Annotated in this window: 65 protein-coding genes, 2 pseudogenes and 2 other annotated features (1 of these 69 only partly in view); of the genes and pseudogenes, 36 read left to right on the top strand and 31 right to left on the bottom strand. The window is 35.9% G+C overall.

From position 1 onward, the window contains the following. A protein-coding gene (pepT, locus tag GMD78_RS15890; RefSeq protein WP_155670028.1) for a peptidase T crosses the window boundary here: on the bottom strand, positions 1-769 show its 5' portion. Its footprint begins 461 nt before the window's first position; 769 of the gene's 1,230 nt are visible here — the first part of the coding sequence; it begins with the start codon at positions 767-769; its stop codon lies beyond the left edge, outside the window. Positions 770-888: 119 nt separating this feature from the next. Here pepT and GMD78_RS15885 point away from each other — a divergent pair, with 119 nt between their 5' ends. The 3 genes from GMD78_RS15885 to GMD78_RS15875 are packed head-to-tail and all read left to right on the top strand — an operon-like array spanning position 889 to position 2,801. Further along, positions 889-1,398: a GNAT family N-acetyltransferase gene (locus GMD78_RS15885; protein WP_155670026.1), complete on the top strand. Its 510-nt coding sequence runs from the start codon at positions 889-891 to the stop codon at positions 1,396-1,398. Positions 1,399-1,402: 4 nt separating this feature from the next. Then, positions 1,403-2,239 carry a sulfurtransferase gene (locus tag GMD78_RS15880; protein ID WP_155670024.1) on the top strand — a complete coding sequence of 279 codons (837 nt, stop codon included), beginning with the start codon at positions 1,403-1,405 and terminating at the stop codon, positions 2,237-2,239. After that, positions 2,232-2,801 (top strand): DNA-3-methyladenine glycosylase I, encoded by a 570-nt coding sequence (locus GMD78_RS15875; RefSeq protein WP_155670022.1) that lies wholly within the window; start codon positions 2,232-2,234, stop codon positions 2,799-2,801. The genes GMD78_RS15880 and GMD78_RS15875 overlap by 8 nt, the downstream gene beginning before the upstream one ends. Before the next feature lie 48 nt (positions 2,802-2,849). Here GMD78_RS15875 and GMD78_RS15870 read toward each other — a convergent pair whose 3' ends face one another. Beyond that, entirely contained in the window at positions 2,850-3,164 is a 315-nt protein-coding gene (locus GMD78_RS15870) for a YbjQ family protein (RefSeq protein ID WP_155670020.1), read from the bottom strand. A gap of 131 nt (positions 3,165-3,295) precedes the next feature. Continuing rightward, positions 3,296-5,083 carry a methyl-accepting chemotaxis protein gene (locus GMD78_RS15865; RefSeq protein WP_155670018.1) on the bottom strand — a complete coding sequence of 596 codons (1,788 nt, stop codon included), beginning with the start codon at positions 5,081-5,083 and terminating at the stop codon, positions 3,296-3,298. A gap of 180 nt (positions 5,084-5,263) precedes the next feature. Here GMD78_RS15865 and GMD78_RS15860 point away from each other — a divergent pair, with 180 nt between their 5' ends. The 3 genes from GMD78_RS15860 to GMD78_RS15850 all read left to right on the top strand — a co-directional run bounded on the left by GMD78_RS15860 (position 5,264) and on the right by GMD78_RS15850 (position 7,450). Beyond that, the gene (locus GMD78_RS15860) at positions 5,264-5,773 is read left to right on the top strand and encodes a hypothetical protein (RefSeq protein ID WP_155670016.1); all 510 of its coding nucleotides are present in this window, start codon (positions 5,264-5,266) and stop codon (positions 5,771-5,773) included. A gap of 114 nt (positions 5,774-5,887) precedes the next feature. After that, positions 5,888-6,460, top strand: a complete 573-nt coding sequence (locus tag GMD78_RS15855) for a TetR/AcrR family transcriptional regulator (protein WP_155670014.1) — start codon at positions 5,888-5,890, stop codon at positions 6,458-6,460. 60 nt (positions 6,461-6,520) lie between these two features. Next, positions 6,521-7,450 (top strand): NAD-dependent epimerase/dehydratase family protein, encoded by a 930-nt coding sequence (locus tag GMD78_RS15850; RefSeq protein WP_155670012.1) that lies wholly within the window; start codon positions 6,521-6,523, stop codon positions 7,448-7,450. Positions 7,451-7,551: 101 nt separating this feature from the next. Here GMD78_RS15850 and GMD78_RS15845 read toward each other — a convergent pair whose 3' ends face one another. From GMD78_RS15845 to GMD78_RS15820, 6 genes are all read right to left on the bottom strand, one after another. Then, on the bottom strand, positions 7,552-8,997 hold the full coding sequence (locus GMD78_RS15845) for an amidase family protein (protein WP_155670010.1): 1,446 nt from the start codon (positions 8,995-8,997) through the stop codon (positions 7,552-7,554). Between the two features lie 74 nt (positions 8,998-9,071). Beyond that, a complete protein-coding gene (locus GMD78_RS15840; protein WP_155670008.1) occupies positions 9,072-9,467 on the bottom strand; it encodes a VOC family protein in 396 nt (131 codons plus the stop codon). A 12-nt stretch (positions 9,468-9,479) separates the two neighbouring features. Beyond that, positions 9,480-10,007, bottom strand: a complete 528-nt coding sequence (locus tag GMD78_RS15835) for an SRPBCC family protein (RefSeq protein WP_155670006.1) — start codon at positions 10,005-10,007, stop codon at positions 9,480-9,482. Between the two features lie 34 nt (positions 10,008-10,041). After that, a complete protein-coding gene (locus GMD78_RS15830) occupies positions 10,042-10,941 on the bottom strand; it encodes a DUF899 family protein (RefSeq protein ID WP_155670004.1) in 900 nt (299 codons plus the stop codon). Between the two features lie 5 nt (positions 10,942-10,946). Beyond that, a complete protein-coding gene (locus GMD78_RS15825; protein WP_155670002.1) occupies positions 10,947-11,309 on the bottom strand; it encodes a VOC family protein in 363 nt (120 codons plus the stop codon). A gap of 56 nt (positions 11,310-11,365) precedes the next feature. Then, positions 11,366-12,148: a helix-turn-helix domain-containing protein gene (locus tag GMD78_RS15820; protein ID WP_155670000.1), complete on the bottom strand. Its 783-nt coding sequence runs from the start codon at positions 12,146-12,148 to the stop codon at positions 11,366-11,368. A gap of 235 nt (positions 12,149-12,383) precedes the next feature. On the opposite strand from GMD78_RS15820, the gene GMD78_RS15815 reads away from it, so the two are divergent. Beyond that, positions 12,384-13,208, top strand: coding sequence for an aldo/keto reductase (locus GMD78_RS15815; protein WP_155669998.1), 825 nt, complete (start codon positions 12,384-12,386; stop codon positions 13,206-13,208). Positions 13,209-13,392: 184 nt separating this feature from the next. Next, positions 13,393-13,568: a sequence feature (16S ribosomal RNA rRNA prediction is too short), on the top strand. Positions 13,569-13,651: 83 nt separating this feature from the next. Beyond that, on the top strand, positions 13,652-13,954 hold the full coding sequence (locus GMD78_RS15810) for an RNHCP domain-containing protein (RefSeq protein ID WP_155669996.1): 303 nt from the start codon (positions 13,652-13,654) through the stop codon (positions 13,952-13,954). A gap of 144 nt (positions 13,955-14,098) precedes the next feature. Here the strand turns inward: GMD78_RS15810 and GMD78_RS15805 are convergent, their stop codons facing one another. Both GMD78_RS15805 and GMD78_RS15800 read right to left on the bottom strand, forming a co-directional pair. After that, positions 14,099-14,584, bottom strand: a complete 486-nt coding sequence (locus GMD78_RS15805) for a nucleoside deaminase (protein ID WP_155669994.1) — start codon at positions 14,582-14,584, stop codon at positions 14,099-14,101. 74 nt (positions 14,585-14,658) lie between these two features. Continuing rightward, positions 14,659-15,270 (bottom strand): hypothetical protein, encoded by a 612-nt coding sequence (locus tag GMD78_RS15800; RefSeq protein ID WP_155669992.1) that lies wholly within the window; start codon positions 15,268-15,270, stop codon positions 14,659-14,661. Between the two features lie 310 nt (positions 15,271-15,580). Between GMD78_RS15800 and rsgA the strand changes: the two genes are divergently transcribed. Continuing rightward, a complete protein-coding gene (gene rsgA, locus GMD78_RS15795; protein WP_155669990.1) occupies positions 15,581-16,633 on the top strand; it encodes a ribosome small subunit-dependent GTPase A in 1,053 nt (350 codons plus the stop codon). Positions 16,634-16,918: 285 nt separating this feature from the next. Here rsgA and GMD78_RS15790 read toward each other — a convergent pair whose 3' ends face one another. After that, positions 16,919-17,458, bottom strand: a complete 540-nt coding sequence (locus GMD78_RS15790; protein WP_343042376.1) for an HD domain-containing protein — start codon at positions 17,456-17,458, stop codon at positions 16,919-16,921. A 25-nt stretch (positions 17,459-17,483) separates the two neighbouring features. Continuing rightward, entirely contained in the window at positions 17,484-18,074 is a 591-nt protein-coding gene (locus GMD78_RS15785) for a TetR/AcrR family transcriptional regulator (protein ID WP_155669988.1), read from the bottom strand. A gap of 80 nt (positions 18,075-18,154) precedes the next feature. On the opposite strand from GMD78_RS15785, the pseudogene GMD78_RS15780 reads away from it, so the two are divergent. The 9 genes and pseudogenes from GMD78_RS15780 (at position 18,155) to GMD78_RS15740 (ending at position 27,345) form a co-directional block, all read left to right on the top strand. Next, positions 18,155-18,690: pseudogene (locus GMD78_RS15780) on the top strand (2TM domain-containing protein). 587 nt (positions 18,691-19,277) lie between these two features. Next, complete coding sequence (fni, locus tag GMD78_RS15775) at positions 19,278-20,333, top strand: type 2 isopentenyl-diphosphate Delta-isomerase (RefSeq protein ID WP_155669986.1); 1,056 nt, start codon at positions 19,278-19,280, stop codon at positions 20,331-20,333. Positions 20,334-20,476: 143 nt separating this feature from the next. After that, on the top strand, positions 20,477-21,334 hold the full coding sequence (locus GMD78_RS15770) for an MBL fold metallo-hydrolase (RefSeq protein WP_155669984.1): 858 nt from the start codon (positions 20,477-20,479) through the stop codon (positions 21,332-21,334). A gap of 76 nt (positions 21,335-21,410) precedes the next feature. Further along, on the top strand, positions 21,411-22,130 hold the full coding sequence (locus GMD78_RS15765) for a DsbA family oxidoreductase (RefSeq protein WP_155669982.1): 720 nt from the start codon (positions 21,411-21,413) through the stop codon (positions 22,128-22,130). A gap of 255 nt (positions 22,131-22,385) precedes the next feature. Next, entirely contained in the window at positions 22,386-23,339 is a 954-nt protein-coding gene (locus GMD78_RS15760; protein WP_155669979.1) for an ABC transporter permease, read from the top strand. After that, positions 23,329-24,279, top strand: coding sequence for an iron chelate uptake ABC transporter family permease subunit (locus GMD78_RS15755; protein WP_155669977.1), 951 nt, complete (start codon positions 23,329-23,331; stop codon positions 24,277-24,279). Before GMD78_RS15760 ends, GMD78_RS15755 begins: the two co-directional genes overlap by 11 nt. Next, positions 24,273-25,028, top strand: a complete 756-nt coding sequence (locus tag GMD78_RS15750; protein WP_155669975.1) for an iron ABC transporter ATP-binding protein — start codon at positions 24,273-24,275, stop codon at positions 25,026-25,028. Before GMD78_RS15755 ends, GMD78_RS15750 begins: the two co-directional genes overlap by 7 nt. A gap of 440 nt (positions 25,029-25,468) precedes the next feature. After that, a complete protein-coding gene (locus tag GMD78_RS15745) occupies positions 25,469-26,416 on the top strand; it encodes a siderophore ABC transporter substrate-binding protein (RefSeq protein ID WP_155669973.1) in 948 nt (315 codons plus the stop codon). Between the two features lie 212 nt (positions 26,417-26,628). Beyond that, the gene (locus GMD78_RS15740) at positions 26,629-27,345 is read left to right on the top strand and encodes a SurA N-terminal domain-containing protein (protein ID WP_196493844.1); all 717 of its coding nucleotides are present in this window, start codon (positions 26,629-26,631) and stop codon (positions 27,343-27,345) included. A 50-nt stretch (positions 27,346-27,395) separates the two neighbouring features. Here the strand turns inward: GMD78_RS15740 and hisC are convergent, their stop codons facing one another. The 9 genes from hisC to hisZ form a co-directional block, all read right to left on the bottom strand. Next, the gene (hisC, locus tag GMD78_RS15735) at positions 27,396-28,463 is read right to left on the bottom strand and encodes a histidinol-phosphate transaminase (protein WP_155669969.1); all 1,068 of its coding nucleotides are present in this window, start codon (positions 28,461-28,463) and stop codon (positions 27,396-27,398) included. Beyond that, on the bottom strand, positions 28,460-29,101 hold the full coding sequence (gene hisIE / locus GMD78_RS15730; protein WP_155669967.1) for a bifunctional phosphoribosyl-AMP cyclohydrolase/phosphoribosyl-ATP diphosphatase HisIE: 642 nt from the start codon (positions 29,099-29,101) through the stop codon (positions 28,460-28,462). The genes hisC and hisIE overlap by 4 nt, the downstream gene beginning before the upstream one ends. Beyond that, on the bottom strand, positions 29,098-29,862 hold the full coding sequence (gene hisF / locus GMD78_RS15725) for an imidazole glycerol phosphate synthase subunit HisF (protein ID WP_155670055.1): 765 nt from the start codon (positions 29,860-29,862) through the stop codon (positions 29,098-29,100). Before hisF ends, hisIE begins: the two co-directional genes overlap by 4 nt. Next, positions 29,852-30,574, bottom strand: a complete 723-nt coding sequence (gene hisA, locus GMD78_RS15720) for a 1-(5-phosphoribosyl)-5-[(5-phosphoribosylamino)methylideneamino]imidazole-4-carboxamide isomerase (protein ID WP_155669965.1) — start codon at positions 30,572-30,574, stop codon at positions 29,852-29,854. The genes hisF and hisA overlap by 11 nt, the downstream gene beginning before the upstream one ends. After that, on the bottom strand, positions 30,571-31,176 hold the full coding sequence (gene hisH / locus GMD78_RS15715; protein ID WP_155669963.1) for an imidazole glycerol phosphate synthase subunit HisH: 606 nt from the start codon (positions 31,174-31,176) through the stop codon (positions 30,571-30,573). The genes hisA and hisH overlap by 4 nt, the downstream gene beginning before the upstream one ends. A 24-nt stretch (positions 31,177-31,200) precedes the next feature. After that, positions 31,201-31,785, bottom strand: coding sequence for an imidazoleglycerol-phosphate dehydratase HisB (gene hisB / locus GMD78_RS15710; RefSeq protein ID WP_155669961.1), 585 nt, complete (start codon positions 31,783-31,785; stop codon positions 31,201-31,203). Next, positions 31,778-33,058 carry a histidinol dehydrogenase gene (gene hisD, locus GMD78_RS15705; protein ID WP_155669959.1) on the bottom strand — a complete coding sequence of 427 codons (1,281 nt, stop codon included), beginning with the start codon at positions 33,056-33,058 and terminating at the stop codon, positions 31,778-31,780. Before hisD ends, hisB begins: the two co-directional genes overlap by 8 nt. 5 nt (positions 33,059-33,063) lie before the next feature. Beyond that, positions 33,064-33,693, bottom strand: a complete 630-nt coding sequence (gene hisG / locus GMD78_RS15700) for an ATP phosphoribosyltransferase (RefSeq protein ID WP_343042375.1) — start codon at positions 33,691-33,693, stop codon at positions 33,064-33,066. Positions 33,694-33,831: 138 nt separating this feature from the next. Beyond that, positions 33,832-35,067: an ATP phosphoribosyltransferase regulatory subunit gene (hisZ, locus tag GMD78_RS15695; protein WP_155669955.1), complete on the bottom strand. Its 1,236-nt coding sequence runs from the start codon at positions 35,065-35,067 to the stop codon at positions 33,832-33,834. A 115-nt stretch (positions 35,068-35,182) separates the two neighbouring features. Here hisZ and GMD78_RS15690 point away from each other — a divergent pair, with 115 nt between their 5' ends. The 3 genes from GMD78_RS15690 (at position 35,183) to murB (ending at position 37,598) form a co-directional block, all read left to right on the top strand. After that, the gene (locus GMD78_RS15690) at positions 35,183-35,992 is read left to right on the top strand and encodes a histidinol-phosphatase HisJ family protein (RefSeq protein ID WP_155669953.1); all 810 of its coding nucleotides are present in this window, start codon (positions 35,183-35,185) and stop codon (positions 35,990-35,992) included. An 80-nt stretch (positions 35,993-36,072) separates the two neighbouring features. Continuing rightward, entirely contained in the window at positions 36,073-36,483 is a 411-nt protein-coding gene (locus tag GMD78_RS15685; protein WP_155670054.1) for a YbaN family protein, read from the top strand. A gap of 209 nt (positions 36,484-36,692) precedes the next feature. Beyond that, positions 36,693-37,598, top strand: coding sequence for a UDP-N-acetylmuramate dehydrogenase (gene murB, locus GMD78_RS15680; RefSeq protein ID WP_155670053.1), 906 nt, complete (start codon positions 36,693-36,695; stop codon positions 37,596-37,598). A 33-nt stretch (positions 37,599-37,631) separates the two neighbouring features. Here the strand turns inward: murB and GMD78_RS21490 are convergent, their stop codons facing one another. Further along, the gene (locus GMD78_RS21490) at positions 37,632-38,120 is read right to left on the bottom strand and encodes a hypothetical protein (protein WP_215907225.1); all 489 of its coding nucleotides are present in this window, start codon (positions 38,118-38,120) and stop codon (positions 37,632-37,634) included. 74 nt (positions 38,121-38,194) lie between these two features. Here GMD78_RS21490 and GMD78_RS21485 point away from each other — a divergent pair. Next, positions 38,195-38,782, top strand: a pseudogene (locus GMD78_RS21485) (hypothetical protein); the annotation flags it as partial. Between the two features lie 6 nt (positions 38,783-38,788). Here GMD78_RS21485 and ehuA read toward each other — a convergent pair. The 4 genes from ehuA to ehuB form a co-directional block, all read right to left on the bottom strand. After that, positions 38,789-39,610 (bottom strand): ectoine/hydroxyectoine ABC transporter ATP-binding protein EhuA, encoded by an 822-nt coding sequence (ehuA, locus tag GMD78_RS15670; RefSeq protein WP_155669951.1) that lies wholly within the window; start codon positions 39,608-39,610, stop codon positions 38,789-38,791. Further along, a complete protein-coding gene (gene ehuD / locus GMD78_RS15665; protein WP_155669949.1) occupies positions 39,610-40,326 on the bottom strand; it encodes an ectoine/hydroxyectoine ABC transporter permease subunit EhuD in 717 nt (238 codons plus the stop codon). Before ehuD ends, ehuA begins: the two co-directional genes overlap by 1 nt. Further along, on the bottom strand, positions 40,323-40,952 hold the full coding sequence (gene ehuC, locus GMD78_RS15660; RefSeq protein WP_155669947.1) for an ectoine/hydroxyectoine ABC transporter permease subunit EhuC: 630 nt from the start codon (positions 40,950-40,952) through the stop codon (positions 40,323-40,325). The genes ehuD and ehuC overlap by 4 nt, the downstream gene beginning before the upstream one ends. A 159-nt stretch (positions 40,953-41,111) precedes the next feature. Next, a complete protein-coding gene (ehuB, locus tag GMD78_RS15655) occupies positions 41,112-41,987 on the bottom strand; it encodes an ectoine/hydroxyectoine ABC transporter substrate-binding protein EhuB (RefSeq protein WP_155669945.1) in 876 nt (291 codons plus the stop codon). Between the two features lie 444 nt (positions 41,988-42,431). Between ehuB and GMD78_RS15650 the strand changes: the two genes are divergently transcribed. Genes GMD78_RS15650 through GMD78_RS15640 form a run of 3 tightly spaced genes read left to right on the top strand, consistent with a single transcriptional unit; the run spans position 42,432 to position 44,512 of the window. Next, on the top strand, positions 42,432-43,355 hold the full coding sequence (locus GMD78_RS15650) for a ketopantoate reductase family protein (protein WP_155669942.1): 924 nt from the start codon (positions 42,432-42,434) through the stop codon (positions 43,353-43,355). A 16-nt stretch (positions 43,356-43,371) separates the two neighbouring features. After that, positions 43,372-43,530 (top strand): YtzI protein, encoded by a 159-nt coding sequence (gene ytzI / locus GMD78_RS15645; RefSeq protein ID WP_155669940.1) that lies wholly within the window; start codon positions 43,372-43,374, stop codon positions 43,528-43,530. A gap of 4 nt (positions 43,531-43,534) precedes the next feature. Continuing rightward, positions 43,535-44,512, top strand: a complete 978-nt coding sequence (locus GMD78_RS15640; protein WP_196493843.1) for a Gfo/Idh/MocA family protein — start codon at positions 43,535-43,537, stop codon at positions 44,510-44,512. 378 nt (positions 44,513-44,890) lie between these two features. Here the strand turns inward: GMD78_RS15640 and GMD78_RS15635 are convergent, their stop codons facing one another. Further along, positions 44,891-45,868: a ring-cleaving dioxygenase gene (locus tag GMD78_RS15635; protein ID WP_155669936.1), complete on the bottom strand. Its 978-nt coding sequence runs from the start codon at positions 45,866-45,868 to the stop codon at positions 44,891-44,893. Between the two features lie 77 nt (positions 45,869-45,945). Beyond that, the gene (locus GMD78_RS15630; protein ID WP_155669934.1) at positions 45,946-46,518 is read right to left on the bottom strand and encodes a M15 family metallopeptidase; all 573 of its coding nucleotides are present in this window, start codon (positions 46,516-46,518) and stop codon (positions 45,946-45,948) included. A 101-nt stretch (positions 46,519-46,619) separates the two neighbouring features. Here GMD78_RS15630 and GMD78_RS15625 point away from each other — a divergent pair, with 101 nt between their 5' ends. The 6 genes from GMD78_RS15625 to proS all read left to right on the top strand — a co-directional run bounded on the left by GMD78_RS15625 (position 46,620) and on the right by proS (position 51,676). Then, positions 46,620-47,243: a glycerol-3-phosphate acyltransferase gene (locus tag GMD78_RS15625; protein WP_155669932.1), complete on the top strand. Its 624-nt coding sequence runs from the start codon at positions 46,620-46,622 to the stop codon at positions 47,241-47,243. Between the two features lie 21 nt (positions 47,244-47,264). Beyond that, positions 47,265-47,750 carry a DUF456 domain-containing protein gene (locus GMD78_RS15620; RefSeq protein WP_155669931.1) on the top strand — a complete coding sequence of 162 codons (486 nt, stop codon included), beginning with the start codon at positions 47,265-47,267 and terminating at the stop codon, positions 47,748-47,750. A 77-nt stretch (positions 47,751-47,827) separates the two neighbouring features. Further along, positions 47,828-48,676, top strand: a complete 849-nt coding sequence (thiD, locus tag GMD78_RS15615) for a bifunctional hydroxymethylpyrimidine kinase/phosphomethylpyrimidine kinase (protein WP_155669929.1) — start codon at positions 47,828-47,830, stop codon at positions 48,674-48,676. A 165-nt stretch (positions 48,677-48,841) separates the two neighbouring features. Further along, positions 48,842-49,393: a cysteine hydrolase family protein gene (locus GMD78_RS15610; RefSeq protein WP_343042374.1), complete on the top strand. Its 552-nt coding sequence runs from the start codon at positions 48,842-48,844 to the stop codon at positions 49,391-49,393. Positions 49,394-49,465: 72 nt separating this feature from the next. Beyond that, on the top strand, positions 49,466-49,900 hold the full coding sequence (locus GMD78_RS15605; protein ID WP_155669927.1) for a DUF2512 family protein: 435 nt from the start codon (positions 49,466-49,468) through the stop codon (positions 49,898-49,900). Between the two features lie 65 nt (positions 49,901-49,965). Then, positions 49,966-50,181: a binding site (T-box leader), on the top strand. Positions 50,182-50,236: 55 nt separating this feature from the next. Continuing rightward, complete coding sequence (gene proS / locus GMD78_RS15600) at positions 50,237-51,676, top strand: proline--tRNA ligase (RefSeq protein ID WP_155669925.1); 1,440 nt, start codon at positions 50,237-50,239, stop codon at positions 51,674-51,676. 121 nt (positions 51,677-51,797) lie between these two features. Here proS and GMD78_RS15595 read toward each other — a convergent pair whose 3' ends face one another. Then, complete coding sequence (locus GMD78_RS15595) at positions 51,798-52,262, bottom strand: hypothetical protein (RefSeq protein WP_155669923.1); 465 nt, start codon at positions 52,260-52,262, stop codon at positions 51,798-51,800. 92 nt (positions 52,263-52,354) lie between these two features. Here GMD78_RS15595 and GMD78_RS15590 point away from each other — a divergent pair, with 92 nt between their 5' ends. From GMD78_RS15590 to GMD78_RS15570, 5 genes are all read left to right on the top strand, one after another. Beyond that, the gene (locus GMD78_RS15590) at positions 52,355-52,804 is read left to right on the top strand and encodes a hypothetical protein (protein ID WP_155669921.1); all 450 of its coding nucleotides are present in this window, start codon (positions 52,355-52,357) and stop codon (positions 52,802-52,804) included. A gap of 234 nt (positions 52,805-53,038) precedes the next feature. After that, positions 53,039-54,199, top strand: a complete 1,161-nt coding sequence (locus tag GMD78_RS15585; protein ID WP_155669919.1) for a M20 family metallopeptidase — start codon at positions 53,039-53,041, stop codon at positions 54,197-54,199. 15 nt (positions 54,200-54,214) lie between these two features. Next, positions 54,215-54,997 carry a transporter substrate-binding domain-containing protein gene (locus GMD78_RS15580; protein WP_155669917.1) on the top strand — a complete coding sequence of 261 codons (783 nt, stop codon included), beginning with the start codon at positions 54,215-54,217 and terminating at the stop codon, positions 54,995-54,997. A 31-nt stretch (positions 54,998-55,028) separates the two neighbouring features. Next, the gene (locus GMD78_RS15575; protein WP_155669915.1) at positions 55,029-55,688 is read left to right on the top strand and encodes an amino acid ABC transporter permease; all 660 of its coding nucleotides are present in this window, start codon (positions 55,029-55,031) and stop codon (positions 55,686-55,688) included. After that, complete coding sequence (locus tag GMD78_RS15570; RefSeq protein ID WP_343042373.1) at positions 55,681-56,403, top strand: amino acid ABC transporter ATP-binding protein; 723 nt, start codon at positions 55,681-55,683, stop codon at positions 56,401-56,403. Before GMD78_RS15575 ends, GMD78_RS15570 begins: the two co-directional genes overlap by 8 nt. Positions 56,404-56,529: 126 nt before the next feature. On the opposite strand, the gene GMD78_RS15565 is transcribed toward GMD78_RS15570, so the two are convergent. Continuing rightward, positions 56,530-57,009, bottom strand: coding sequence for a glutathione peroxidase (locus GMD78_RS15565; protein ID WP_155669913.1), 480 nt, complete (start codon positions 57,007-57,009; stop codon positions 56,530-56,532). Positions 57,010-57,014 lie beyond the last annotated feature (5 nt).

The following is a 57,014-nucleotide window of genomic DNA, read 5'->3' as shown; positions in this document are numbered from 1 at the left end:
TATGCTCAGGAGATTCCTGTTCAGGGAATTTATTAATAAATTCTGCTGCCATTTTTCCGGAGTTTATCATTTTATTTTTAGCAGTTCCAGGATGCACACTATTTCCTTTAAACGTTACTTTAGCTGCAGCTGCATTGAAGCTTTCGTATTGTAATTCTCCTAATGGGCCACCATCAACGGTATATGCATATGTTGCATTAAACTGCTCCACATCAAATTTATGTGGCCCACGTCCGATTTCTTCATCTGGAGTGAACGCTACACGAATTTTTCCGTGTTCAATTTCTGGATGTTTTATCAGATAGTCCATTGCTGTCATAATTTCGGCAACTCCTGCCTTGTTGTCAGCACCTAGAAGGGTCGTGCCATCGGTTGTAATTAACGTATGCCCTTTATAACTTGGTAACTCAGGAAAATCATTGGCTGACAAAACAACGTTTAACTCTTCATTTAATGTCAGATCATTCCCATCGAAGTTCTCCACAATCTGCGGATTCACGTTTTTACCTGTAAAATCTGTAGCTGTATCTACATGAGCTAAAAAACCAATAGTAGGTACATCTTTTTTAGCATTTGCGGGTAATGTTGCCATTACATAACCGTTTTCATCAATTGTTACATCTTCCATCCCAATTTCTTTTAATTCGAGAACTAATTGTTTGGCTAGTTCAAGCTGTCCGGGAGTAGAAGGGGTGGTGTTGCTTTCTTCATTGGACTGCGTATCAACTTTTACATATGTAGTAAATCGCTTTATTATGTCTTCCTTCATGGTAAAGATCTCTCCTTCGATTCGTATTGTTTTAATTATACCGTAACTCGAAATATTTTCTAAGAGGAAAACACTAACTTTTAGCGAATATATTAAATATGAAGAATGGAGTGTTATGTATGATTAGACATGCAGTATTAGATGATGCAGAAAACTTGGCCAGGCTAATAAAACAGGTCGAAAAAAGTAGTGAGTATATGTTATTTGAACCTGGTGAGAGAAATCCTACAGCTGAAAAACAAGGCGCAATGATTAAAGCTTTAACAGAACAAGATAATTCGTGTATATTGCTTGCAGAAGGGAATCACGGGTTAGTAGGATATCTTTTCGCTATTGGTGGAACAACCAAAAGAACTATGCATCGTGCGTATATAGTTATAGGTATTCTTTCAACCTATAGGGGAAAAGGGATTGGGACAGCGTTGTTTAAGGAATTAAATCAATGGGCAACTCATCAAGGAATCCATCGATTAGAATTAACGGTTGTCACGGAAAATGAAGCGGGAGTTTCCCTGTATCAAAAGGCTGGATTCGAATTGGAAGGAGTTAAGAAAGATTCACTATTTATTAATAACAGATTTGTAGATGAGTATTACATGGGGAAAGTATTAAATAATGGAGGGGAGTAAGAAAATGTTAATGCGTGTTGAACAATTAGTGGATAGGTTAAATAACCATGAAGATGAGACGGTAGTAGTTGATGTACGCTTTCAGTTGAATGATACTGATGCTGGTAGAAAAGCATATGTGGAGGGACATATTCCTGGTGCTGTCTATTTAGATTTAAATAAAGACTTATCAGGAGAAGTTCAAAAGCATGGAGGAAATCACCCTTTACCAGATTCTAATGAATTTTCAAGTAAATTAGGTGAGATAGGAATCGATCATGGAACAACAGTTGTTGTTTATGATCAACAAAATGATATGTTCGCTTCGAGATTATGGTGGCTTTTACAGTATATGGGGCATGAGAAAGTGTACGTGTTGGATGGCGGATATCAGTGTTGGGTGAAGCAAGGAAATAAGGTTTCAGTTGAAATCCCTACATATGCAAAGAAAAATTTTATACCAAAAGTAAACGAAGATGAAGTGGTTGATATTCGTAAAATAAAGGAAAATATCATGTCTAGTAATGCTGTTTTAATAGACTCTCGTTCAAAAGAAAGGTATTTAGGCAAAGTAGAGCCTTTGTATGCAAAGGCTGGACATATTCCAGGAGCAAGGAACTTCTTTTGGAAGGAGGTTTTACATGAGGATGGTTCCTGGAAGGATGAAGACACATTAAAAGAACATTTTTCTTCTTTGGATAAGGGAGCCGAAATCATTGTTTCTTGTGGCTCAGGTGTGTCTGCTTGTCCAAATATATTGGCATTAAAACGAATTGGGTTTACTAACGTTAAATTATATCCTGGTAGCTATAGTGATTGGATATCCTATGAAGAAAATAGAGTAGAAACAAAGGATGAGTAGAATGGAAAAAGAAAGATGTAAATGGGTTCCGAAGGACGATCAGTTATATATTGAATATCATGATCATGAATGGGGAAGACCAACATATGATGATCGAGAACTGTTTGAAATGCTATCTCTTGAAGGAGCACAAGCGGGTTTAAGTTGGATTACAATTTTAAGACGTCGAGAAAACTATCGAAAGGCATTTGCGAACTTTGAAGCAGATCGATTAATACACTTTGATGATGAAAAAATAACTGAATTAATGCTAGATGAAGGGATTATCCGAAATAAATTAAAGATACGTTCTGTTATAAAGAATGCGAAGGCTTTTCTACGTGTGCAAGAAGAGTTTGGCAGCTTTAATCAATATATATGGAAATTTGTAGGTGGGGAGCCGATTAATAATCATTGGAAAACACATGATGAAGTACCTTCATCTACGAAAGAGTCGGAACAAATGAGCAAAGATTTGAAGAAACGTGGCTTTTCATTTGTTGGACCTACTATTTGTTATGCTTTTATGCAGGCTACTGGAATGGTGAATGACCATACTCAAAACTGCTTTTTATCAGAGTGATAAAATGATCTACCGTTAATTTGGTAGATCATTTTAATATCCATCGTTTTAGTCAATTCGTACTGCTGTTCCATATGCTATTACTTCTGATGCTGCACTCATAACTTGAGAAGTTTGATACCGCATGCCTACTATAGCATTGGCTCCAATGTTTTCGGCTTCTTTTTCCATACGTTTAAAGGCGACTTTTCTAGCCTCCACCATCATGTCTGAATATCCTTTGATCTCACCTCCAACAAGGGTTTTTAGTCCGGCACCAATATCTCTTCCTACATGCTTCGATTGCACCGTACTGCCTTGAACGAAACCTTTTACTTCAGCGATACTTTTACCTGAAATTTGTTCTGTTGTTACAACGATCATATTATCACCTCCATTATTAGTATACGGTTCAATTGCTACTGCATTCTTCGTTTTATTAAAGGATCTTTAGAGAACAAACTTATGAAAAGAAAGAATCTATGCCTATAAATACTAGACATAGACTCTCTTTGTTATATTTTAAAGATTTTTAATTCTTTGCTTAATTGTTCTGCTAATTCTGCTAGTTCTTCTGCATTACTTGAAACTTCTTCCATAGAACTAGATGTTTGTTGAGAAGATGCAGCTGCTTGCTCCACGCCCGCTGCTGATTCTTCTGAAACAGAAGCGATTTCTTCAATTAAATTATTCATGTTTGTACTATTTTCTGCAATATTACTAAGGTTTGTAGAAATGGTAGAGATCTTATCAGCCATTTCTGAAACAAAATAATTGATACTTTCAAAGTTCTTTCCGGTAGTCTCAATTTGAGCGGTTCCTTCTTTAACTTCGCCATATCCATTATTCAATGAGGTAACTACGTCATTTGTTTCACTTTGAATACTTCTAACGATGGTAGTTATTTCTCCGACTGATGATGCTACTTGTTCGGAAAGCTTTCTCACTTCATCTGCCACTACCGCAAAACCTTTTCCATGCTCACCTGCTCTTGCAGCCTCAATCGCAGCATTCAAGGATAGCAGGTTGGTTTGATCAGCAATATCTTTAATAACGAGGACTAGTTTTGATATCTCGTTAGATTGATTTTCTAACCCTTTTACCTTTTGTACAGATTCTGAAACGATTGAATCAATTTGTTTCATTTGATCGACAGATTTTTTCATAAGTGCCGTTCCATCATTAGTTAAAGAAAGTACATGTTCGGATGAAGATGCGACTCCTTTACCATCTTGTTCTGACTGTTGTACTTTTTGAACAAAATCACTCATATTTCCAGCTAAGTCTGAAGCGCTATTTGCCTGGGTTTCTGCTCCAGTTGATAGTTCTTCCATAGTTGTTGCAATTTGTTCATTACCTTCTTTTACTTCGGATGCTGATTGAGTTAATTCTTCACTTCTTGATGATACTAACTCGGAAGCGGAGGAAACTTTTGATAAGATATTACGGATATTATCCTTCATTTGATTTACTGCATTAGCTAACTGACCAATTTCGTCTTTACCATCATAACTCATAGATTGTACTAATAAATTTCCTTTTGCAACCTCTGAAGTAATCGTTACAACTTGCTTCAAGTTAGATGAAATAGTGCGACTTACTAAAATCATGAAAATAATTCCTGCTACTAATGCAATGGGATTTGCGATAGCTAAAAGTAATGCACTTGCGTCTAAGCTTCTTTTAGATTGTTGAACAGCTGCTTCTTGATCTTGCTTTACAATGTCCATTAACTCATTAACTAACCCTACTGTTGAGGCTCTTAGCTCAGATGAACGATTACGGATTAATCCTGCCATATGTTGTTGTCCGCTATCTACAGCATCACTGATTTCCCCAAAAAACATTTCATTTATTTCTTGATCATTTTTTCTAATTTCATTAAAAATCTCTTTTTGTTTATCCGTATTTAGTGTTGGCTCAATTTCTGCTGCTAGTGTATCAAATTGTTCCTGGTAGTCTGTAAATGCTTCTATGTATCTTTTACTTTCGGAAAGTAGATAATCTGCAATTTGCACATCTTTCACCTGGATGAGTGCAGCCATATCTGACATGTCATTTACCCGCTTACTATATTCATCAATTGCTTCGATATCATTTTGTCCTTTGATTAACTGTAGATATACTATACTACCAGCAATCAAGAATAAGATGGCAGTCGTAAAAAAGGCGATCATATACTTATTGCTTATTTTAGTGTTTTTCCAGAATTTAAATGCGTTTATATTTCTCTTCTTTTTTATTCCTTTTTTCTTTTCTTTAACTTTGACTGGTTTTGTTTTCTTGATTTTATTTTTCTTCATATGTACCCCCCAATTGTAGATAAGACGCTTTTCAGTATATATCGGCATTTTTGTCTAAGTATTAAGTACTATTTGTTTATTTTATTTGATGGCGAATTTTCTAACACTTGAAATTATGCCTAACAATCTAGTAAAATAGCAGACTGTGTTTGCATAGAAACGCAAGGAGGTGAATAAGTAATGAAATCCGCATTTTTAGAAAAAGAAAAGAATAAAGAAGAACTAAAACAAGAATTAGATTCATTGGAAATACAGTTATTTCGTATGCAAAATAATATAAGAGAAATCGCGAAGAATTCTGAAGTAATAAGTATTGATCAAACGAAGGAAGATAATTGGGTAATTATATATGCAGATAAAGAAGAGGAAACGTGTCAATTAATGCTTCATAACTGCGAGACGCCTTACCGAGGGAAATGGAATTCTGCTATTCAAGCGGAGTATAAAGATGATAATACGATTCATATTGCAGATATTAAAGGAGAAGAAAATAAAGGGTACGGATCAATCTTGATGAAGCATTTAAAAGAACTAGCACGTGATGAAAATGTCCAATTTATAACAGGTGATATTGTAAAAAGGGATTTTGATCATGTAGAAAGGCTAGAGTATTTTTATGAAAAGCATTATTTTGATGTGAAAATAGATCATGAAGAACAATGTGGTGAGATTGTTTGGAATGATGAATGAACATGGCTATTCCTATAAAAGAGGTGTAGTCATTTTTTTTTGCTTTATGTTTGATTATTATGATGAGCTGTAATAAAGTAATAATTGAACAGTGGTTAATTAATGGAGGTTAAAATGGTAGCAAGAAGAGCGGTGAAAATTGAATTAACTCGTGACATGATTATGAATGCGGCAAGAGATCTATTTGTGGAGAAAGGGTATCAACATGTTTCCATGAGACAAATTGCAAAGAAACTTAATTATAGTCATGGTGCAATCTATTATCATTTTAAAAATAAAGCAGAATTATTTTACGCATTAGTTGAGAAACATTTTTTAATGCTTGATCAAACGATTGATGAAATTGTTAATCAAGATACAGACGATGAAGAAAAGCTCCGACAGATGTGTTTAGGTTTTATTGAATTTGGTTTAACCCATCAAAGCCATTATGAAATCATGTTTTTAGTTAAAGAAGAGGAAGTAAGAAATTTTATGAATGAAGGCCCAATGAAGACATATCAAAAATTTGCAAAACAGGTAAGTAGCTTAAGTGAAAAACAAATTTCTATTCAAGAGGTATGGTCACTTTTTCTTTCATTACATGGTTTTGTAACACACTATATAAGGCATATTACAACTTTTAATGAAGTGAAGGGAGCGGCGGAATTTCATGTAGAAATGGTACTGAAATGGACAAGAAATTAAAGGATTAAAACCTTTTTTTAAACAAAACTGACCACTGGTCAATTAAAGGGGGAATACGTAATGAAAAAATCGTTAGTGTTAGGAGCTACAGGGGGGATGGGGTATTCCATCGTTAGAGAGTTATCTGCGCGTGGAATGGAAGTAATTGCATTTGCACGAACAAAAAAAAGGCTACATGAAATGTTTGATGGAGACCCAAATGTAGTATGGAAATCAGGAGATGTTTTTAATCAATATGAATTAGAGGAAATAGCACAAAACGTTGATATTATCTATCATGCTATTAATATTCCATATGGGGACTGGAAAGAGAAATTGATACCATTAAACCAAAATATAATAAACACAGCTAAAAATGCATCTGCAAAGCTTGCAGTAGTAGATAATATATATTCCTATGGAAGAAGCAATGGGAAGAAGATAACGGAGAACACTCCTAAGAACCCTAATACCAAAAAGGGAAAATTAAGATTGGAAATGATAAACTTAATCCAACAATCAGGCGTTCCATATTTTATTGCACATTTTCCTGATTTTTATGGACCGTATGCTGAGAATGCGCAAATAAATTACACGCTTAGAGATATAGTTAATGGTAAAAAGGCGAGATTTATAGGGAAGCAAGATTTGTTAAGAGAACATATTTATACTCCCGATGGAGCGAAGGCGATTGTTGAGTTGTCTTTACATGAAGTGGCCTATGGGCAGAGCTGGAATATACCTGCCTACGATGTCATCACAGGAGATGAAATAATAAAACTAGTTCGTGATGTTACTGGGTACAATAAGCCTGTTGGGACAGTTACGAAAAATATGCTTCGGTTAGTAGGATTATTCGATAAACAGATGAGAGAGTTTGTGGAAATGCAGTACTTGAATGAAGAACCAGTTGTTTTAGATGGGCAAAAATATGAGCAGTTTATAGGGAAAGTTCCTAAAACACCCTATCAAGAAGGGTTAAAGAAGACATTGGAAGTATATAAAGTCTAAAGGTAAGAAAAGGCTAGAGTTGTTCTCAATGAGAATAACTCTAGCCGTGCTTATTATCTCGAATATAAGGGCCAATACCCCCCACTAATTGCAGATTCACTTTATGTTAATTTAGGTGCTCTTCGATGTTCTGTAGCTTGCTCATAAGCAAATGCTAATTCTATTAACTTAGCTTCTGTAAATTGAGTGCCGGTAAATGTGATTCCAACAGGTTTACCTTCTGAAGTATATCCTGCAGGAACTGTAATGGAAGGGTATCCTGCTTTGGCTGCAATTCCTGCACCATAGTTATTAACAAATACTAGGGCATCCAAACTATGCTGTTTTACTGCTAAATCAATTCCTTCATCCTGGGAAGTACGAATGTCTTCAAGACGATCAGTAATGTATTCAGCCTCTGTTAATGTTCCGCTTTTTTTCTCTGAATCTAGTAATACTTCTTGTCCATATTTTAGAGCGTCTTTAGCATGTACCTGATTATAATTAATGACATCTAATAAGGAATGAACAGGTGATTTAGTTGGTAGTTTAGATAAGTAAGCATTTAAGCCACTTTTAAACTCATGAAAGAGTACAGTCGGATTCGGTAGCTTTGTTGGTAATTCAATAGGGTCAATAATAGTTGCTCCTAATTTTGCCATATCTAATAATGCTTTATTGACTATATCTAACTCTTCTTCAGGCAATCCTTTTAAATAATCACGTGATACACCAAGACGTGTATGTTGTAATCCATTCTCGTTTAAGTAAGGGGTGTAATCTGTAATTATTTCTGGGTTCATGGCGGTAGCAGGGTCTTGGGCATCTTGTCCTGTTAAGGCTCCTAGTAAGATAGCTGCATCTGTTACAGTACGTGTCATTGGTCCTGCAGTATCTTGACTATTTGCGATAGGTATGATTCCAGTTCTGCTAAGCAAACCTACAGTTGGCTTAATTCCAACTAATGAATTGCTACTTGCTGGACTTAGGATTGATCCGCTCGTCTCCGTGCCAATTGCTCCTAGTGCAAAATTAGCTGCAATTGCTGCGCCCGGTCCAGAGCTTGATCCACCTACATCAAATTTTCCTGGTCCATATGGATTAAGTACCTGCCCACCGTGTGAACTGTAACCATTAGGCATATCAACCGTCATGAAATTTGCCCACTCAGTTAGATTTGCTTTACCTAAAATAACAGCCCCTGCTTCACGGAGTTTTTTCGTAATAAACGCATCTTCTTCAGCATAATGATCTTTCAGAGCAATAGAACCTGCAGTTGTATGTGTTTTATCAGCCGTGTCTATATTATCTTTAAGTAGAATGGGAATACCATGAAGAGGACCACGAGCCCCTTTTTGATTGCGTTCAATATCCAGTGCCTCAGCAATATGAAGCGCATCAGGATTTACTTCAAGCACGGCATTAATCTTCGGTCCTTGGTGATTGTAAGAAGCAATTTGTTGTAAGTATAGCATGGTAAGTTCTTTGGATGTTAGTTCCCCTGATTCCATATTTTTTTGAATGTCATCAATGGTTGCTTCTGCTAGTTCAATTATTTTTGTGGTCATTTGGTTTCCTCCTGGATTAGTGTTTTAGTACTACTTGAAATATTTTGTCTATTAATAAAAGTATATACCTTTCATTAATCCAGTTCACCACTAATGTTCTGAATTTGTTCATTTTTTTCTATCTCATTAATATATTCAAACAGTCCGAGCCGATTTCCCCATGGATCTGTAAAAGTAGCCCATTTCACTGGGACCTCTTCCCTGGAAAATATGTCAAAATGAGGTACTTTAAGTTCCCCTTTAATTCTTTCCCGTTCAGAAACAATGTCTAGAACACCTAAGCGAAGAGGGCCACTGTCTTTTGCGGGAATTCCTTCTGCTACTTGCAACCAGCATCCAGGAATCAGCTCCCATTCTGCAAAACCTTCGTGTGGAATAAAATCAGGTTTTCTTTGAAGGAGCGTTTCATACCACTTTTGACCTTCCGATATATCTGTAACTCGAATCTGAATTGTCATTTCGTAAATCAATGGACTCCTCCTTTACCGTTTTATCGTAGAATTAGGATAACCAGTATCTATTTCTATGGGGTGACAACATAGGTTCCCTGCTCCTTTTTCAAGAGCAGACTTTAAACTGCTAAGAACATCAGTCCAAGCTGTCTGGTGCCATTTCATGGCTTCTTGCCAATCGTTCCCTTCTTTAAATCCACTATGGTTGATGGTTACGTTCGTAGTTTCTTGATCTATTTTATGAAAGTTTACATGTACGATAGTTAACTCATTTTCTTGATTCATTATATTAGTAAATTGATCAGGACCTTTCCATGTGAATTGGAGTTCTTTTTCATGGAGCACCCTTATTATTTTACATCCTTTTGTATTCATCGTGCTGGTATTCTCTGGAATGAAGTAAAGTTCAAAAGCTCCACCTACTCTTAAATCTATTTCTGCTTTTGGGGCAAACCATTCGGAAACTCTTTCCGAAATCGTCCATGCGTGCCAAACAAGTTGAATAGATGCTTGTATTGTTATCGTGTTGGTAAGTGTATTTCCTTGGATTGTATGCAATTATAGCTCCTCCTAAATACTACAAGACGTGTAATTATACGCTTTCAAATACATGAAATTTTAATCCATAAGGATCTGAAATCATTATGCTTTTTTCATTATACTTTTTCGTAATTTGGCAACCATTTTCCAATAACAGTTTCTTTGCTTGTGGAAAATCACTAACTGCAAATTCGAAAAAAATGTTATTTGAATCATTATCTTCAACATAAAAATAATTTCCTGCAAATTGAAGTTTTACTTCAGAATCCAAGTCATCTACCTTTTCCATTCCAAATACCTTGGTATAGAATGTTAACGCATCGTGATAATTTTTAACTTGGATTGCGATATTATTTGTTAACTGGAAATCTGTCGTTTGATTAATTGCTCTCTTCGGATGGAAGTTACTAGATCCAGTTGGTAAGAGATCAAACAAATGCCATATCGCACAAAAATCATCTCCAGGACCAAATGGTGCATTGGCTACATGATAAATTTCTCCATTGGCATCTTTCGTAAAAGTAGAAACACCTGGATGGTAATTGTTGTTTCTTTTAAATCCAAAATCTTCTTTGAAGGTTGTATCGATCGTAGAAATCATCGGAAATTGCCATCTACGTTCAGCTGCAAATGCATCTTGTACCTCTGGTTTGTCAGGGGAGGCAACTACAAAAGCTGCTTTTTTAATGATATGATGGTAGACTCCGTTAAAACCATCTGCCCACATGGTGCAATATGAACAGGATTTGCCCATATTTTGAATGACAATTAATTCATTTTTGTCCCCAAATAAATCAAGTAAACTAACTTTCTTATTCATGGAAATTATAAACTGATAGTTTTCTACTTTTTGATAAGGAATGGATCTTCTTAATTCTGTTAGCTTTTGTTTTTTAGCTAATATTTCCTGTTCTAGTTCTTTCATTTGATTTATTATTTCTTCTTGACTCATAGCTATCACTCCTCTACAAATTCAACGATTTCAATTTGCTTACCAGTAGGATCCTCAATAACAAAGAAATATCCAGGAGGACAAGGCTTCGGTTCATCAAAGAGAACGTTAACTTGTTTGGATTTCAATCGTTCAAAACCATCGTGAATATTTGTAGATTGAATACCAAGCAAGACAGTATTAGAACGGGATGGCTGACCTACGGTGTCTGCCTTTTCAAGGATGAATGGAAGTCCATTATGTTCTAAGCTAATAATGGTATCACTATATTTTTTGGACACACTAAAATCCAGAACTTTCGTATAGAATTCAAGACTCGCATCCAAATCATCTACTTTGACGGTCAATACACAAACTTGATTTAACATGTGAAGATTCCTCCTTATTTTGGAAAACTAATCTAATTGTAAATGTTAATAAATAATTATTTTTCTTCTTGTTTGCTGTTTTTCTCTTTCTCTAATAGTAATTTTGGTAAATTGATTAATATGGGTGGATCATAAGGAAGCGGATTTCTTAATGTAATAGATACCGTGCTTTCTGTATCATCTTGTATAGTCACGGGATGCTCAGCTATTCCACGCAATGCCTTATCTAGTACAAAGTAATTTTTAGGATTTAAACTCCTAGATATTGCTGCAGCTAAAATATAATAGGTTCCTTTAGGTACGGTTGAAAAGGTGCAGCTTGTTTCATGGTGAGCGAGTGCAGTTCCGACAACGGGATTCTGATCAGGGATTGGCCTTGGAAAAAGTCCTACAAATAAAACACCTTTAAAATCTGAAGGTACTTCTAGATGACATGTAATCGAAGGGGGGTGTACTTTTCTTCGTGTTTTAGTTGAGAATTGGTACTCATTTACAAAGTGATGTAACTCGTGAATGCTAGATTGAAATTGTTTGGGTGGGATGCCAACAAATCTTTTAAATTTTGAATTGAAGGTTCCCATGCTTCTAAAACCAATATCCAATAGCGTTTTTAAAATAGTAGAGGAGGAATTTACTAAAATTTGTTTTCCTGTCTCAATTCGTAATGCTGATAAATAATGACGAGGTGATACACCGGTAACTTCTTTAAAAACTCTACTAAAATGATAAGGGCTATAACCAACATGTTTAGCAAGTTGTTCGGATGTTATTTCTTCCTCTAAATGCGTTTTCATATATTCAATAGCTTGCAGAACAATCTCTGTTTTTCCGTTAGTCATTTGCTTCACCTAATTTAATTATGATTATCATATTAATATTCGCTATGAGCATGTAGAAATCCTATTAAAATGATGAAATATAATATTTGAAGAGGAAGGAACATGTTTTCTTAAGCTTTATAAGTCAAACTAAGATTTATACAGCTATGTTTTCACGTGAAGAGCTAATTTTTTGAGAACGAATCGACATTATGGTAAACTAATTCCACTAAACAAGAGAAAGGGTGCAGAATACATGCAATATGTAACATTAAACAATGGTTTAAAAATGCCACAGCTTGGATTTGGTGTATGGCAAGTTCCTGATGAAGAAGCTACGCCAGCTGTAGCAAAAGCATTAGAGGTTGGTTACCGTTCAATTGATACAGCAAAGGTCTATCAAAATGAAAATGGAGTCGGTCGAGCATTAGCTGCATCAGATATTCCTCGTGAAGAATTATTTATTACAACAAAGGTTTGGAATAGTGATCAAGGATATGAGAATACATTAAAAGCTTTTGACGCAAGCCTAGAAAGATTAGGTCTTGATTATGTAGATTTATATTTAATTCACTGGCCAACACCAGAGTTTGATGAATATGTAGATACATATAAAGCATTAGAAAAGTTATATAAAGATGGAAAAGTAAAAGCAATTGGTGTTTGTAATTTTAATGTGGAGCACCTTGAGCGACTATTGAACGAATGTGATGTTGTGCCAGCAGTTAATCAGGTGGAATGCCATCCATACTTACAACAATCTGAATTAAAAGCTTTTTGTAAAGAGCATGATATTTATTTAGAAGCTTGGAGTCCTTTAATGCAAGGTGGAGAAGTATTAAATCATGATGTTGTAACAGGAATTGCTCAAAAATACAGTAAAACACCTGCGCAGGTAATTATTCGTTGGCACTTACAATACGAGAATATTGTCATTCCTAAATCCGTTACACCTTCGCGTATTGAAGAGAATTTTAATGTCTTTGACTTTGAATTGAGTAAGGAAGACATGGCTGAAATGGCAAAACTTAATCGTAATCAGCGTAAAGGTCCAGAACCGAATGAAATGAATGTACGATAAACGCTAAACCAAGAAACGTATGGAAATTAATATTCCATACGTTTTTTAGTTATAAAAGGGGGTTGCAATAGTGATAAAATAATTACATAGGGTAGCATTAGAAAAGGTAGTGTATAAGGAGAGGATTGCAATCGTTGACTTTGCTTTAACTCAGGAATAGGGGACGGCTGCCGACGCCAGTGATACGAAACATACACTTACTAGTGGAAGGTGGATGAAAATCCGTCTTACAGTGGCTGGTACAAAGACACAAAACTAGCCGTGGTTCGGATATACAGATGAAATAGGCTGTATTGAAGCTGGAACTAGAAGTAATCGCGGTCTCAAAAGGAAGGCGGTGAACATGTCACTAGTTTCGTAAAGCCTGGGACTTACTTTGTGAGGAAAAGGAAACGGAACCCTGCCTCCATAGATTTTTAAATAAATCTAGGAGGAAAAGGATCTTGAGTAAAAAAATATTAAATACAGCATTTCAATGTGAACAGTGTGGAGCTTGGGTAGAGCCACTTACAAATGGTAGCTTTCGAAACCATTGCCCATATTGTTTATTTTCGAAACATATGGATGACAAACCAGGTGATCGTGCAAGTTTTTGTAAAGGTTTAATGGAACCTGTTGAAGTATATTTTCATTCAAAAAAAGGTTATCAAATTGTTCATCGGTGTACTTCTTGTGGTAAGATTCATAAAAATATTGTTGCAGAAAATACCGTACAAGAAGATGACTTCTTATCATTTATCTGTTAACTAGCAATATTCATTTTTGACCTTAATCAATGTTGCCCTATGGAATTTTAGAAAAATGAAGGCATTCACCAAATCTTTATGGTGAATGCCTTAAGTTAGACTTATGCAGAGAGCTTTTCTATCTACAGAAAAGTGTAGAAATCTCTACACTTTTTGTCCATGTAATACAACTTCAGCAGCTTCAGGTGAATATTTTTTTAATATCCTTAAGGATTCATCTGCCAAAATTCCACCAACATAGTTATGAACACGTTTTTCTATGTAAGGATTCGATGCAATAAATGGTTTCATGTTCATATACTTATCTTCAACGGCAAATACTACATTACGAATGTTAGCCATGACAATTGTGGATAAACACATGACACACGGCTCTACCGTTGAATAAATAATGCACTCTCTCGCATGCTTGCGTAAATAGGCAGTATTTTGGTTAATGGTCTCAATTTCAGCATGTGCAACATTGCTGTTAGATGTTTCAATGCTATTGGCACCTCTAGCAATTATTTCATCGTTATGGACAATGACCGAACCAATAGGTCTGTCGCCTCGTTTTCCTGCTTTTTTTGCCTCAATTAATGCTTCTCCCATAAATGTTTCGTGGTTGATGGAATCAAAATCTTTTATCATGATTTCCCTTACTTAAGTTTGGAATAGTAGGACTATTATCTCATATTTGTCATTTTCTAACAAATAATTCTTGCTTAGAGAATATAGTATATAAGTCTGTATGCTAGATAGAATCCAATTACAAATATACTAGCAGTTTGTATGTTATTTCGTGCAACAAACAAGTATGAAATCAAAAATATAGAAATATATAAAAATGTAAATGAAAGGGAGTTAATCCATGAGTGAAACGTTATATCTAGTGCATCTAAAGGTAAAGATACTGCTATAAAAATACTTGGGACTATTAAAAGAGCTCCAAATTTCTCCATAAAAAAGTTCAAATCGAATGTATGACCATTTTTATTTGCAAAATGCTTAAAAACAGCAAGCAAAATAGCAATGGCAACGAGATAAGCAATTCCCCTACTTAGATAATTAAATACATTACCAAAATCTGAATTGTAGCGTACAACTACTATTAATCTTCCAACTAGTGAATTTACCATAACTAAGACAATAAAGGCGATGATGTTTATCATTCCATAAGTATGGTAGCCTTTGGGTTCATTCGTTAGAATTCCATCAGGATTCTTAATAGTTTGGATCAAGAAATCAATGTAGCTAATATCTGGTTTATCCTTATCCTCTCCTGAATCATGTTGTACTGGGTTCTGTGGCATGATCTCGCTATCTTTATTTTCCATTTAATCTCCTCCTTAAAATTAATCATGTACCTATATGATAAAATATTTTTTAGATTAATGTGTTTGATCTGACAAAAATAGTAATATTTTCCTATAAAAAATTGTGCTTTTTCACATAAAATGTTTGCCATTTTAGAATTTTGTAATATTATAGAAAGAGAAGTATTAATAAAAGGGTTCATCCATGAAAGGGAGTGATGTGTTATGACAGTAATTAAACGTTTTTTGGGTTATATAACAGTAAATAACATCATGGAGGAACTGTCGGAGTAATCGGACTTCCTCCAACACTCAAGGAGGAAAAGATTTATTGCGTAAATTAGAAAATCTAGGTTGGGAACAATTTGATCAAACAAATGCGGAGCTAGTAGCTCGTGTAATTACCGTACAGAAAAACAGTTATCGAATTTCTGATGGGACACTAGATTATATTGGCCATTTAAGTGGTAAGTTTATCAATGAGGTAGAAAACCCGCTTGACTTTCCAGCTGTCGGTGATTGGGTAGAGGTTCAAAAATTAGTTGATGAGCAAAAAGCAGTAATTAAACGAATATTGCCTCGTAAAAGTAAATTCGTCCGGCAAGTTGCAGGTTTAAGGACAGACGCTCAAATTATCGCAGCAAATATTGATACCGTTTTTATTGTAAATTCTATAAATCAGGATTTAAATGTAAGAAGAATAGAGCGATATATTTTGTTGGCATATGAAAGTGGTGCGAAGCCTATTATTGTGTTGACCAAAAAGGATACATGTTCTTTAGATGAATTAGAACTTGCTTTATCTGAAGTAGAGAATGTAGCAATAGGGGTTCCTATTATTACGGTAAGTAATATAACGGGTGAAGGTATTGAAGAGATGTGGGAACACCTTCTCCCTAAGAAAACTGCTGCTTTACTAGGTTCTTCAGGTGTAGGTAAATCTACTTTGGTCAATACATTATTAAGTAAAGAAGTTCAATTAACAAATGATATTCGTGAAGAGGATAGTAAAGGCCGTCATACAACTACACACCGTGAAATGTTTATGCTTCCTAATGGGGCATTGTTAATTGATACTCCAGGTATGCGTGAATTACAATTGTGGGATGTTGACTCTAGTTTGGATGCAACATTTGAGGATGTCGAAGTGTTGGAAAAGGAATGTCGTTTCAATGATTGCCAACATGATACAGAACCAGGCTGCCGTGTCCAAGAGGCTATAGAACAAGGGGAACTATCATTAGGCCGTTATCGTAGTTATTTAAAGCTAAAACGGGAAATTGCTTTTGAAAAGAGAAAACAGGATAAGAAATTACATATCGAAGAAAAAAATAAGTGGAAAAAGGTAAAGAAATCTAGGCAAGAGAAATATAAATTGAAATAAATACAGAAAATCTCCTCCTAATTATTGGGGGAGATTTTTAAATAGTTATAAGTATAAAAATTGGGCTTCGTTTGATCCATTTACAGGAACAGCCACGTCCGGCTGCAGGGCCCAACGTCGGCATACCCCTATCAAGGGCATGTTTCCTTTTCGCTTCCAGCATAAGATTCACTATTACTTACCTCCATTGCTGGCGGAAAGTAATGTTCATCTAATCTCCTACGTAGGAATGTCCAATTAATATCGACACTTTGCACAGGCGCAGTTCATACGCTTCCGTTGCTCTTAATGGAATACACGTTGAACAGCTTCTTCAAATTCAACAAAATAATCTGGTGTATCCTTTTTATCAATTCCATGGTACATATACTTAGCGATGGATTGGTTGTACCACTTTTGTTTGTCGATTCCCGCATTAAATTTTTCCCATACAACGTCACCTTGTTCTTTAAGATCAATTTCTAACCCAAGTAAATTATCTAACTTATCTGCAACAATTAAAAATTTCACTTCTTTTTCAGCATGTTTGATCGTATCAATGGTGTGCAGCTTACGTTCTTGCCAAGACTTCGATTTATCCTCCGTATGAGCTGCTACTAATTCGGCAACTCTAGAGCCAAAGTTTTTTTGAATATCCTCTATTTCGTATATTGTATCTTCGACTACGTCATGTAGATAACCAGCGCAAATAAGTTCTTCTGAGAAGCCAGCTCGTTCTAGACGTTTTGCCACACGTATAGGGTGTGTAATGTAAGGAACATCTGAATTCTTTCGCTTTTGACCGTGATGTGCTTTTTCAGCGAAATCTTTAGCTTTTTCTTTCACTATACCTTACCCCTTTCTTAAAAACCTACTTACATAGTGATTGTAAGTGGTATTTTAATGTATGGATCATTCTGTCTTTTGTGAAGGTTTTTGGATGTAATAGGTGGTGTAAGGATAGTCCATCAATTAATGCATGTAAGCGATCGATTTCAATGCTAGGATTTAAGTCATCTTTTGCAAGTTTTAGAGTCTGAAGCATCTGAACGACATTACCAATACCTTTATTCATTTCGAGATAAACCTTTTCGTTCAATGCTTCAAGTTTGGAATCGACGAGTGTTTTTGCAGAAAAGACAAACCATACCTCCATTTCAATTGTTCGATCCTCGTCAATCGGCAAAAGTTCACAGAGTGCATCCATTAGCATCTCCAATGGCGGTCCTTCGTATTTTTTATGAATCGCCCTTTGTTTTACTCGTTCAGAGACTAATTCCATGGAAAATAAAAGAAGCTCTGACTGTGAGGGAAAATAATGACGTAAGGAACCTACAGACATCCCAGATGCATTTGCAATTTTCCTTACTGTTGCATGTTCAAGTCCATCTTCCACTATGACCTTCCAAGTAGCTTCTGCTATTTTAATTTTACGTTTTTCGTGATCAACTATTTTTGGCATAGTATCATTATAACACAGTTGTATTATTTTAATTAGTTTGATATTATTTAATACAGATGTATTAAAAAGGGGGCGGGAGAATGATAGGGTGGTTAATCGTTGCTTGTGAAATTGGATTTTGGATATTTGTTTTAGCTGGATTAGTTGCTAGGTATATTTTTAGAAAAAACAAGCTTAGTGCTATATTGTTAATCTGCACACCAATTGTCGATATATTACTTCTCGTTGCTACAGTAATCGATTTAAGAAATGGTGCAGTTGCTTCCACACTTCATGGAATAGCGGCAATATACATTGGTGTAAGTATTGCTTTTGGTCATCGAATGATTAAATGGGCAGACGAACAATTTAAATACCGGTTTTCGACTGGGGAAAAACCTGTTAAAGAGAAGAAATATGGGAAAGAATACGCCAGGCAAGAAAGGAAGGTTGGTATCGTCATTTACTTTCCTATATAATAGGTGGAACAATTTTAATAGGAATCATATTATTTATTAATCATACACATCAAACAGAGGCATTGTTCCGGACATTTCAATTATGGTCATTTGTATTGATAATTGATTTTATAATTAGTTTCAGCTATACCATTTTTCCAAAGGAAGCACGCAATTAATAGGTTGCGTGTTTTTAATTGGATATTAGAAAATTGAAAACTTAAAAACGGTAACTCATCAGCGTTATGAGAGCCCAAAAGCTCATCGAAAACTCAAAAACGGTAACTCATCGATGTTATGAGAGCCCAAAAGCTCATCGAAAACACAAAAACGGTAACTCATTAACGTTATGAGTGCCCAAAAGCTCATCGAAAACACAAAAACGGTAACTCATCAGCGTTATGAGAGCCCAAAAGCTTATCGGAAAAGTCAAAACGGTAACTCATCGGTTATGGTATGACGGCATTGATGTCGGGCTAAGCTACCTTGCTGTGGAATCCCATTACATTATTTGTAGGAGTGTTAAATTCAGCATTTTTTGGTTCTCCCATTACATTTAACTAAATTCTTGGTATGATAATGGTAATAATAGGTGTATATATTGTTACCTTTGCAGATAGGAAAGTATAACTTTCCTATCCTGCATAAGTGCAACTAAGGCCTTCACCATAAGACTTGGCGAATGCCAAATTTTCTAAAGAAGGAACCATAGGGAAGAAAATTAGCAACTATTGCTTTTAAATATATAGGATTAGGATGTGAAGAAATGGCGGAAGAAGGAATTAATAGACGTAAAACAGAACATATTCGTATTTGTTTGACAGATCATGTAGAGGGTGTAAATAAATCAACTGGTCTAGAAGGTATATCATTTATACATAATGCATTACCGGAAATAAATTTTCATGATATAAGTTTAGAGACTAGTTTTTTAAATAAGTCATTACATGCTCCATTCTTAGTAAGTTCTATGACTGGTGGATCGGAATTAGCCGAAAAAATTAACCAAAACCTAGCATTGGCTGCTGAACAAAGACGTTGGGCAATCGCACTTGGATCAACAAGAGCAATATTAGAAGGGGATAAGCATCAAGATTCCTTTTTAATTAGAAAACAAGCACCAACCGTTCCATTAATTGCAAATTTAGGAGCTGTACAATTAAATTATGGATATGGTGTAGAAGAGGCGCAAAAACTTGTTGATTTAACGGAAGCAGATTCACTTTACCTGCATCTAAATAGTTTGCAGGAAATTATCCAAGATGAAGGTGATTTAAACTTCGAAGATCTGTTACCCAAAATTGAGGAAGTGTGTAGAAAGCTATCTGTACCAGTAGGGGTTAAAGAAGTTGGATTCGGAATTGACGGTACGGTTTCACGAAAGTTATATGATGCTGGAGTTTCTTATATCGATGTTGCAGGAGCAGGGGGAACATCTTGGAGTCAGGTGGAGAAGCTTAGGTCAAAGGATCCTTTAAGAAAAGCTGCGGCAGAAGCATTTAACAACTGGGGCATTCCTACTAAAGACTGTATCGTTTCTGTTAGAAGCAATATAGCTGATGTACCAATTGTGGCTAGTGGTGGAATGAAAACAGGTCTAGACGCTGCGAAAGCCATTACGATTGGAGCTGATATGATTGGGTTTGCAAGATCCTTGTTACAAGCAGCAACAGAATCAGCTGAAGAAGTGAATCGAGTAATGGAACAAATAGAATTTGAAATGAAGATAACCATGTTTGGAATTGGGGCAAAGGATCTCAACGAACTAAAAAATACAAATAGAGTGGAAATAATGGGAAGATCTTTACTTACAGATCAGTAAGTATAATTATATTGAAGGCCGTTGCCATAAAGGGTTGGTAAGAGCCAAGTTTTGTTAAGAGCTAAGCTATTATGCTGTAGCTCTTTTTATTTGTTTAATTTTGATTTCGTTTCAAATACTAACCATAAAGAAGGTGATAAGTAATGGAAAAAGATATACACAAAAGTGATGATCATAAATTTATTCCTATGACGTCAGTTGCGAGTAGAACTGGTCAAGAAATATCGTCTGATGTTTATTATTATACGGATCAGATCGTAAATATTATTTTTATCGGAAATCCTAGTAAGGACAAGTGGATATTAGTTGATGCAGGTTTACCAGGGTCAACGGAAGAAATAAAAGGAGTTATTGCTGATCGCTTTGGAGAAGGGAGCAAGCCAGAAGCTATTATGTTAACTCATGGACATTTTGATCATGTAGGTACTATAGTTGAATTGGTTAAAGAGTGGCAAATACCCATCTATGCACATGAGCTTGAGTTTCCTTATTTAACAGGTAAGAAACGTTATCCAGAGCCAGATATAACAGTAGAAGGTGGAATGTTAGCTAAAATTTCTGCTATGTATCCGAATGAACCGATTAATGTAGGTCCGTATGTAAAGCCGTTACCAACAAATCATCAGGTTCCTGGCTTATCAGATTGGAAATGGGTTCATACACCTGGCCACACGCCTGGTCATGTGTCTTTCTATAGAGAATCTGACTCCCTTCTGCTATCAGGTGATGCTTTTATAACGGTTCGCCAGGATTCCTTTTATAAGGTATTAACACAACAACCAGAGGTTCATGGTCCACCACGATATTTAACTACAGATTGGAAGGCAGCAAAAAAGTCAGTCGAGGTGTTGGCTGATCTTAATCCGGTTACTGTAATACCCGGACATGGTCAGGCGATGACAGGGAAGGCGCTTGAAGAAGGATTAAATGAGCTTAAACAAACATTTGATCAAGTAGCTGTACCTGATTATGGAAGGTATGTAAATAAAGATATTCACTAGGAAAAAATGACTAGGCAGAAAAATATTCATCCGAAGTGACATTATGCTAAAATGATGTCAAAAGAGAGGTGCAAGTATGAAGATAGAAGTATGGTCAGATTTTGTTTGTCCGTTTTGTTATATTGGAAAACGGAGATTAGAACAGGCATTAGATAAATTTACTAATAAAGAACACGTTACAGTTGAATATAAAAGTTATGAGTTAGATCCGAATGCAGAAATTAATCCTAATAAAAGTATTCACGAATTATTAGCTGGTAAATATGGAATGTCGGTTGAAAAAGCTAAGAGCATGAATGAGAATGTAGGAAAGCAGGCAGCAGAAGTAGGGTTAACGTATAATTTTGATACCATGCAGCACACCAACACATTTGATGCGCATCGTGTAGCTAAGTATGCCCAACGTCAAGGCAAGGGAAAAGAAATGACGGAAAGATTATTACATGCCTATTTTACGGAAGGACAATTAGTTAGTGATACAACAACATTAGCTAATTTAGCCGAAGAAGTTGGGATAAGTAAAGAAGAAGTATTATCTGTATTGAATTCGGATAAATATGCGTCACGTGTAAGAGAAGATGAAGATACGGCTAGACAAATAGGAGTTCAAGGTGTTCCGTTTTTCGTATTTAATGAAAAATATGCTGTTTCAGGAGCACAACCTCTAGAGGTATTTGCAGAAGTATTGGAAAAGGTTTGGGAAGAAGAACGTGAGAAACCAGCATTACAATCCTTAAACCCTAAAACCTCAAAGACTACCTATTGCACAGATGATGGATGTGTTGAAGAAGATTAGTTCCAAAGCTTATTGAGATGGTTGTTCTCAATAAGCTTTTTTAATTGAGGTAACCTGTTTCATTAAAGGATTAAACTATTAGGATATCACCATATAGTAAATTCACAAAATTGTAGAAATATGACAGGTTGTTTTTGTTGACGTAAGTCACATATATGCTATACTCAAACTATAGTTCTAATTGATAATGAATATCATTATTAATTAGAATAGAACTCAAATAATAATTATTATTGATAATGATTGAGGTTTTTTATGAAAATACGATATTTGGTTTTAATACTTATTACTTTTTCTTTTGCATCCGTTTTTATTGGTGTTTCGAATGTATCTCCTCTAGATTTGTTTCATTTAACAGAGGATCAAGCGCAAATCTTATTGGTAAGTCGATTGCCAAGATTGGTAAGTATCTTGATTGCTGGTATGAGTATGAGTATTTGTGGTCTAATCATGCAACAATTAAGTAGAAACAAATTTGTTTCTCCAACAACAGCTGGGACTTTAGATTCTGCTAGATTAGGAATTCTTGTTTCCATGATGATGTTTACAGCAGCAAGTCCATTTCAGAAAATGCTTGTATCCTTTGCATTTGCTCTTATAGGTACATTCATTTTTATGAAAATACTAGATAAAATCAAATTTAAAGATGCTATATTCATCCCGCTGGTTGGTCTAATGTTTGGAAATATTATCAGCTCTATATCAACCTTCTTTGCTTATCGAAATGACTTAATTCAAAACATGTCTTCGTGGATGCAAGGAGATTTTTCCATGATTATGAGTGGAAATTATGAACTTTTATATGTAAGTATCCCAATCTTAGCGTTAGCTTTCTTCTATGCAAACAAATTTACAATTGCAGGGATGGGAGAGGATTTTTCCAAAAACTTAGGGCTGAATTATCGGCAAGTGGTTAACTTAGGATTAATTATTGTTGCGCTTGTTACAGCATCAGTTGTACTTACAGTTGGGGTTATTCCTTTCTTAGGTTTAATCATTCCAAATATCGTAACTATTTATCGTGGAGACCATTTGAAAAAGTCAATTATACATACTGCATTGCTAGGAGCAGTTTTTGTCTTATTCTGTGACATTATTGGTAGATTGATTATCTATCCATATGAAGTTCCAATTAGTTTAACAGTTGGTGTGATAGGTAGTGGAATATTTATCTATCTATTATTGAGGAGAAAGAAATATGGGCTATAAGAAAAAAACGATTATCCTAGCAATAATCGCTATATTACTAGCAATGCTTTATATTTTTTATGATCTACGTGGAAATATTGGTTATATCCTACCTAGAAGAATTATTAAGGTTGTAGCTATTGTTTTAACAGGTGGTGCAATTGCTTTTTCCACTACGATTTTTATGACGATTACTAATAACCGAATTTTAACGCCAAGCGTCCTTGGACTTGATTCGTTATACTTATTAGTTCAAACGTTTATCATTTTTATTTTCGGTGCTAATTCTCTCGTTATGATGAGTAGCAATATTAACTATTTAGTCTCAATTGGAATCATGGTTTTATTCTCATTGTTACTATATCGTTTCCTATTTAGAGGAGAAAAGAATAATATCTACTTCCTATTATTGATAGGGATGATACTTGGAACCTTTTTTGGTAGCTTTACAGATTTTATGCAAGTTCTTATTGATCCAAATGAGTTCATGGTTGCACAAGACCGTATGTTTGCAAGTGTAAATAATGTAAATACAGATTTAGTGTATATTTCCATCATCATCATTGTTGCAGCCTTGATTTACTTTATGCGTTTTTATAAATATCTAGATGTAATGGCTCTAGGGAAAGAACATGCAGTTAATTTAGGTGTTCCGTATGATTATATAGTAAAACGACTACTTGTTATTGTTGCCATATTAATTTCAGTTTCTACTGCTTTAATTGGCCCGATCACATTCTTAGGATTACTAGTTGTCAATGTATCCTACGAGTTAATGAAAACATATCGACATTTTTATGTGATATGGGGATCTGTTTTTATCAGTATTATTGCCTTAGTTGGCGGACAATTTGTGGTTGAAAAGATCTTTACGTTCGACACAACCATTAGTGTTATTATCAACTTTATTGGTGGCGTGTACTTTATATATCTTTTGTTAAAGGAGAATAAATCATGGTAGATATTAAAAATGTATTTAAAATGTATAACCAGAAAAAGGTTGTGGATGATGTTTCTATTTCCATCGAGAAAGGAACGATCACATCATTCATCGGGCCTAACGGTGCTGGGAAAAGTACGTTAATCTCGATGATTAGTCGACTTATTGCAAAAGATGATGGTGAAATTACGATTGATGGTCAAGACATAATGAAGACTAAGAATAATGAACTTGCCAAGAAAATTTCTATATTAAAGCAATCGAATTCAATTAATTTAAAATTAACTATCCGTGAATTAGTTGCTTTTGGAAGATTCCCTTATTCACAAGGAAAATTAAGAAATGAAGATTGGGTAAAAGTAGATGAAGCGATCAGGTATATGGAGCTTGGTGAAATACAAGATAAATACTTAGATGAGCTTAGTGGAGGACAGCGTCAGCGTGCACATATAGCAATGGTTCTAGCACAGGATACAGAGTATATTTTGCTAGACGAACCATTAAATAATTTGGATATGAGACACTCTGTTCAAATAATGAAGACATTACGCAAATTAGTGGATGAATTAGGAAAAACTATTCTCCTAGTTATTCACGATATCAATTTCGCGTCTTGTTATTCCGATCATATTGTTGCACTAAAAGATGGAAAAATTATAAAGCAGGGTCGTACGTGTGATGTTATTGATCAATGTGTATTAAAGGATATCTATGATATGGATATCGAAATACAAAACATTGATGATAGAAAAATATGCGTATACTTCTAGATTGGGAGCTGCCGCCTAAAAGGCGGTAGTACTTCAAAATGCCCAAAAAATTACCATAAAAAAATCCCTTATAATGGTTAGCAGACGTGCTAATACATTATAAAGGAAGACTACTTAATTATAGTTTACCTTATACTTTGCTTTAGGTAAATCATATTGCATTACCAATATAAACATATCTACCCGTTTGGAGCGCTCGACTGGTAGAAGCTGTACTATAAAAGTGGTTAATTTTTTGGGGAAATGGAGTATTACTGTCCATGTAAAATGAAGGCTCTTCTCACATAGTATGTTGCTATTGATTTAGATTGTTCGGATTCGAAAGAGAGGAAGAAAGCTATAATTTCCTCCAAAGTTATGTTGCATTCTATCTTCCTTGAAAAAGCAACAATTTATTAGGAAGCAGCCAAAAAATTATATAGAAAAGGGGTTAAGTATAAATGAAAAAATTATCACTTACACTAGTTATGAGTCTATTAATCTTGTTCATTGCTGCTTGTGGTTCAGCAGAAAGCAGTGGAGATACTAATGCTAATTCTCAGGAGGAGACTGTTACGGTTAATCATGAGTTAGGAGAAACTGATGTACCAAAAAATCCTCAAAAAGTAGTTGTATTTGATTTTGGAATTCTGGATACATTAGATAAATTAGAAATTGATGTAGCAGGTGTAGCACAATCAGGAACAATTCCTGCTTATTTAGAAAAATACGGTAGTGATGAGTATGAGAATATCGGTAGTTTAAAGGAACCAGATTTTGAAAAAATCTCAGAAATAGATCCAGACCTTATAATTATTTCTGGACGCCAAGCAACTCTTTATGATCAATTAATGGAAATTGCGCCAACTATTCATCTAGGTGTGGATACAACAAATTATATGGAGTCCTTTAAAACAAATATGAACATTGTTGGTGAAATCTTTGATAAAAAGGATGAGATTGAAGAAGAACTTTCAACTATTGATGAGGCAATTGCTTCATTAAATGACAAGGCTTCTTCCTCAGAAGAAAATGGACTTATTATCCTTGCAAATGATGATAAAATCAGTGCTTACGGAACGAATTCAAGATTTGGAATCATTCATGACGTATTCGGTGTTACTCCGGTAGATGAGGGCATTGAAGCTTCCACACATGGTATGAATGTAACGTTTGAATATGTGAAGGAACAAGATCCAGACTTATTATATGTTATTGATCGAACAGCAGCAGTTGGTGGAGAATCATCTGCAGAGCAAATTGTAGAAAATACGTTGATGGAAAATACAAAAGCTTATCAAAATGATAATATTTTTTACCTGGATCCAGATTTCTGGTACCTTTCTGGCGGAGGATTAATATCTGTAGCTGAAATGGTAAATGAAATAGATGCAACTATTGGTCAATAGGTATGTGATTAAGGCAGTCCAATTATGGATTGCCTTTAATTGTGGCATAAATAAAGAAAGGCTTGGTTAAATTGTTATATAAATGTTAAACTGCCTTGGAATAGTGCAACCATGCCCATTTCGGATGCATTGTCATTTTACAGGACTTGAATCTACCCCCTTAAATATGTTTGAATTGGATTACACTAATTTAAGAAATGAGGTTTTCACATATGAAAAAGTTATTATTACTAATCGTAGCAGTAGGACTAGCTGCTGTTTTAGTTGCTTGCGGTGATGATGAAGGAAATGAAGAGAATGCAGAAGCTCCAGAAGCTCCAGAATCAAGTGATGGTGAGCAGGCAGCTCAGGAATTTGAAGTTACTGAGGATGAAAAAGTTGCTGAAGATGAAGTAGTTGTTACAGTTAATGGTAAAGAGGTCACTGGAGTTAAATATAATCCAGTTTATGCTCAGACAAAAATGACCATGGCTAATTATGGAATGGATATGAATGATCGTGAATTGGTTAAAGAACAAACAATCAATGAATTAGTAGCACAAGAACTGCTGAAACAGGAAGCGGAACAAAAAGGTATCGATGTTACTGAAGATGAGGTTCAAGGCGAAATAGATGCTATTGAAGAGGAAGAATTAGAAGCGTATCTAGAACAGATGCAGCTAACAGAGGATCAACTTAAAGAGCAGTTAACGTTAAATCTAACAGTTAACAAGTACATGGAACAAGAGCTAACAGTTGAGGAAGTATCTGATGAAGAATTAAAAGAAACTTACGATCAATTAAAGGAACAAAACGGAGAAGGAATCGGTGAGTTTGAAGAATTAAAAGATACACTTAGACAACAACTTATGCAACAAAAACAAACGGAACTCTTGCAAGCTAAACTTGAAGAATTACAGGAGCAAGCTGAAGTGGAAACATTAATATAAATCATTAAATAAAAACATCTCCCAAATTACTGGGAGATGTTTTTGAAATTTTAATTATAGCTTTGTAGAATAGTTTTTAATTGTGCAATGAATAGCTTCATGTCCTTTTCTTTACCAATTGTAATTCGCAAGTAATTTTGAATAGGTTTTTTATTAAAATGTCGTACAAGAATTTTATTCATTTTTAACTCCTTATATAAATCCTCGGCAACTACTTTATAGTGACTTACAAATAAGAAATTTGCTTGTGATGGTAACACGTAAAACCCTAGCAGCTTTAACTCGGATGTAACCCATTCCCGTGTATGGATAACTTTTTGTGTTGTTTCCATAAAATAATTTGTATCTTGAAAGGCTGCTGTTGCTCCAGCAATTGCTAGACGATTTAAGGTATAGGAGTTAAACGAGTCTTTTATCCGTGTTAGTCCCTCAACTAAATCTGAATGGCCGAGTGCATATCCAACTCGCAGTCCTGCTAATGAACGTGATTTTGAAGTGGTTTGCACGATGAGCAGATTTTCATAGGTATTAATTAAGGATACAGCTGATTCAGATGCGAAATCAATATAAGCTTCATCAATGATTACAACTTGATTTGAGTTGTTTTTAATGATTTCCTCTATAGCTTCTATAGATAAATAAATGCTAGTCGGTGCATTTGGATTAGGAAAGATGACCCCACCCTCTGATTGAAAAAAACCTTCAACTTGTAAAGAAAAATCACGCTGTACAGGTATTAATTCATATGGAATATTGAACAATTTACAATATACAGGGTAAAAGCTATACGTGATCTCAGGAAAGCGAATTTTTTTTCCTGGTTCAAAAAAAGCCATAAATGAAAAAGCTAATACTTCATCTGAACCGTTTCCCACAAAGACATTCTCCTTTTGCAGGAAGTTATATCTCGCAATTTCCTCACGCAATCCATCCACTGTTGGAGAAGGATATAAATGAAGTTTGCGTTTCAATTCATTGGTAATAGCATCCACTACCTTTGGAGAGGGGGGATATGGGTTTTCGTTTGTGTTTAATTTCAGGATATTCGCCTCATTTAATTGTTCACCTGGCACATAAGGTTCTGTTCGATGTACCATCTCGCTCCAAAATGCACTCATTTTACTACACCTTTCCCTTTAATAGGGTTATGTCTTTTAAGGAGTTCTTTTTTAATATCTGAAATGCGAACCCCTGTCATTTCCATTAATACAAGTGTATGATATGTTAAATCGGCAATTTCCCAAGTTAACTCTTCTTTATCTTGATTTTTTGCACCAATAATTACTTCACTCGTTTCCTCTCCCACTTTTTTTAGTACTTTATCGATTCCTTCACGGAAAAGGTAAGTCGTATAGGATCCGTCCACAGGGTTTACACGTCTATCTCGAATATTGGCGACCAATTCTTCGATAATATCTACATAGGAATGATGATTTTCATAAACGGAGTTATAGAAGCATGTTTGCTCTCCGGTATGACATGCTGGCCCTTTTGCATTCACTTGAACTAGAATGGAATCGCCGTCACAATCGTAGGAAATATGCTTTACGATTTGTTTATTCCCTGACGTTGCACCTTTATTCCATAATTCCTTCCTTTTTCTACTAAAAAACCATGTTTCCTTTGTTTCTATTGTTTTCAAGTATGCCTCTTCATTCATATAAGCTAGCATTAGCACTTTACCAGTCGTTTCTTCCTGTACAATGGCTGGTATTAACTCATTCACAGAAAAAGCTGGTCCTTGTAACTCCATCATGGATTCCTCCTCACAACAATATTTTGATTAGCTAGGGCGTCTTTTAAAGCAGGAATTGATATCTCATCATAATGGAAAACGGAAGCTGCTAGTGCTGCATCTGCAATATTTGGTTGGAGAATTTGTACAAAGTGCTCCATTGATCCTGCTCCTCCACTTGCGACAATTGGAATGTTCACTGCATCTGCTATTTTTTTGGTTAAATTGTAATGATAACCATTTTTTTCACCGTCTGCATCAATAGAGTTAACAACTATTTCACCAGCACCTAGCTTTTCACCAGCCATAGCCCAATCAATTGCATCGCGATATGTATTTTTCCTCCCCCCGTGAATAAAGACATTCCATTTATTAGATTCTATTTCCTTAGCATCAATAGAGAGTACAATACATTGAGTGCCAAACCTCTTAGCAGCCCGTTTGATTAGCTGAGGGTCTTTTACTGCTGAACTGTTGATAGAGACTTTGTCTGCTCCTGCTCGGAGAACATTGTGAATATCATCCAAGGTGCGGATACCTCCCCCAACAGTAAAGGGAATGGCTATTTCTGCAGCTACTTTTTCCACAATATCAAGAAAGATATTTCTCTCTTCATTAGACGCAGTAATATCGTAGAATACAAGCTCATCAGCCCCTTCGTTGTTGTATCTTTTGGCTATTTCAACAGGATCAGCAACATCTTGAATGTTTTTGAATTTCTTTCCTTTTACAACTCGACCTTGATCAACATCTAGGCAGGGGATAATTCGTTTAGCCAGCATTTTTTTCACCATCCAATAATGAATCAAAACAAAGTGTTCCATCGTATAGTGCTTTACCAATAATCGCGCCATAAAGGTTCATAGATTGCAATGTTTCAACATCCTCTTTGCTAGAAATGCCACCAGAGGCAATAACATTAATGGTAGACGCCTCATTCATCACTTTTAATTCAGTAAAGTTTGGCCCCTTTAACATTCCATCTTTTAATATATCCGTGTATATTATTGTTTTGATCCCAGTAGATTCTAATTCTTTTAGTAAATCTAATGCTAAGACTTTACTCGTTTGTTTCCAACCATTCGTTGCTACATATCCATGGCGTGCATCGATAGAAATCGCGATTTGATCTCCAAATGTTGAAACAGCCTGTTGTAAAAATTCCTTATCTTCAATTGCTGCTGTACCAATAATGACACGAGCAATTCCAGATGATAAATACGTTTCAATGCGTTCTAAGGAACGAATTCCACCACCGACTTGAATAGGAATCGATGTGTTTTTAGCTATTCGTTTGATAACTGATTGATTTATGGCTTTTCCGGTTTTGGCACCGTCTAAATCTACTAAATGTAAAGCTGATGCACCTTTCTCTTTCCATTTTTGTGCTATCTCTATGGGGGAATCGCTATAAATCTTTTCTTTGTTATAATCTCCTTGAGTCAATCGAACACAGTTACCGCCTCGAATGTCTATTGCTGGAAAAAGAATCATGATATCATCTCCCCAAAGTTTTTTAAGAGCTGAAGCCCTGTACTACCACTTTTTTCTGGGTGGAACTGCATTCCAATAATATTATTCTTTCGTACAATAGCAGGAATTAAGCCACCATAATTGGTACTACTAATTAGTTCACTTTCATTAATATTAGTTGCGAAGTAAGAGTGAACAAAATATACATATGCCTCACTAGGAAGCTGATACGTGATGGTACTATCCCGGTGTAGAGATAAGGTATTCCATCCCATATGAGGAACTTTCACGCAATTGTTAATTCGCTCAATATGACCATTTAATAAGCCTAGGCCATTCGAAAGACCATCTTCATTACTTGTTTCATAGAGAAGTTGCATGCCTAGACAGATTCCGAGAAGCGGTTTTTCATTGTTTGCCTCATCCTTTATTACTTCCACTAAATCAGCCTTGTGCAACGCCGTCATCGCATCCTCAAATGCCCCAACCCCTGGTAAAATAATGGCATTACTATTTCTAATCTCACCTTGATCAGTTGTTAAATAAGATTCATAGCCTAGTTTTGTTAGTGCAAATTGCAAGCTTTTAATATTGCCCGCACCATAATCGATTATTGCAATCATCCGTATACTCCTTTGTTGTTCGTCTTATAAGATACCTTTTGTAGAAGGAATACCTTGAATACGTGGATTTTTTTTGCTAGCTTCATCTAAGGCTCTTCCAAATCCTTTAAAAATGGATTCAACTATATGGTGGCTGTTTTTACCATATTCTAAATTGATATGTAAGGTAATATTTGCTTGATTCACAAAAGCACGGAAGAACTCTTCTACTAATTCTGTATCAAAATTACCTATTTTATCTTTCATACCTTCCACATGAAAAACGAGATAAGGGCGTCCACTAATATCGATTGTTACAGAAGATAAGGCTTCATCCATTGGCGTATTTATCGTTGCATATCGATTAATGCCTTCTTTGTTACCAATACTTTTTGCAAAAGCTTGCCCAAGTACAATACCGATATCCTCCACAGTATGGTGTTGATCAACGTCAAGATCACCCTGACAGGAGATCGTTAAGTCGAAAAGTCCATGTCTTGTAAATAGAATGAGCATATGATCGAAAAAACCTACACCTGTTTCGATAGTGGCATTACCATTTCCATCAATGGAAAAGTCTAAACTAATATTGGTTTCAGTTGTTTTTCTAGAAGCGGAATAACTACGCATGATGATCATCCTTTCTGATTTGAATGGAATTGGCATGTGCTGACAAACCTTCTGTATTTGCTAGTTTTATGACTTGATCTGCAGCTTGTAGTAATGCCTTTTGAGAATAGTTAATAATACTAGATTTTTTCATGAAATCATAAACGCCAAGTGGGGAAGAGAACTTCGCTGTACCACTAGTTGGCAGCGTATGGTTTGGTCCTGCAAAATAATCCCCAAGTGGTTCGGGAGAATAATTTCCCAAGAAGATAGCCCCTGCATGTTGAACGTATCTTAGCTGTTCGTTTGGATTTTTAATCATCAGTTGTAAATGCTCAGGTGCAATCTCATTTGCGACTTCGAAAGCTTCTATAAGAGTTTCTGCTACAATGATATATCCGTTATTACGTATGGCTGTTTCCGCAATTTGCTTTCGCTCTAAATCTGTTAATTGGCGTTCAACTTCATCAGCAACTTTTGTAGCAACTTCTTGGCTAGTAGTAATACAAATTGCCCTTACTTCCTCGTCATGTTCTGCTTGTGAGAGGAGATCAGCAGCAATAAAGCGAGGGCTTGCTGTTTCATCTGCTATAATGCAGATCTCGCTTGGGCCAGCTATCATATCGATGGCAACATCCCCATATACCCACTTTTTAGCTCGTGCCACGTAAACATTCCCTGGACCAACAATCTTATTTACCTTCTCTACAGTTTCGGTTCCATATGCTAGGGCAGCTATAGCCTGAGCACCTCCAATTTTATACACTCTTTTTACCCCTGTAATTCGTGCTGCAACTAAAACATATGGATTAACCTTTCCATTTTGATTTGGAGGCGTAGTGATGGAAAGAGATTTTACCCCTGCAAGTTGAGCTGGAATAACATTCATCAGGACAGTAGAGGGGTAAGCTGCTTTACCTCCAGGAACATATATACCCACCCTTTCAATGGGAGTGATTTTTTGTCCTAAAACAACTTCATTTTCTAATTCTGTAAACCATGATTTTTCTATTTGTAGGCTATGATAGGCGGTAATATTATCTTTTGCTTGGTTTAAAGCCGTAACAAATTCCTCATCTACAAGCTCCATAGCTTCATAAAATTCTTCCTCTGAAACAAGTAGATTGTCTAATTGAGCTCCATCTAATTTTTCTGTGTAGGCGAATAAAGCGTTATCCCCATTTATTTGAACATGTTTAAGTATTTCTAATACCGTTTGATCTAGTTGTTTATCTTGTACAGATGGAGAAGAGGTATTGGTTTGGGTGAACTGTGAAGCAGTCATGATTTTCATTTCCATCACTCCAGTACGGTTTTTATTTTTGTTATAAATTGCTCAATTGCATTTGTTTTGGTAGCAAAACTAGCTTTATTTACAATTAATCTTGTACTAATGTCGTCCATTTCTTCGATAATCGATAATCCATTTTCACGTAGTGTTCTACCAGTCTCAACGATATCTACGATTACATCTGCCATGCCAATCAGAGGGGCTAATTCGACAGAACCATTAAGCTTGATCGTTTCTATTGGTACCCCTTTTGCTTCAAAGTGGTTTTGAGCCACAACCGGATATTTAGAAGCAACGATTAACCTGGATTTGTACTGTAATGTTTTACTCATTCCTGCTACTACAAATTTACATTTTCCAAAGCTTAAATCTAATAATTCATAAATATTGGACTGCGCTTCTAAGATGTTGTCCTTTCCAACGATACCGATGTCAGCAGCCCCTTTTTCAACATACGTAGGTACATCAACTGCTTTTACAGAGATAAGCTTCATACGTTTATGGTGATCATCGAAAACGAGCTTTCTTGTATCCTCATCAAAATCATCAAAATGATAGCCTGCCATTTGTAAAAGTGAAATGGAATTTTTTGATGTTCTTCCTTTAGCTAAAGCAAGTGTAATGGATTCCAATTGCATTCCTCCTCCGAGGTTCTCTATTTTTTGTTGGTAGATAGGAAAGTATAAACGTTCCTATCCTGCATAAGTGTAACTAAGGATTTTGCCATAAAGGCATGTACTCTGGGAGTATAAGAGCTTCTAAAAAAGCAATGAACTCTATTCAAGAATCCCTTTAACAAAGGCCAAGATTTCTAAAAGTTCTTCCACGTCTTTAAAATTACTAGTTTCATTTTTCGTAATAAGAAAGTTTTCCTTGCTATTTAATTGTAAGATACATGTTGACTCAGTACGCACATCGTTATGGGGAAATTGTATGAGCACGCGATATGATTGCCTTCGTAATACTTGTGCAATTGATAAAGCTTCCATTCGTTTCAAAGGCTCATATACAATTAAAAAATCTAGTTTGTTATGTGGATTACCCTCTGATTCGTGTTCTACTAAAAGATCCACATCAAATGCAAAGCCGATTGCCGGAATAGATGCGTCGAATTGATCAGCTAATCGGTCATATCTTCCACCGGATAAGACAGGTTTACCTATACTATTAATAAATCCTTGAAAAATAACATCTGAATAGTAATCCATATGGTTGATTAATCCTAAATCTAGAACAATATTTTTCTCGCATTGGTAGACTTTCAATAAGTTATAAATTTCTTCTAGTGATTGGATTCTTGCTTGCATATTCTCACTTAATGTCATTTGTTTTGTTCGTTCAATAACTTCACTAGGAGGTCCATACAATAATGGTATTTCTTTAATCGTGTTTTGAATTGATGGTTCTATGTTTAATTGATTAAGAAATTGAATCAATCCCGGAATGTTTTTAGCCTGAATCAATTGTTTAAATTGTTCCGTTTCTTCTTGTGATAAAGATAAAAGCTCTAATACATCTTTGAAAAATCCAGCATGACCAATTTCAATTGTAAATTTACCAACCTTCAAATCTTGTAAAATATGAGCAGCTAGTGCAATAACCTCTGCATCAGAATCAGTCTCATTGTTTCCAAAATACTCTACCCCAGCTTGTGTTCTTTCATAATCGGAAAATGGATTAAACGTTTGTCGGAATACATCTAACACATAAAAATACCGTAGTTGATCGGCTATTTTGTTTGAACGCTTAGCTACTTGCTGAGTAATTGGAATTGTAATATCTGGCCGTAGGACTAGTACACGCCCTGTTCGATCAACAACTTTAATCATGTCATCCTGATGAATCGTTCCTATAACAGAGGTGTATAAATCATACGGTTCAAACGCTGGAGTTTGAATTTGCTGATAACCGTAAGTGAAAAAACGTTTCTTAAGAAGATTAATCACCTTTTCTTTTTTTTTAAATTCAACAACATTTAAATCCAGTCGTGGGTTATGTACATAGGGTCGCATATGTTGCTCCTTTCAGTAACCAAAAACTTTATTGCTTTATCACTTTATCTAACTAAAGTTATATAGTATTCTAGTAGTTAAGGAGACATATGTCAATACTAAGGGGGAAATTATCATGTTTGATTATCATATTCACAGCAACTTTTCAGCAGACTGTGAGACTCCTATGGAAAAAACAATTGAGAAAGCAATTGAAATTGGATTAAAGGAAATATGTTTTACGGAACATATTGATTATGAATATCCAGATCCAACGATAGACTTCGAACTGAATTTTAAGGACTATGAATGTAAAATTAGAGAGGTGCAACAACAATATAGGAATAAAATTTCTATTAAAAAAGGCGTGGAAATCGGGGTTCAGCCGTATTTACTGGATAACTATCGTTCCACTATTGTAGAAGAGCAGTTTGATTTTATTATTTGCTCCATGCATACAGTAGAGAAAAAAGCTCTTCATTCTGGTAACTATTTTAAAGTTAAAACAGTAGACGAGGCATTTTTAACGTATTATGAAGAGCTATTATACTGTGTGAAAAACTATGATTTATTTAATGTATTAGGTCATTTAGATTTGGTGAAACGCTATACGGACGAAATTCCGAATAATGATTTTAAGGAAGTTATATCAGAGATTTTTAAGGAAATTATTCCAAGAGGACAAGGGATCGAAGTAAATACGTCAGGTTATCGTTATGGCTTACATAGGGCGATGCCGAGTACGGATATCCTTACTTTATATAAAGAATTAGGTGGTGAAATTATTACATTGGGATCAGACTCTCATGTGGAAGCAACACTTGCCTATGAATTTAATTCATCTTTAGAACTTCTTGAATCCATTGGATTTTCATATATAACAACATTTGATGAACAAAAACCGGAGTTTCACTCGATACAACAACTCCAACAAACTGTCAAATAAATGTCGGATCTATAGCGAGGAAACAGTGGGGAAATAGGTATAATAATACTATACGATTTCACATGAAACTGGTGTTAAAAATGAATTATCTTAAAAAAATCTTATTAATTGGTAGTGGTTCGCTTTCTTTAGGAGTAGGTATAGTTGGTATTTTTCTCCCATTGATTCCAACAACGCCCTTATTACTATTGGCAGCAGCTTGTTATATACGTAGTTCCGAACGCTTGTATCAATGGTTAATTAACAATAAATATTTTGGCCCATATATTAAAAATTATCGCGAAGGTAAAGGTATCCCCCTTAAAGCAAAAGTGATGGGGGTCACCGTATTATGGGTATCCATGCTATATACAATTTTTTTCGTTATACCACTATTGTTTGTGAAAGTGGTTTTGGCTTTGATAGCAGCTTACTTTACTTGGTTCATACTTAAGCAAAAAACACTTGTAAACCAGGTTAGTAAACCTTTGACTGATCAAACATATAAATAAAGTAGGCGAGTATAGATATAATTATTTGTTTACTAGGAAGGTAAGAAAGCATAAACTTTATCGTATAAATACAACTGGTTTTATCCGTAAGACTGGGTGACCAGCTTAGTTTTCTAATGACAAGAATGGGCTACATGCCTTACAATATAACAGATAGCTAAATATTTACATGGAATGTAAAGGAATGATTTTTAGTGGCAAATCATCAAATGTACGAAAAACTAGTCGGTATCACTTCATCAGAAAATGTATTGGTGAATGAGCCATTGAAAAACCATACGTATACACGTCTCGGTGGCAATGCTGACTTTTTTGTAACACCAGAAACTTACAAACAAGTACAAGAAATTGTTCAACTTGCAAATAAAGAAGATATTAAGTTTACCTTGCTAGGAAACGGTTCTAATTTAATCGTTAAGGATGGTGGAATTCGTGGCATTGTCATGAATTTAAATAAATTAACCTCCATTAATACAGAAGGAACAAAAATAATTGCGCAAAGTGGTGCGCGCATCATTGATGTTTCTAGATTGGCCCTTAAAAAAACGTTAACCGGATTAGAGTTTGCCTGTGGTATCCCTGGCTCTGTAGGTGGAGCATTATATATGAATGCAGGAGCCTATGGTGGGGAAATAAAGGATGTGCTTGAGAGCACAATAGTAGTAGATCCACAAGGTAATTTGCTTACATTAGCGGCAGATAAGTTGGATTTAGAGTATCGCTCAAGTAACATTCCAGCCAATGGATATATTGTTTTAGAGGCAACTTTTTCGTTAAAAGAAGGTAATTATCAAGAAATTAAAGCAGTAATGGATGATCTAACATTTAAACGTGAATCGAAACAGCCATTAGAATATCCTTCCTGTGGTAGTGTATTTAAGCGTCCACCAGGATATTTTGCAGGCAAGTTAATTCAAGATAGTGGTCTTCAAGGACAGCAAATAGGTGGAGCCCAAGTATCTCTAAAGCACGCAGGATTTATTGTAAATAAGGATGAAGCTACTGCACAGGAATATATTGATTTAATCCGGCACGTTCAGGCAACCGTTAAAGAAAAATTCGGTGTTCAATTAGAACGTGAGGTTCGAATTATCGGTGAAGATTTGCAGAAATAGAAGGAAGCTATGAGTATCTAGGAAGCTAGGTGCTTATAGCTTTTTATATTGGATTTGGTTTTGATTTTGAACATTCGTTAATAAGGTGGAAAAATATGGAAGTGGGAGCGGGAACATCGGACACAGGAGCGAGATCATCGGAGGTGGGATTGAGAACATCGGAGGTGGGAGGGGAAACATCGGACACAAGAGGGGAAACATCGGACACAAGAGCGAGAACATCGAGGTGGGAGGGGAAACATCGGACACAAGATCGAGAATATCGGACACAAGAGCGTGAACATCGGACACAAGCGAGAGAACATCGGACACGGGAGCGGAAACATCGGACACAAGAGCGGGAACATCGGACACGGGAGCGGAAACATCGGACACGAGATCGAGAACATCGGACACAAGATCGAGAATATCGGACACAAGAGCGGGAACTTCGGACACAAGAGCGGGAACATCGGACACAAGATCGAGAATATCGGACACAAGAGCGGGAACATCGGACACAAGAGTGGGAACATCGGACACAAGAGGGGAAACATCGGACACAAGAGCGAGAACATCGGACACGGGAGGGGACATCGGACACAGGAGCGAGAACATCGGACACAGGAGAGGAATCATCGGACACAGGAGCGAGAACATCGGACACAGGAGCGAGAACATCGGACACGGGAGGGGAAACATCGGACACAAGAGCGAGAACATCGGACACAAGAGCGGGAACATCGGACACAAGAGCGAGAATATCGGACACAAGAGCGCGAACATCGGACACAAGAGCGGAAACATCGGACACAAGAGGGGAAACATCGGACACAAGAGTGGGAGCATCGGACACAAGAGGGGAAACATCGGACACAAGATCGAGAACATCGGACACAAGAGAGGAAACATCGGACACAAGAGCGCGAACATCGGACACAAGAGCGGAAACATCGGACACGGGAGTGGGAGCATCGGACACAAGATCGAGAACATCGGACACAAGATCGAGAACATCGGACACAAGATCGCGAACATCGGACACAAGAGCGGGAACATCGGACACAAGAGCGGGAACATCGGACACGGGAGTGGGAGCATCGGACACAAGAGCGAGAACATCAGACATAGGCCAAACCTACACGTACGAGAAGATCAATCTAACAAAAAAGCATGAACACCATATTAGGTGCCCATGCTTATAACAAGTTTTATGATCTAAACCTGTGTAAGAATTGTTGTAGGCGTTCATTATCTGAATGCTCAAGTACTTCACTAGGTGTACCTTCTTCAGCGATAACCCCGTTGTCTAAGAAGATAACTCGATCAGCGATATCAAGGGCAAATTCCATTTCATGGGTTACGAGAACCATTGCCATTTCCCCTTCTTTAGCAATATCACGAATAACTTCAAGGACTTCACCAACTAATTCTGGGTCAAGAGCAGATGTTACCTCATCAAATAACATGATCTTCGGTCGCATTACAAGAGCACGAGCCATTGCAACACGTTGCTTTTGTCCACCAGATAATTGACTTGGGTAATTATCTAATTTGTCACCGAGTCCAACCTTTTTTAGCATTTCAATCGAACGTTCTTTAGCACTTGCTTTATCTTCCTTTTGTACATGAATTGGTGCAGTCATACAGTTTTCTAATATGGTCATATGAGGAAATAGGTTAAAATGCTGGAAAACCATCCCGATGTCACCACGTACCTCACGCAGGTGTTTTTCATTGGCAGGTACTAAATCCCCGTTCTTTTCCATATGCCATAAGTTTTTTCCATCAACAATTATTTCACCCGATGTTGGTTGCTCTAAAGTCATAAGCATGCGGATGATTGTAGTTTTACCAGATCCACTGGGTCCAATAAGAGCAACTTTTTCCGCGGGCTTGATGTCTAAATTAATACCTTTTAAAACTTCTACATCACCAAATGATTTAGTTATATTTTTATAGCTAACAATAACATCTTTGTTTTCAGTTTGTGTATCCTGTGAGTGTTCTTTTGTTACCACAGATTCTGACATTACGACACCGCTCCTTTACTTTCATTCATACTATTAAGTGCAGCCTTCTTATCAAAACGTCGATTCATTTTTCGTTCTAGCTTATTTATTAGTATAGCAGAAGGATAGCTTAAAGCTAAGAAGATAAGTGCTACAATTGTATAAGCCTCTAGATATCTAAAGTTAACTGATCCAAAGCTCTCTGCCATATGCAAGATTCCAACTACCCCAATAGTTGCTGCTAATGGAACTTCTTTAAACATAATAATTAAATAGTTACCTAGCATTGGTATGGTAGGAGGAATGGCTTGTGGCAAAATAATTTTAGTCCACTTTTGGGTAGTGGAAAAATTTAATGCTCTTGAAGCTTCCCATTGTCCTTTTTCTACACCTTCAATTCCTGAACGGTAAACTTCACCAATATACGTACTAAAGTGTATACCAAGTCCTAAGACAGCACTTGCAAACGGACTTAGCGTTACCCCAACATAAGGGACCATTGGCCAGGCAAAGAAAATAAAAAATAGCTGAACAAGTGGTGGAGTAGAACGGATGAATTCCATAATCCAAGTAATAATCCAGTTGATGGTTTTATTTGGAATGCGTCGTAAAAACGTCCATCCAAACCCAACTATTAAAGCAAAAAGGTAACACGCAAAAGTTAAACCAATCGTAACTCCGATACCTTGAAGTACATAAGGGAGGGCTTCAAAGAACATATCCCATCTCCAATTCATTGACTAGCCACCCCTTTCTTAGATATAGCCTCTCCTTTTCTTGTTAAGAAAATTAAAGGTAATGCCATAATAAAGTAGAAAACAAGAATTAATAGATATACTGTTGGAGCCGCTGATAAATCAGAGCTTCTTAATATGTTTCCATGATATAAAATGTCATGCATTCCAATTAAGGAAACTAATGATGTTGCTTTTAGCATCTGTATGAGGTAGTTACCGAACTCTGGAAGCATCATGCGAACTGCTTGGGGAAAAATAACGAGTCTCATTCGCTGAAAGCGGGACATATTAAGAGCAGTAGCAGCTTCGGATTGTCCTTTCGAAACAGCTAATATAGAACCACGGACAATTTCCGACATGTAGGCACCGTAGTTTAATGAAATTGCCAAAACACCGGCTAATAAATTACTTCCAAGGTCGATTCCAAATAACATTGGAATTGCATAGTATAACCAAAATAATTGAACAATTAATGAAGTACCACGAAAAATTTCAACATAAAAACTTGTAAAACCTCGTAGTATGGGATTAGTGGAAAGGCGACATAGCCCAGCAATAAATGCAAATAAATAACCAAATATAGCGGATAAAATTAGAACGGTAATGGTTATTTCTATTCCACGCATTAGGACGGGGAAAACTTCAATTATTGCACTAATCGTAATCACTCCTTTATTAAATTGATAGTTTCATAAAAAAATAGGGTTAGACCCCCCGGGCGAGGGAGCATAACCCTATGGAGTCTTGATTGTCATATGTTTTAAAGTTCTCTCTATAATTTTATTTTATAGTTCACCGTTACAGATTTGTTCAGTAGTAATATCATCTGGTACCATATTCATTTCTGCACTAAATCCGTTTGCTTCTAATAATTCTGCAACTGTACCATCAGCTTTTAATTCAGCAAGTTTTTCATTGTACGCATCCACTAACTCTTGCTCGTCTGGATGGAAAGCAGCTGCACCATAGCTTGGGATTCCTTCTACATCAGGTTGTTCAAACGTTTCAACAAATTCTAGTGCATCAGTATCTGCTGATTCTAATGCCATTTTAACTGTCATCTCTGTACCAGTTGTAGCATCTGCACGACCAGATTCTACTGCAGCAAATGTCGCAGGAATATCATCAGCAGATTGAATTTGACTAGGATCCACACCTTCTTCTTGAAGGTAATCATTTTCCATTGCACCCGACATTACAGATACAGTTACATCTGGATTAGCAGCAATATCTGCATAGCTTTCTAAACCAAGAGGATTACCTGCTTGAACAATTAATCCTTCCCCATAAGTCATTTCCGGTTCACCGAATGTAACGTTTTCACAACGATCTGGCATAATCGCCATACCTGCTGTAATTACGTCGAATTGTTTAGCTTGTAATCCGGAGATCAACTGACCAAACTCAGATAACTGTGAATCCATTTCATCAATACCTAATTCAGCAAACACAGCTGCTGCAATATCAACGGCTGCCCCTTTTAATTCGCCATCTTCTTCATATGCATATGGTTTTTCATTAGCAAAACCGATTGTTACTTTACCCTCATCTTGTAGTTTTTCTAGTAAGCCATCATCTCCATCACCACTAGTGCTATCACCACATGCAGCTAGTAGGATAATAGATAAACCAAAAAGCGAAGCTAATAATAACTTCTTCATACGCTAAAAGACCTCCTAATTTTTTTAGCATGGCCTCGTGAGCCAAATACTAACTAAAAGTAAGTATTAATACCTGTTTGAAACCGTTCTAGTTTCCCAATATGTTCTCCACTATCGAGTGATGATTCCTTACTAGGCATAAATCACCACCAAGAAACCAGAAAACCCTTAAGATTTAAATTAAATTGATGTTTCAAACAGCTATATATAATGTTATCGATTTGTGGATTTGAGTTCAAACGCAGTATTTTTAGATTATTTGCAATTAAGTAGCATGTGCATCGATTGGTTGTACATTAGCTCTTTTATGCGGAAATATCCTCAAATATAGTTTGATATACTTTTAAATCCCCAAAATATGGCAGGTAGTGCTACTTTAGAAATTAGACAATATGATGTAGAACAAGTACGATAACACTATAACTAGTTAGGAGGGGTTTCTATATGAAAATAGTTGTGTTTGGAGCTGGGGCATTAGGAGTATATTTTGGTGCTCGATTTGAAGAAGCGGGTGCTGACGTTACATTTTTAGTGAGAGAAAAAAGAGCGAAACAAATTCACGAAAACGGACTTGCAGTTAACAGTCCGAAAGGTGATTACACATTCCAAGATCCTACAATTATAACGGATGTATCTGAAATTGAATCTGCTGATCTAGTTTTATTAAGTGTAAAAGGATATCACCTAGAAGGTGCATTAGAAAGTTTAAAAGAATTACAGAAAAAAGGTGCATATGTATTACCTGTTCTTAATGGAATGGAGCATATACCTCTGTTACAAAATGAGTTAGGAAAAGATTTTGTTCTCGGTGGATTATCATTCATCATGGCTACTCTTAATGATCATGGCCATGTTGAACACAATAGTGAATTCCATCAAGTGGTTTTCGGGGCACTTGAGCCAACACATAAAGCAATTTGCCAACAATTAGAGGAACTAACGGAAAATGCTAATGTGGATGTCGTAAATAGTGATCGTATTTTAATAGAATTATGGAAAAAGTATATGTTTATTAATGCATTTTCAGGTATTACGACTGCTACGAATTTACCAATTGGTCCTATACGGTCGAATCAAGAAACCTTTCGAATTGCAGAAATGGTCCTGCAGGAAATGAGGATAATTGCAAATGCATATCATGTTGAAGTTACAGAAAAAGATGTAGAAGCTGCCAAAACACAACTATTGAATATCCAAGACGATGGAACCTCTTCTATGCATCAGGATAGACGTAAGGGGCTAATCCTTGAACTAGAACATTTACACGGCGGAGCAATTCGTTTAGCTAAGGCAAAAGGGTTGGAAGTACCGTATATTGAGGCTATTTATGGTATTATAAAACCATTTGAAGATCCTAAAAATATGTAATATAAGGAGTGTCACCATGATTTGGTTTATTGTTCTTGCAATTGTCATCATACTTGCGGTACTAGCATTGTCCCTTTTGACAACATCCAAAGGCTATGCTTACAAGCATACAATTGATCCATTGCCACAAAATGATGAACACCTAAATACGGATAATGAGAGGAAAGAAGAATAGAGCTATGAAATTTTCTACAATTGGAACCAGTTGGATTACTGAGATGTTTATACAGGCTGCTAAACTTAGTGGTAAGGCAAAGCTTTTGTCTGTTTATTCGAGGAATGAAGAGACGGCAAAAAGTTTTGCAGAAAAAAATAATGCTGAAAAATGGTATAACCTACTCGATGAGATGCTACAAGATGATACTGACTTTGTATATATTGCTTCTCCTAATATTTTGCATTATGAACATGTAATGAAGTGTATTCAAAGTGAGAAGCATGTGTTTTGTGAAAAGCCAATGGCCTTTACTCAAATGCAAGTTAAAAAGATTAGGGAAGAGGCAATAAAATATGGAGTATATGTATTTGAAGGGTATCGTCACTTGTTTTCACCTAACTATGAAATCCTAAAAAATACGATTGAACAAATCGGGGAGATACGAAGTGTATTTCTGCAGTATATTCAATACTCCTCAAGATATGATGCATATAAGGAAGGGAAACAACCAAATATTTTTTCAAAAGAATTTGCTGGAGGTGCTTTAATGGATTTGGGGGTATATCCATTAAGTGCTGCTATTGACTTATTTGGTGATCCAGAAGATATTCATTACTTCCCAGTTTTATTAACAAATGGGATCGATGGTAGTGGTACGTTAGTTTTAAAATATAAGGGATTTAATGTTACCATCATGTGCTCCAAAGTGGCACAGGGAACTATTCCGTCTGAAATTCAAGGGGAGGATGGAACAATTACGATTGATCATATTGCACCAATTCACGATATAACTATATATAATCGATTAACCAAAGAGAAAAAACAGTTAGCACAAAGTCAATTAGAATTAGATATGGTGTACGAGATCGAAGTATTTACAAGGCTAATTGCAGAAAATGATTCCAATAGTTTCCACAAGTGGATGGATCGAAGTGAAAGTGTTGCAAAGTGGACGGAAAAAGTAAGACATGATAATAACATTTTATTTTTGGGAGAATAAAGAAGCTTTAGAAAAGAGCTTGAAGCTTGATGACATCAAGCTTCTTTAATTTTATCCCGCATGTAACGGGCAGTAAGACCCCCACTTCAAGACGTTGAAGTGAAGAAGGATAAGTGGGGAATCAACTGCCCGTAAATGTCCGATTGGTTCAACTAACATTCGGTGGGGGATGAAGAAAATCGCCGCTGAATGAAGTTTTACTTTATCAAGGACGAATTAGGGGAAGGGATGATAATGTCCGAGAGAAGGTGCTTCACCGACAAAATTCAGTTCAGACAGCATGCAAACGTCTTAAGTGAAGAATTCTCACGGACAAAATCCTTATTAGGAAATCATGAAAAAGCCCCCGAAAAAAACTACTCGTTACAATGAAGAACCTTATTTGTTACCTATAGTATCTAAAGGAACCAGTTTTGCTTCAATTTCTTCGCGTTGGTCTTCTAAGAACGGTGGTAATGCAAGTGATTCTCCTAAGTGATTTATATCCTCATCCGTAGCAAATCCCGGTCCATCTGTAGCTAATTCGAAAAGAATCCCGTTTGGCTCTCGGAAATAAAGTGATTGGAAATAATAGCGGTCCACCAATCCTGAATTTGGAATTCGTGCTTCTGTTAGTCGAGCTTTCCACTTAAAAAGCTCTGCTTCGTTTGTAACACGAAATGCAACATGGTGTACGCTACCTCTTCCCGGTCTTTCTCTTGCTAAGTCATCTCTTACTTCTACATGAATTTCTGCACCGGTTCCACCTTCTCCAGTAGAAAAAATTAAGATGTCTTCCTGCCCTTTGACGGTGGATGGATAACTACCAACCTGAGTAAAGGTTAGAATCTCAGTTAAGACTTTAACAGTAGGAGTAGGGTCCTTTATAGTCAACTTACTTGGGCCTAGACCGATAATGCCATGTTCGACAGAAGCGCTGCTTTGTGACCATGGCCTACCACCCGGAACACCATTATTGTGTTCATCGGAAATAAGGGTTAGTCGTTGTTTTTCGTGGTCATAAAAATGAATGACGTTTCGTTCTCCTTGATTAGAGATTCCCTCATGTTCCACATGATACTGATTAAAGCGATCTACCCAATAGGATAGGGCCTTATCATTTGGAACCCGCAAGGATGTACCGGATATACTACTAATTCCTGGATATGTGTTCCCGGCATTTTTAATTTCAAAAAAGGTAAGATCAGTTCCAGGATTTCCAGCTTCGTCTGCATAAAATAAGTGATACATAGAAGTGTCATCTTGGTTCACTGTCTTCTTAACAAGTCGCATGCCTAGGATTTCGGTATAAAAGTGGTAATTTTCTTTTGCATTTGCAGTTATTGCAGAAACATGGTGAATACCTTTTAATTGCATAAATGTTCTCCTTCACAAAAAAGTATTTTGAATTCAAGATAATTTAAGTTTAATGGAGTAATGTATAAAATACCATATTACTGCTTAACTTCCGTTTCAACTTTTGGTCTGAAACCAAGTTTAAGCTCTTGGATACTTAATCCAAACGTCATTTGAAGGTGTGGATAATCTTTAAAATTACTCCAGTCTCCACCCCACTCAAATCCTAGATCCTTAGCAATCTCAGCCACTTCATGCCAGTCAGATTTATCATTTCCATTTCCGTCATAATTAATATCCCAAGTTAAATCTTCATTTTCCTTTACAATCGCAAAATCAATGGCCAAACCATAGTTATGATAGGATTCTCCGCCTTTTGCATAGGTAACAATACTGCCTTCCTCCGACCTACCTTGTGCATATAATTCTTCTTGACGTTCAAACGTACGAAATGACTCTGTTATAACTATCGATATATCTTGAGCTTCAGCTTCATTAATGAGGTGTTCGGTCTTTTTTTTCACGATAGGGTGAAGCCCTGTTGGTATTGGAGCATCTTTACCTTCATATTTATAATCATTATAACCTAAATAGTTATAAAGATAGATAACAATGGCAAAGAACATGAGGATGATTGCAATGGATTTTAAAAATGTTTTTAGGGCTTTCATGTAAATCACTCCAACGGGATAATTGCTTGCTTTTTATCTTCTAAAAAGTACTACTAACCGCATTCATTATTACGTTATAATAAGGAAAAGGGGGTAGGAGAATGTATATCTTAGTAGCTTGTCTAATCGGCTATATTTTTGGATGTATCCATGGGTCCCAAATCGTAGGAAAACTAAAAAAGATAGATATAAAAAATGCCGGTGTAAAAAATGCAGGAGCCTCAAATACAACTATTCTTTTAGGATGGAAATATGGAATACTAGTCGGTTTAATTGATATTTTCAAAGCAACCGCAGCTATACTACTAGTTTTATATATTTTAAACGAAAATGGCATTACTGGTGAAACACAAACTCTTTTAGTATATCTTACCGCACTATTTATCATAATAGGTCATAATTACCCAATAACAATGAGATTTAGCGGAGGTAAGGGAACTGCATCTTTAGTGGGTGTTTTATTGGCAATAGATTGGAAAATAGCTTTAATTGGGATTGGGATTCTTTTATTATTTACGATTACTACGGATTATTTAGTTATTGGTGTTTTATTTATGTATTTTTCCTTCTTAGTATCGACGTATTATTTCTTTGGAATTGAACCAACTATGATTGTTATACTATTATCTGTGCTAAGTATTTTGAAACATGTTGAAAATTATAAACGTATTATGCGTAAGGAAGAAAAAACATTATCAAGTATGTTTAAGAAACAGATAGATTAAGTGTTCTGATTGGAGGGAATAATGCTGGATATCTTAATATGGGTCGTTATTATTGTATTATTTTTACTAAGCTTTGTAGGAGTTATTTTTCCATTAGTTCCTTCTGTACTGGTATTATGGGTAGGCTTTCTTCTGTATCACTTTGTTATTAATGGAAGTGAATTAACCATTGTTTTTTGGACGGCTATGCTTATATTTACGATAATTTTAATCGTTGCTGATATCATAGCTAACAGTTATTTTGTGAAAAAATTTGGAGGAAGTAAATGGGGAGAACGTGGTGCAGCATTAGCCGTAATAGTTGGCTCCTTTATTTACCCTCCGTTTGGAATTATCATAGTGCCGTTTCTTGCTGTTTTTCTTATCGAAATGGTACAAAGAAGGACAGCGCAGGAAGCTTTGCGAGCCTCTATTGGTTCGTTGCTTGGTTTTCTAGGTGGTTCATTTGCAAAAGTATTTGTTCAATTAATTATGATTATCTGGTTTTTTATTGTTGTGATTTTTTAGTAGGTAAAAAACTATTCGGAATAAGTGTTGACTAATGCTTTTAGAAAAGCAAAGTTTTTGTTAGGTAGGGATTGTTCATGAAATTGCCATCAAGGGTTATGACAATTGCAGGATCTGCTGCAGGGGGAAGCGCAGGGATTCAGGCAGATTTAAAAACATTTCAAGAGCTAGATGTATATGGAATGAGTGTAGTAACAGCCATTGTGGGGAGGCATCCAGTAACGAACAAAAATGTACACTTACAAACGACTGAAGCAATTGAAGCGCAATTTTTAACTGCTTTGGAACAGGTTGGTATGGATGCCATAAAAACCGGGATGTTATTTTCTGAAGAAATTATAGAGACTGTAGCAAAATTGATAAAACAAGTTTCTATAAACCATTATGTCCTTGATCCTGTTATGGTAGGGAAAATGAATTCAAAGTTGCTAGAGGACCATGCAATTTCACTTTTAAAAGAGCGACTTATACCTGTTGCTACTCTAATTACTCCGAATATGCCTGAAGCATCCTTATTGTTAAATGGTCGGTCATTGGATGATGTTGATGATTTAAAGCAAGCTGCAGTTGATCTTTATCAATTAGGGCCAAAAGCTGTATTGGTAAAAGGCGGAAGGTTATCTGGTTCTGCAGTAGATGTTTTGTACGATGGTAAAACGATAACTACGTTTGAAGCACCAAGAATTGATACTGCAAATACTAGTGGGGCAGGTTGTTCATATTCAGCTGCAATTACAGCTAACTTAGCAAAGGGAGAGACTCTTGTGAGTGCCGTTCAATCTGCTAAGCAGTTTGTTACAACAGCAATTCAATATGGATTTTCGTATACAGATATAGTTGGACCAACGTATCATGCTGCATTACGAAAAAAGGGAGAGACCATAAAAATTAATGTCACTCAGAATAACGAGAAAACAAGCTTGTAAAATCTACATGCTTGTTTTTTTAGTTATGAACCATCTCAGGTAGCGGTCATACGCTGGCGGTGCTAAAGTAAGAAAAAGTCCACCACAGATTGGAGATAGTAGTTGGCTTATAACCCTACTCAAGGTAAAATTTGATATAGAGGATAATTTAAAGGAGGAATACATGTGAGTAAGCGAGCTTTAATTAATGTAGACTATACCTATGATTTTGTTGCAGAACATGGCAACTTAACTTGCGGTAAACCAGGACAAGATATTGAAGAGAAGGTTGTATCACTTACAAAAGAATTTATAGAAGCTTTAGAATACGTAGTTTTTGCAATTGATGGCCACGAAGAAGGAGATCATTATCACCCAGAATCCACTTTATTTCCCCCGCACAATATTATAGGAACTGCTGGTCGTGCTTTATACGGAGAATTAGCGAAAGTTTACGATGAAAACAAGCATAAAACGAATGTATCTTATCTAGATAAAACTCGGTATAGTGCATTTGCTGGAACAGATTTAGAGATAAAATTAAGAGAACGCTCTATAGAAGAAGTGCATATTATAGGGGTTTGTACAGATATATGTGTATTGCATACAGCGGTGGATGCCTACAACAAAGGGTTTAAGATTGTTATTCATAAAGAAGCTGTTGCGAGCTTTAATGAGGTAGGGCATAAGTGGGCGTTAGAACATTTTGCCCAAACACTTGGTGCTACGGTAAAATAAGCATTTCTGTAATATTTCCATCCTAAATTCAAATACTACAAACATATTCCAAATAGAAAGGTTGATTTTAGGATGGAACATATAAAAATAATGGGCATAAAGTTACTAGCAATCTTTTTTACTGTGTTGGCTATTTTTGGTATTTTTCATGATGTATCATTCTTTGATATTGTTTTAATTAGTGTTCTTACTACAGTTATTTCATACGTGGTTGGAGATTTAATTTTTCTTAGAATGTTTGGTAACTTATGGGCTTCTTTTTTAGATTTTGGTTTAGCATTTGTTATTCTATGGGGCATAGGAATTTTTATAGTAGGAGCAGAAATACCGGTTGCGACCTTATCATTATTAGCCGCATTCTTTATTACCTGTTGTGAGCCTTTCTTACATGGCTACATAGTTAATCGTATCCCTATGAAGAGACAAGATAATTATTCTCTTAATAAGTTACAAACAGAGTTTGCTGAAGAAGCAGATGTACATGATCTAGAGAAAAAAGAATATTGATATAATGAAAAGCTTTACTATTGCTTGACTTTACATACGTTGACCTATATATTAAAAATTAATATAAGGAAACGTTGAAAAGGATTAGTATAATTCGAATTGTCTTTTACAGAGAGGGAAGGAGTGCTGAAAACTTTCCAAAGACATGAATTAGAACCTACCTTGGAGTTCGCCATCCGAAAAGTTGGCGCGGTTCATAACCGTTATCAAGCAAAGTGTGTTGTCTTCAAAAATAAATAGACAGCAAACAAGGGTGGTACCACCAGACCTCGGTCCCTTTTCGGATGGAGGATTTTTTGTGTTCTTAAATAAATTTAATATAAAGAGGTGTTTGATTTGGGTAAGAAAAATAAGCAGTTTGTTGAAAAGGTTACTGCAATGGAAGACGATTTCGCTCAGTGGTATACAGATGTTGTTAAACAAGCGGAATTAGTTGATTATGGTCAAGTAAAAGGAACAATGATTATCAAGCCTTATGGGTACGCTATTTGGGAAAATGTTCGGGATGAGTTGGATCGAATGATAAAAGAAACTGGACACTCCAATGTAGCTTTTCCATTATTTATTCCAGAGAGTCTTTTGCAAAAGGAGAAGGACCATGTGGAAGGTTTTGCACCTGAGGTAGCTTGGGTAACACATGGTGGGGAGGAAGAACTACAAGAGCGTATTGCAGTACGTCCAACTTCTGAAGTGCTATTTTGTGAATACTATTCCAAAAATATTCATTCGTATCGTGACTTACCTATGCTCTATAATCAGTGGGGAAATGTTGTTCGTTGGGAAAAAACTACACGTCCATTCCTACGTTCTTCCGAATTCCATTGGCAGGAAGGGCATACTGCTCATGCAACAGATGAGGATGCATCAAATGAAACAGATCGAATGCTTAATGTTTATGCAGACCTAGTTGAAGATTATTTAGCAATTCCAGTCCTTCGTGGAAGAAAAACGGATAAGGAAAAATTTGCAGGTGCTAAATATACATTGACCATTGAAGCTCTAATGCATGATGGTAAAGCATTACAATCCGGTACATCGCATCACTTTGGTTCTGAATTTGCAGAAGCATTTAATATTACGTATTTAGATGAAAATGGTAAAAGTCAATACGTACATCAAACATCATGGGGGCTTTCTACACGAATAATGGGAGCTTTAATCATGGTACATGGTGATAATCGTGGGTTAGTTGTTCCGCCTCGAATTGCTCCAACTCAAGCTATGATTGTTCCAATTGCACAGCATAAGGAAGGTGTATTGGATAAAGCTTATGATCTTCGTGACCAGTTAAAAGGTCTTGTTCGCGTTGGCATTGATGCAAGTGACAAAATGCCAGGCTGGAAATTTAACGAGTATGAAATGAAAGGTATTCCAGTTCGAATCGAAATGGGACCTAAAGATATAGAAAAAGAGCAGGTAGTACTTGTTCGTCGCGATACAGGGGAAAAAGAGTTTGTTTCACTAAGCGAATTGGAGGAACGTTTACCTGCATTATTAGACGAAATTCAAACCAATCTATACAATAAGGCATTAGAACATCGTGATGAGAAGACATCTGTTGCAACGAATATGGAACAGTTTAAACAAACGCTTGATCAAAAAGGTGGATTTATAAAAGCGATGTGGTGCACAGATGTAGCTTGCGAAGAAAAGATTAAAGAAGATACAACGGCAACTTCTCGATGCATTCCATTTGAACAAGAAAAGGTTTCAGATACATGTGTATGCTGTGGTAAAGAAGCAAAGGAACTAGTTTACTGGGCAAAAGCATATTAAGGTATATTTAAAGGAGCTAAGGGATAAATTATCCTGTTTCGTATATAGATAAACAAACATTTTATTTAAATAAAGATCGCACAGTGAATAAATCACTGTGCGATCTTTATGGTTTAATAAGTTAGAGCTTATTTTCACTCTTCCAGCAATGAATAAATACTTTAACGACGAATGCACTTATTGTGAAAACTAATAAATAGGCAATAATTGAATAACCAATATACCATCCATTATGATATGAAAATACATGAAACTTTACGGAGACCCATTCAATTAGAGTGGTTTGTCCACTCCAATAAATAATGATTAATAATAATTTACCTCTACGTATCATCCACTTATAAATCAAAAATGAAAAAAAGTAACCATATATAGAATAATTAACACCATAGATAAAAACATCAAAAAGCTCTAATTTGGAATCATCCATGATTTGGTAAAAGTTAAATGGATAGTCTACACCGATTAGAACATCTGTAGCTAGTCCGAGTACAGCGAAGTATAAAAGTATCGAAATCGTCATTTCTGTAGGAAATATTTTAGGTAACATGAAAAAGGCAATTACTAAAAAAATCATAGTTATCATAACAAACCATTCATTTGAATCAAATTGTGTTGGGAGTTTAAGAATGAGAAATCCCCCTCTTCATGAAATGGTAAAAACAAATAGAAATCATAATGATTGAAGACCATAAAATAGTAGAAAAAGCTATATTCCAATGCGTATATGTAATGATGCCTATTTGTTCTATAAATTTTTCTGCAATTATCAAAATTATGGTTCCTAGTATTAGCGTAGCAACTTTAAGTGGTAATCTAACTAACTTGTATATATTGATTATGAATAGTATAGCTAAAGGCAGTATTAAACTTTGCAGGATTAAGTATGAAATATATGAGTCTGCTGATTTTGGTTTTGCTATATACTCTAAGTTTGTAAAAACTGAATTTATAATTAAACCAGAGATGAATACGATGAAAAGCCAAATAGGTATAATTTTAGTTATCGGTAGAATATTAAATTTATTAAAGCCAATCAACAGTATGAAGAAGAAAAATATAAAAGAAAGTGTTAGCATATTTTCATCTCATTTCCACAAGTTCATTGAAACCTTATTATTAGTATGACAAATGGAAGGATTATTATCCTTCAAGAGTTGAAGGGCAATAACGTAAAAAATTTCCTCTAAATAAAAATTAAAATAGGCGATTCATCTCCCACCTAAAGCTGCCCACGTTTTGAGGAAGGAGTCTTTTCTACCAAGATCGATAAAAAATTTTATAAAAACTATTGCGTATGATTATTAATATGTGGTATAAATATACACATGAATTAATAAATATACAAAAAGGTGAATAAATATGAGAGAGAAACTGATTCGAGAACTACACAACATAGAACCTAACCTCATTCGAATGAGTGACCACCTATACGCCAATCCGGAACTAGGTGATCAAGAATTTAATTCGATGGAGTTATTATCAGATTATCTAAAAGAACATCATTTTGAAGTTCAAAAGGGTATAGTAGACCGACCAACAGCTTTTAAGGCTGTATTTAACAGTAATAAACCAGGTCCAACGATTGCTTTGTTAGCAGAATACGATGCTTTGCCTGGAATTGGACATGGTTGTGGACATAATTTGATCGGTACAATGAGCGTCGGAGCAGGAATAGCACTTAGTAAGCTGTTGAATGATACTGGAGGAAGAGTTGTCGTTTTAGGCACACCTGCAGAAGAAACAAATGGAGCTAAGGTGCCCATGAGTGAACAGGGTGTTTTTGATGATATAGATGTCGCAATGATCCTTCACCCAGGTGACCAATCTTATGAAAGTGGAGATTCGCTTGCAATGGATGCGATCCAGTTTGCTTATACTGGAAAGTCTTCTCATGCTGCAGCATCACCTGAGAAAGGGATTAATGCTTTGGATAGTGTCATCCAAATGTTCAACGGAATTAATGCATTGCGTGAGCATCTTCCGACAGATGTACGAATCCACGGGATCATTTCAGAAGGTGGTCAAGCAGCTAATGTAGTACCAGATTATGCTGTTGCACAGTTTTATATTCGTGCAAAGGAACGCTATTACCTCAATGAGGTTGTCGAAAAGGTGAAAAACATCGCACATGGTGCTGCATTAATGACTGGGGCAACCGTAGAAATTAAAAACTATGAACTAAGCTACGATGATATGGTTACTAACCAAACACTATCTAATGCCTTTAACAAGAATTTAGAGGAATCAACAAAGCTACCAGTTCTACCTGCCAAACTAAGCTATGGTTCGATTGATATGGGGAATGTGAGTCAAGTTGTTCCAGCAATTCATCCATATATTGGGCTAAATGCGCCAGGTTTAGTTGCACATACAAAAGAATTTGCAGACCAAACAATTACACAAGATGGTCACAGAGCATTAGTAAATGGAGCATTAGCGTTGGCGAATACAGGATATGATATTTTAACAGATTCAAAGTTATTACAAACTATTAAAACAGAATTTGAAGAAAATAACTAAAAGGGAGAGATTGATATGAAAAAAATAATGTTTCATTCTCTATTCGTAGTGTTTATGGTAAGTATGTTAGTTGCATGTGGTTCAGAAGGAGAGGATACAACATCTGCCTCTAATGATTCCGAGGACAAGGAAATACTAAAAATGGCAACGTCAGCTGATTTTCCTCCATTTGAATCCTATGATACAGAAGGAAACTTTGAAGGATTTGATATTGAATTAGCACATGCAATTGCGAATGAATTAGGATATGATCTGGAAATCGAAGATATGAATTTCGATGGTCTAATTGGAGCATTACAAGCAGGACGTGTAGATATGGTTATGGCGGGTATGAGTGCTACCGAAGAACGTAGTAAGAATGTTGACTTTTCTAAGGAATACCACCGTTCAGGAGAAATGCTGATTTCTAAACCTGATGCAGAGGTTAATAGTTTAGAAGACTTAGAAGGGAAAATTGTTGGTGTGCAATTAGGAACAATTCAAGAAGAAGGTGCAGAAACGTTAAGTGAAGAATACGGGTTTGAAGTGAAAAAAGTAGATGATTCAAGTGTTTTAGTTCAGGAATTAAATTCAAATCGTATTGATGTAGCTTATATGGATAAAACCGTAGCGGTAGGTTATATGGATTCCCAAGGTTTTGTTGGATTTGATGACCCAACAACAAGTTCACCTGGAATGGGGATTGCGTTTCCTAAAGGAAGTGAACTAGTTGAAGAAGTAAATGCTATTTTAGAAGAGTTAGAAGCAAGCGGAAAAATAGATGAGCTGAAGGATCAATGGTTATCAGAATATGAATAAGGAAGGCAACTAGAAGGTGAGGTGTTAAGGCATGAATTTGGACTTTAGCCAAATCGTGCCTTATGTTCCTTTTATACTTGAAGGAATATGGGCTACATTAAAATTTGTAAGTGTATCAATTGTATTCGGACTAATATTAGGTATTGTGTTGGCCTTGTGCAAAATTACGAAAAAACCATTTATAAAATGGCTAGCAGATGCATACACGTCAATCTTTCGTGGAACTCCACTTATATTGCAATTATGGATTATTTATTTTGCGGTACCACAATTAACAGGGTATGATATTGAAATATTTTTATCAGCAGTATTAGCATTTGGGTTGAATTCGGCAGCTTATGTGTCCGAAATAATACGAGCTGGGATATTGGCAGTTGATAAAGGGCAAACAGAAGCAGCGGAGGCACTAGGTGTTCCATACAAACCAATGATGATAAACATCATCCTCCCCCAAGCCCTGAAAAATATATTACCTGCATTAATGAATGAATTTATTACATTAACGAAGGAATCTGCTCTAGTAGCAACGATAGGATATATGGATATTATGCGTCGAGCTCAGATAGTTGGTGCTGATATATACCGTAATTTTGAGCCACTATTACTCGCAGGAGTTATTTATTGGGTGATGATTTTTATCCTTACAAGACTTGGTAGTGCTGTGGAACGGAGGATGAGACAAAGTGATTAGTACACAGGATATTACGAAAAAATTCGGAGATAATACCGTTCTAAAAAATATTACTGCCACTATTGGGCAGGGAGAAGTAGTAGCTGTTATCGGTCCGTCTGGATCAGGTAAATCAACCTTTTTGAGATGTCTCAATCTTTTGGAACAGCCGTCTTCAGGAAAGGTTTGGTTTCAAGACCAAGAAATTACTAACTCCAAAATAAACAAAATGGAAATCAGAAAAAACATTGGTATGGTTTTTCAACATTTCCATTTGTTCCCACATATGACCGTTTTGGAGAATGTAACGTATGCTCCAATCAAAGTAAAGAAATTAAAAAGAGAGCAAGCGAATGAAGTTGGAAAAGAACTGTTAGCGAAAGTCGGGCTCACGGATAAAGAAGCATCCTATCCGAATCGTTTATCAGGTGGTCAAAAACAACGTGTTGCAATTGCACGAGCCTTGGCAATGGATCCAGATGTGATGCTTTTTGATGAACCTACATCAGCACTAGATCCAGAAATGGTAAAAGAAGTACTGGATGTCATGAAGGATCTTACTCAAACAGGTATGACGATGGTCGTTGTTACCCATGAGATGAATTTCGCTCGTGAAGTTGCAGATCGAATCATGTTTTTAGATGATGGAAAATTGATGGAGGAAGGAGAACCTGAGTCTTTCTTTATGAAGCCCAAAACAGAAAGAGCAAAAGATTTCCTGGATAAGGTGTTATAATTAAAACACTCTGTGAGTAATAAATATCACAGAGTGTTTTTTGCAGCTAGGAATGTGTAAACTTTCCTATCCTGCATACGTGCAGCTTTGCATTCCACTATAAAGGCATGGTGAATGCAACGTTTTTTAGCTATTTAACGATTTTTCTATATCATTTGCTATGGTTTCAGGTTTGGTTTGTGGTGCATATCGATCAATAACCTGTCCATTTTTATCCACTAAAAACTTGGTGAAATTCCATTTGATTTCTTTGGTTAGTAAACCTTTTGCCTCATGTGTTAAATAATTGAATAGAGGATGTACATTTTCACCTTTTACATCTACTTTACTAAACATTTGAAAGGTGACGCCATAATTTTTTTGACAAAAGCTTTGGATTTCTTCATTTGAACCAGGATCCTGACTTCCGAATTGATTACATGGAAAACCTAACACTTCAAAACCTTTGTCCTTATATGTATCGAAGAGGTTTTGTAACCCTTCTAACTGAGGAGTAAATCCACATTCACTTGCGGTATTAACAATAAGTAGTACTTTTTCTTTATAATCAGCTAGTGACTTTTCTGTTCCATCGATCGTAGTTGCGGAAAAATCGTAGACACTCATGTTTA

The organism is Ornithinibacillus caprae, from assembly GCF_009728145.1.
Taxonomy (GTDB): Bacteria; Bacillota; Bacilli; order Bacillales; family Amphibacillaceae; genus Ornithinibacillus; species Ornithinibacillus caprae.
Note: the sequence above shows the minus strand (reverse complement) of the source record. Positions and strands in the feature narration are given on the sequence as shown.

Coding starts and splice junctions, on each gene's coding strand:
- GMD78_RS15885 (WP_155670026.1), top strand. CDS start 889: ATGATTAGACATGCAGTATTAGATGATGCAGAAAACTTGGCCAGGCTA.
- GMD78_RS15880 (WP_155670024.1), top strand. CDS start 1,403: ATGTTAATGCGTGTTGAACAATTAGTGGATAGGTTAAATAACCATGAA.
- GMD78_RS15875 (WP_155670022.1), top strand. CDS start 2,232: ATGAGTAGAATGGAAAAAGAAAGATGTAAATGGGTTCCGAAGGACGAT.
- GMD78_RS15870 (WP_155670020.1), bottom strand. CDS start 3,164: ATGATCGTTGTAACAACAGAACAAATTTCAGGTAAAAGTATCGCTGAA.
- GMD78_RS15865 (WP_155670018.1), bottom strand. CDS start 5,083: ATGAAGAAAAATAAAATCAAGAAAACAAAACCAGTCAAAGTTAAAGAA.
- GMD78_RS15860 (WP_155670016.1), top strand. CDS start 5,264: ATGAAATCCGCATTTTTAGAAAAAGAAAAGAATAAAGAAGAACTAAAA.
- GMD78_RS15855 (WP_155670014.1), top strand. CDS start 5,888: ATGGTAGCAAGAAGAGCGGTGAAAATTGAATTAACTCGTGACATGATT.
- GMD78_RS15850 (WP_155670012.1), top strand. CDS start 6,521: ATGAAAAAATCGTTAGTGTTAGGAGCTACAGGGGGGATGGGGTATTCC.
- GMD78_RS15845 (WP_155670010.1), bottom strand. CDS start 8,997: ATGACCACAAAAATAATTGAACTAGCAGAAGCAACCATTGATGACATT.
- GMD78_RS15830 (WP_155670004.1), bottom strand. CDS start 10,941: ATGAGTCAAGAAGAAATAATAAATCAAATGAAAGAACTAGAACAGGAA.
- GMD78_RS15825 (WP_155670002.1), bottom strand. CDS start 11,309: ATGTTAAATCAAGTTTGTGTATTGACCGTCAAAGTAGATGATTTGGAT.
- GMD78_RS15820 (WP_155670000.1), bottom strand. CDS start 12,148: ATGACTAACGGAAAAACAGAGATTGTTCTGCAAGCTATTGAATATATG.
- GMD78_RS15815 (WP_155669998.1), top strand. CDS start 12,384: ATGCAATATGTAACATTAAACAATGGTTTAAAAATGCCACAGCTTGGA.
- GMD78_RS15805 (WP_155669994.1), bottom strand. CDS start 14,584: ATGATAAAAGATTTTGATTCCATCAACCACGAAACATTTATGGGAGAA.
- GMD78_RS15800 (WP_155669992.1), bottom strand. CDS start 15,270: ATGGAAAATAAAGATAGCGAGATCATGCCACAGAACCCAGTACAACAT.
- GMD78_RS15785 (WP_155669988.1), bottom strand. CDS start 18,074: ATGCCAAAAATAGTTGATCACGAAAAACGTAAAATTAAAATAGCAGAA.
- fni (WP_155669986.1), top strand. CDS start 19,278: ATGGCGGAAGAAGGAATTAATAGACGTAAAACAGAACATATTCGTATT.
- GMD78_RS15770 (WP_155669984.1), top strand. CDS start 20,477: ATGGAAAAAGATATACACAAAAGTGATGATCATAAATTTATTCCTATG.
- GMD78_RS15765 (WP_155669982.1), top strand. CDS start 21,411: ATGAAGATAGAAGTATGGTCAGATTTTGTTTGTCCGTTTTGTTATATT.
- GMD78_RS15760 (WP_155669979.1), top strand. CDS start 22,386: ATGAAAATACGATATTTGGTTTTAATACTTATTACTTTTTCTTTTGCA.
- GMD78_RS15755 (WP_155669977.1), top strand. CDS start 23,329: ATGGGCTATAAGAAAAAAACGATTATCCTAGCAATAATCGCTATATTA.
- GMD78_RS15750 (WP_155669975.1), top strand. CDS start 24,273: ATGGTAGATATTAAAAATGTATTTAAAATGTATAACCAGAAAAAGGTT.
- GMD78_RS15745 (WP_155669973.1), top strand. CDS start 25,469: ATGAAAAAATTATCACTTACACTAGTTATGAGTCTATTAATCTTGTTC.
- GMD78_RS15740 (WP_196493844.1), top strand. CDS start 26,629: ATGAAAAAGTTATTATTACTAATCGTAGCAGTAGGACTAGCTGCTGTT.
- hisC (WP_155669969.1), bottom strand. CDS start 28,463: ATGAGTGCATTTTGGAGCGAGATGGTACATCGAACAGAACCTTATGTG.
- hisIE (WP_155669967.1), bottom strand. CDS start 29,101: ATGATGGAGTTACAAGGACCAGCTTTTTCTGTGAATGAGTTAATACCA.
- hisF (WP_155670055.1), bottom strand. CDS start 29,862: ATGCTGGCTAAACGAATTATCCCCTGCCTAGATGTTGATCAAGGTCGA.
- hisA (WP_155669965.1), bottom strand. CDS start 30,574: ATGATTCTTTTTCCAGCAATAGACATTCGAGGCGGTAACTGTGTTCGA.
- hisH (WP_155669963.1), bottom strand. CDS start 31,176: ATGATTGCAATAATCGATTATGGTGCGGGCAATATTAAAAGCTTGCAA.
- hisB (WP_155669961.1), bottom strand. CDS start 31,785: ATGCGTAGTTATTCCGCTTCTAGAAAAACAACTGAAACCAATATTAGT.
- hisD (WP_155669959.1), bottom strand. CDS start 33,058: ATGAAAATCATGACTGCTTCACAGTTCACCCAAACCAATACCTCTTCT.
- hisG (WP_343042375.1), bottom strand. CDS start 33,693: ATGCAATTGGAATCCATTACACTTGCTTTAGCTAAAGGAAGAACATCA.
- hisZ (WP_155669955.1), bottom strand. CDS start 35,067: ATGCGACCCTATGTACATAACCCACGACTGGATTTAAATGTTGTTGAA.
- GMD78_RS15690 (WP_155669953.1), top strand. CDS start 35,183: ATGTTTGATTATCATATTCACAGCAACTTTTCAGCAGACTGTGAGACT.
- GMD78_RS15685 (WP_155670054.1), top strand. CDS start 36,073: ATGAATTATCTTAAAAAAATCTTATTAATTGGTAGTGGTTCGCTTTCT.
- murB (WP_155670053.1), top strand. CDS start 36,693: ATGTACGAAAAACTAGTCGGTATCACTTCATCAGAAAATGTATTGGTG.
- ehuA (WP_155669951.1), bottom strand. CDS start 39,610: ATGTCAGAATCTGTGGTAACAAAAGAACACTCACAGGATACACAAACT.
- ehuD (WP_155669949.1), bottom strand. CDS start 40,326: ATGAATTGGAGATGGGATATGTTCTTTGAAGCCCTCCCTTATGTACTT.
- ehuC (WP_155669947.1), bottom strand. CDS start 40,952: ATGCGTGGAATAGAAATAACCATTACCGTTCTAATTTTATCCGCTATA.
- ehuB (WP_155669945.1), bottom strand. CDS start 41,987: ATGAAGAAGTTATTATTAGCTTCGCTTTTTGGTTTATCTATTATCCTA.
- GMD78_RS15650 (WP_155669942.1), top strand. CDS start 42,432: ATGAAAATAGTTGTGTTTGGAGCTGGGGCATTAGGAGTATATTTTGGT.
- ytzI (WP_155669940.1), top strand. CDS start 43,372: ATGATTTGGTTTATTGTTCTTGCAATTGTCATCATACTTGCGGTACTA.
- GMD78_RS15640 (WP_196493843.1), top strand. CDS start 43,535: ATGAAATTTTCTACAATTGGAACCAGTTGGATTACTGAGATGTTTATA.
- GMD78_RS15635 (WP_155669936.1), bottom strand. CDS start 45,868: ATGCAATTAAAAGGTATTCACCATGTTTCTGCAATAACTGCAAATGCA.
- GMD78_RS15630 (WP_155669934.1), bottom strand. CDS start 46,518: ATGAAAGCCCTAAAAACATTTTTAAAATCCATTGCAATCATCCTCATG.
- GMD78_RS15625 (WP_155669932.1), top strand. CDS start 46,620: ATGTATATCTTAGTAGCTTGTCTAATCGGCTATATTTTTGGATGTATC.
- GMD78_RS15620 (WP_155669931.1), top strand. CDS start 47,265: ATGCTGGATATCTTAATATGGGTCGTTATTATTGTATTATTTTTACTA.
- thiD (WP_155669929.1), top strand. CDS start 47,828: ATGAAATTGCCATCAAGGGTTATGACAATTGCAGGATCTGCTGCAGGG.
- GMD78_RS15605 (WP_155669927.1), top strand. CDS start 49,466: ATGGAACATATAAAAATAATGGGCATAAAGTTACTAGCAATCTTTTTT.
- GMD78_RS15595 (WP_155669923.1), bottom strand. CDS start 52,262: ATGATAACTATGATTTTTTTAGTAATTGCCTTTTTCATGTTACCTAAA.
- GMD78_RS15590 (WP_155669921.1), top strand. CDS start 52,355: ATGATTGAAGACCATAAAATAGTAGAAAAAGCTATATTCCAATGCGTA.
- GMD78_RS15585 (WP_155669919.1), top strand. CDS start 53,039: ATGAGAGAGAAACTGATTCGAGAACTACACAACATAGAACCTAACCTC.
- GMD78_RS15580 (WP_155669917.1), top strand. CDS start 54,215: ATGAAAAAAATAATGTTTCATTCTCTATTCGTAGTGTTTATGGTAAGT.
- GMD78_RS15575 (WP_155669915.1), top strand. CDS start 55,029: ATGAATTTGGACTTTAGCCAAATCGTGCCTTATGTTCCTTTTATACTT.
- GMD78_RS15565 (WP_155669913.1), bottom strand. CDS start 57,009: ATGAGTGTCTACGATTTTTCCGCAACTACGATCGATGGAACAGAAAAG.